Genomic DNA, 57,671 nt, shown 5'->3' with positions numbered 1-57,671 from the left:
GGCAGCCATAGAACAAGCCACGCCAACTTCGCCTTGGCAGCCAACCTCTGCACCAGAGATGGACGCATTCATCTTGTACAGTGCACCAATCTGCGTGCAGGTGAGGAAGTAATCTGCGTATTCCTTCTCACCAACTGGGGCGATGAACTCGTTGTAGTAAGCCAAAACAGCTGGCACAACGCCACAGGCACCATTAGTTGGAGCAGTCACCACGCGACCACCGGAAGCATTGGTTTCACAGACTGCAATTGCAATCATGTTTACCCAGTTGACGCTGGTCAGTGGGCCGACTTTACCGGTTTCCTGATGGGATTCCAGGCGTTCCTTCAGCGCCTTTGCACGGCGAGGGATACGCATTGGCCCAGGCAAAACACCTTCGGCCTTTTCACCGCGTTCGGTTGCTTCCTGCATGACGTTCCACACCTTGGCCATGTGTGCCTTAACAGCGGCTTCCCCATGGGCTTCGATCTCGTTCGCCATGGCGAGCTCTGGGATGCTGATGTTGTGCTTCTCACACAGACGCAGCATGGTATCGGCAGTTGGGAATGGGTATGGAACTGGTTGGTGCGTGGTACAGCGCTTGCCTACTTCGTCCGCCGGCACGATGAAACCGCCGCCGATCGAGCAGTATGCCTTGGTCAAAATGACTTCATCACCGCGGTAGGCAGTGACCGACATGGTGTTTTCGTGTGCAGGGTGGAAGTCATTGTGGAAGATGATGCCGTTTTCGCCATCAAAGTCCACTTCCTTTTGGCTGCTACCAATTTGAATCTTGCTGGTAGCACGTACGGTGTCCAAGAAGATAGGGATTTGATCGATGTCCACCGTCTCTGGTTCGAAGCCAGCAAGGCCCATGATGATGGCGTCATCTGTCGCATGTCCCTTTCCGGTGAGGGACAAGGAACCGTATACAGCCGCTTCAACCCGATCGACCACATCGATGAGCTCACTTGATTCCAACTCGTCGACGAAGGCCTTTGCTGCCTTCATTGGGCCCAGGGTGTGAGAGCTTGAGGGGCCGATGCCGATCTTGAACATTTCGAAGATGCTAATGAACATCTTGATTCACTTCCGTTTCTTTCCTGATGCTCGAACTAGAAAGCCTGGATGATGTTGTAAACGATGGTGCCGGCGGCAATGAAGCCGATGAGCCAGACGAAGTAGTTGCTGAAGTGGCCGCTGAAGCGCTTCAGGGCAGGGACCTTCATCATTGCGTACTGAGGCAGGAGGAAGAGAAGGATGGCGATCGTTGGGCCACACAGAGTCTCGATCATGCCCAGGATAGATGGGTTAGCCCAGCCGGTGAGCCATGCAGTGACGAGCATGAAAACGAGGGTGAAAGTTTCCAGTGCTTTGCCCTGAGGGCCTTTTCCTGCAGATACGCGCTTGACGATGCCTTCGAAACCTTCTGCAGCACCGAGGTAGTGGCCCAGGAAGGACTTTGCGACGGCGATGATTGCGACGATCGGGGCAACCCAACCGATCACTGGGTCATCGAAGTGGTTAGCAAGGTAGGACAGGATGGTGATGTTCTGTTCTTTTGCTTCTGCAATGTTCGCTGGGGTGAGGGACAGCGCGGTGGAAAAGACGAAGAGCATAACTACGACGACCATGAGCAGTTCAGCTGCAGCAAGGATCTTGCCGGTCTTCTTGTCGGAGTGAGCACCATAAATCTTCTTGTTCTCCTTGGCGAAGGAGGAGATGATTGGCGAGTGGTTGAAGGAGAACACCATCACTGGCACGAGCAGCAGGAGGGTTACTGCGAGTCCGTGGCCCGAGGCTGCGGCGACAGACTCAAGGTTGAAGGTGGTGAACAGCGCGCCGGTCCACTGTGGGATCAGGTACAGCGAGAGGGCAACCAGGATCGCGATGAATGGGAAGACCAGGACAGACATGACCTTGACCACGACATTCGCACCGAAGCGAACAATGACGATGAGACCACCGACGAGGATGAGGGACAGCAGCCCACGTGGTGGAACCGCCATGTGGAGCTGGTGCTGCATGAAGGAGGCCACCGTGTTAGTGATGGTCACGGAGTAGACGAGGAGGATTGGGTACACCGAGAGGAAGTACAGGATGGTCATGGCCATGCCGGCCTTTGGACCGAAGTGCTCTTCCACTGCCTCAGTGAGGTCTCCGCCCTCAGAAGAGGAGGAAAGGACGAAGCGGGTGAGGCCGCGGTGTGCCCAGAAAGTCATTGGGAATGCAACGAAGGTCATGATGAGCAGCGGGATAATGCCGCCGACGCCTGCGTTGATTGGGAGGAACAGAACGCCAGCGCCGATGGCGGTGCCGAAGAGGCTCAGCATCCATACGGTGTCGCCCTTATTCCATTTAGGGGCGGAACTGGAGGAGTTTGCGGATGGGGCGTCATCCATCTTGGAGCCATCTGGCTTGATTGCGATTGACATGAGGGGTTTTCCGATCGAGTGCGGAGTTAAGAGAAACTTTGCATTTCACTTGTCTACCCTTCGACGTTCGTGATGTGAAGCACAAATAATTTCTCAACTGACATGTTTCACACTAGTCGAGTTTGTCCAGTTTGCGAAAATCTTTTTAACATTTAGGGCCCTTTTGCGACCTTTTTCACATTGTTGAACAGGAGCACGAGGAGTCCTACACCTTAGATTTCAACGAAAAACGCACCATTTATACCGTTCTAGCTGCAATAACTTCAACACATAGTCCCATTGGTGAACATTGTTAGTTCTTTTGCACTTTTTGAGTCTGGGACATATTTTGCAATGAGAATTTTGCATTGGCTTCCCGCGCAAATTCTCGCAGCCGTACATTTCTGCAAAATTTGCTCGCAAATTTGAGCTGTGCCGACTCCTTTGGCTTCGATTCGACCGGAATGTCAGCCCCAAATCGAGAAAACTAGGCCGTGCGATCGCCGAACATCCCGTTACATCGCCGCGATGTGGTCGGCAATGAGTTAAAACGAGCACAAGTTTTCGCATCACTCCCCTTGCGCACTTCACGCCATCCATAACAGACGATAGCCTTAGGCAAAGAAACCCCATTTGGCAAAAGATGACGCACCAAAGTTTCTCGACGGTAACCGCGGCGGGGTCACCGAAAATGGCTTTTCCTTGAATTACTGTTCGCACTCTCAACAACGACTCTGGAGAGATCACGCTCCGTTACCAAGATGGACGGGGAGCAAAACAGTTGCAATCAGCGCCACCGGTTCTCCCAGAGCGCCGCAATCCAACTCAGACGGTAGATCGGAACTATTGCCAGCTGGTCGTTCGCCCATTTATTGGCAGCAGTCGGTGTGCGTCGAGTGTTAAACCTACTAGTAGCGCTAGGAGAAGCTGGAACAATCACATACATCGCGAAGTACGGCTAGTTCCGAAGGAAACAAATGACCCGGCTCATCGTCAGAATTGTCGTATTCCTAGGTGGAGCCTTGGGGCTGGTTTACAGCTCAAACAACCGCAAGAAACAACCAAACCCAAAAACAAGTAGCCGCGCTCCGGGAGATCGCCGGGTAGGCCCGTGCTTTTCGACGCCCCCAGCGCTCGCGCCCACCGCGACACAACAACAAGCCCCGCTCCCCGCCCCTAGCAGCTAAGGCATCGGGGGCGGGGCTGCGCCGCCGTCCGGGCTATGCCTGCATCACGCCGTCGATAAGCCGCGCGGATTCGGAGAGCAGCATCGCTGCCTCGCGTTCTTTGGCCACCGCGCCGGTGCCACCCAAGTTGCGATCAACGGGCTTTTCGTAGAGCGCAGCGCCGCCGTGCATGGCGCCGAGGACGCGGCGCAAACCGGCCTCCTCGCGGTCTGCGGCCGCGGCCTGCCAGGATGCCAGTCGGGAGCCCAAAGCAGCCTCAAACGCAGCCGGATGCACGATGGCGATCAACGCAGATACGTGTCCGAAGCCCAGAGAGGTAACCAGACCAGCCTTTGGTGCACGACTACGCAAGTCAAGCGCAGTACGCAACCACACCAAGTGTTCGTTCTTTGCCAAAGCAGGATCCACGCAGTCCAGGGAACGGTTTGGCGGAACCACGCCAGAACGCAGCACCTGAGTCAGCCCTATCATCTGGAAGGCCGCAGCACCACCCTTTGCATGGCCGGTTAGGGCCTTCTGGGAGATCACGAACAGTGGATTACCCTCAGTACGACCGATCGCGCCTGCGATGCGAGTGTGTAGATCAGATTCGTTCGGATCATTGGCTTCTGTCGAGGTGTCATGCTTGGAAATAATCGCAATTTCATCAGCGCTAACGCCCACGGCAGCCAATGCGTGGACCAATCGAGAATCCGTACCTCCACGCGCAGCACCCAGCGCACCGAGGCCAGGAGCCGGGATAGAGGTATGCGCGCCATCGGCAAAGGATTCGGCAAAGGCCACGACACCGAGCACTGGTAGCCCAAGATCAGCTGCTACCGAGGCACGCGCCAGCAGAATCGTGCCACCACCTGCGGATTCAACGAATCCGCCGCGACGACGATCGTTGGCGCGGGAGAAGAACTTGTCCTCGATTCCCTTGCCTCGCATCTCACCAGAGTCTGCCGTGGCTGCCATGTCGCCGAAGCCGGTGATGCCTTCCATGGACAGATCATCCAAGCCGCCGGCAACCACAAAATCGGCTTTGCCAAGGCGAATCTTGTCCATGCCTTCTTCTACGGACACTGCTGCCGTGGCACACGCGGCGACCGGGTGGATCATCTGTCCATAGCCGCCTACGTAGGACTGCATGACGTGGCCAGCCATCACGTTCGGTAGTGCTTCCTGCAGAATGTCATTCTGCCGTGGCTCAGCGAGCATGCCGTCGATGAACAAGGAACGCAGAGAGGCCATGCCACCCATGCCTGTTCCCTGTGTCGAGGACACCCGGGTTGGGTGCAATGAGCGCAGGATTTCCGCCGGAGTGAAACCGCTGGACAGGAAGGCATCCACCGTGCATACCAGGTTCCAGACGGCAACCCGGTCCAGGTTGTCCATCATGTCAGCTGGGATGCCATAAACCGATGGATCGAATCCCTCAGGGATCTGGCCACCGACGAAACGGGACATCGCCATTCGGCGTGGCACACGCACCGCGGAGCCTGCCTTACGGGTCACGATCCACTCCCCTGCCTCTGCGTCGAAGTGAGCCGTGGTGGTGTCGGGTTCCGAATCTACAAAGGTGCGGGCGGCAGCCTCATCGGAGACATTGAAGCTCAGGTCGCGGTCCAGGTAGACGGTAGTCAGCTCCGGCATGAGGTTATCCACCATGCCGAAGTCATCGTGGTACTGGCGCACGCCGACACGAGCAAGAACCTCGTCGTGGAAACGCTCGAAGATCTCTTCTTCTGCCACCGGTTCATCGGAAGCGTCGTACCAACCTGGCTTTGGATCCTCATCCCAGTGGATCAGCCCCATGGACCATGCCAGCTCGGTGACGCCAGCGGCGGAGAGGTCACCGTTCAGCTCGGCGTCGAAACGCGTCCGGGCAGATCCATACGGGCCCAGCTCGCCAGCACCAACGATGACCACCATGTCTTCGAGGCGTTGCGTTACCTCGAAGGACGGCGTGGTGGTTTCGAATCGGCGGTACGGGGTAGGCAGCGCCTTGAGCGTGCGTGGTTCCTCCACATCCTCCGCTTCGACAGCTGCTGCAGCCGCATTTCGTGCCAGCTCAGCCAAATCCAAATCCGCCTCGCCGAGACCACCGGTGAAGTCCTTGGTGATCGGATCCTGCGCAGCAGACTTACGGACCGTTGGCTCGATCTGAGAGAGCAGCTCCTCGGCGATCTCAGAGGTAGCGTAGGTGCGCACGCCAGCCGACTCCACAGCATCGACCAGCGGATCGTTGCCGCCCATGAGGCCAGTGCCGCGCACCCAACCGATGAGAGCGTGGACGAGGGAGGTACGAGCGCCCCAGACAGGTTCTGCATGCCAGCGGGTAACCAGCGCGTCAAGGGCGGCCTTGGACTCGCCGTAGGCACCGTCGCCACCGAAACGACCACGGTTCGGCGAACCTGGAATCACCACATGCAAGCGCTTGCCGATCTCAGTATCGACGCCGATTGCGGACAGCCCCGCGATGAGCCGCTCAACCGACCAGAGCAGCAGTCGCATCTGGTTCTCGGCCTGCGGGCCAGCATCCACAAGGGAACCGGAAACGCGAGGTGCCGCGAATGGGAACAGCAAAGTCGGAACCAGCGCAGCCTTCAGCACCTTCTTAGCACCGTTGACCGTAGCCGTCTGCTCAGTACCAATCCATTCGATGATGGCATCCAAATCCTGGTAAGAGGACAGGTTAGCTGGAACAACCCACAGCGCAGCCTGACCGCGGGCAGCGCTGCGATAAAGGTTCTTGTAGAACTCGAGGCGCTCGTGGCTCAGGCTCGACGTAGTCACGATGACCGTAGCGCCACCTGCGAGCAGCCCTGCTGCGACAGCGGCCGCAATGGAGTTCGGGGACGCGCCCGTCACTACCGCTAGATCCCCGGCGTACTCCAAGGCTTCAGTCGAACGTGCTTGTGCCGCCAGCTCCGTCAGACCGAAGTACTCTGCCTGCTTAGCGACGGCCTCGCCTGCGCCAGTCACATCAATCTCGGTGAGCTCGCCCAACGCAAACCGGGCGATGTCTTCGCGAGCAGAGGCCCAACGGTCGTCGAGGAGCACTGACTTGTTCGCGTCAAAGGACGGGGCCACCTGACGTGGCCAGTCCGAACCCAGTTCCTTAGACACGAGCTCAAAGAGTGCCACGCTGTCATCCTGCTCAGCGAGCTCATTCTGATGCGTTTCATTGAGCCCCAGGGAGGACAAGATTGTGCGAGCAGTTTCCGCAAGGACACCCTCACGACCGGTCACGGCCTCAGCGAACTCGCCGAGCGCAGCGGAATCTACGACTCCACCGCCAGCGCCTCCTGCCGATGGCAACGCAACGGAAACGCCCCGGCGCGCCGCTACGGCCTGTACTGCGGCGTCGATGAGCGCATCGAGTTCAGCAGCGTTACTTGGGGTGGCAGGGCTCAGCGAAGCTAGGTCACCGCCGCGCAGGGAGGAGCCCTCCCGAGCCCCCATCACTACCGCTGCCTGGACATGGTCGGCCCAACCCGGGCCGAGCTGCCACGTACCGGTGACGCGTTCGGCAATGTAGCTCGGGCGCTTGCCGGTCGGGCCGGTGATGCGGCGGAGGGCATCTGCGGAAGCATCGGAAAGCACCGGGCCGAAAGCAGAGTAGCCCTTGGCCATGCGGGAAACAGTATTCTTCAGGTCCTCCAGTTCCGCATCGGCAGCACCATCAATGGCGCCCAATCCGAACTCCACGCCGAGGTCCAGCAACAATTGGTTACGGCGAGAGGAAACGCCTTCTACCAGCGTTTCAATGGAATCGCTTGCCCCCATTTGCTCTGGGCGCACCTTGGTCCAGATTGCGATGAGCATCTCGGTAGCGTCGGATGGGGTGAAAGCAATGTCCTCCGGGCGTGGTCCCCCGGTTGCAGCTGGTGCTACGACGGCAGGAGCTTCGGTAGGTGCCTCCGCAACGTTCTCGGAGGCTGCCGGTGTTGCTGTTTCCAGGTCTGTATCCGCTTCGACTTCGCGAGTAATGGCATCAGTGGCGAATACTGTGGTGGCATCGCGCTCAACGTTGAGCACCTCGATGTCTACATCGCGGTACTGCGGTAGGCGTAGGGTCTGGCCGAGCATGTTCGCGATAGTCGGCGCAGATCCCACGCCTACCTCTACGAAGCGCTCCACATCGAGTGACGTCAGTGCCAAGTGTTGCGTCTCGATCCAACGCACTGGAGAGGCGAATTGCCAGGCCAGGAGCTCGATGAGGAGGGTGCGTGCGAGCTGTTGTTCATCTGCTCGGGCACCGTCGTAGTCGGCAAGGATGGCGTCGAGAAGCGGGCTGGAGACCACCTCGGTCATGGCCACCACGAAGTCCCGCTCGAGAGAAAACGGGCGCGCAACCAGGTTGGGAATGTAGCGGCCAACCAGGATGTCCAGGTCGATCTCATGCGGGATCAAGGAATCCAGATGATCGCGGAATGCGCCTACACCGTCCCGTAAGTGTGAGGAGTGGAAGGGAACGTCGATGCCTGGGATCTGGATGAAGGCACGCTGCCCTGGTGCCCGCTTCTCGGCGTCGGCCGCCAGTGCTGCGAGTCCGGCGCGAGTGCCGGCAACAGCGTACTGGACACCGGCAATGTTGTAGTTCACGATCTCAACGAACTCGCCCGACTGTTCAGCGATCTTGGCAACATAAGGGAACACGTCCGCAGCGGAAATGCCCATCTTGTTGGGGCGCAGCGCTGCCAGGCCGTAGTTGGAAACGCCCCGTTCATCGCGCTCCACCAACCGGTGCATGGTCAGTCCACGCTGATAAACAATTTCCAACACGGCTTCGAGGGAGAGCACGCCGGCATAGGCTGCGAGGGCGTTGTACTCGCCGACGGAGTGGCCTGCGAAGTAGGCACGCTGGTTGAGCGCCGCAGCTTCGCGCATCTCAGCAACCTGAGCACATCCCAGCGTTGCCATGGCTACCTGGGTGAACTGGGTCAGGTACAGCACACCGTCGGGGTGCTGGAACTTCTCGCCCTGAACGATCACTTCCTGTGGGTTGTTTCGGACGATCTCCAGAATGGAGTAGCCGAGTTTCGCGCGGGTGTGCGCATCAGCGCGATCCCAGATATCGCGAGCCGCTGCGGATGATTGATAAGCAGCCATACCCATTCCTGGCGATTGGATGCCCTGACCTGGGAAGGCGTAGAAGGTGGTTGGTGCGGCCATGACTGCAGTGCCGGTCATGACCATGGTGCCATCCACCTTGGCAACGATCTCACGGACTTCGCCGAAGCCTGCGCGCTTATCGACGCCCGCGCGCTCCACGGTGAACTCGATCTCCGCCCCCGGCAGGATCGGTGCCAGCATCGTGGCGGTGTATTCAATCACCTTCTTTGGCTCAGAGCCCTCAAAGCCGGAGGATGCGATGAGTTCGGCGATAGCTGAGGTCCACATGCCGTGGACGATGACGCCGTCTGGCAGCCCGGCCAAGGAGGCAGCCACATTGGAAACGTGGATCGGATTGCGGTCTCCGGATACCACCGCGAATGGCTTCATCGAGGTCGGGGCGACCACCTTGGCGTAGGCGCGGAAGGAGCGTGGCGTATCGACGACGGTTGGGAATACCGAAGTGTTAGTGCGGGCAGTGGTCTTGCCGTTGCGGCCGCGGATGGCAAAGCGCTCGGATAGCTCCGCTGCGAGGCATTCTCCTCGATCAGGATAGGTGGCGTAGACCCGAGCACGCACCACTACGACGCGACCCATATCAGTATCAGACACCTCGTCTGCGGTGGCTTCAACGCGGATAGGGACGCTGCGGGTTGGCAGCGCATCCGGCTGAGCTTCCACCAGTTTGATGTGGTGTTCCAGGTGGACCAAGGACAGCATGCCTTCAACAACTGAAGCGGAGTCGGTGCCGGGGATAACGGCAGACTTCACAGCTGAGAAGATTGCCGGCCAAGCCAGGCCCACGATGACGTCGGGGGCGGTGCCTCCGGGGCGTACGGTGCGATCCAAGTAGGCAGCGGTGACATTGTTGTAGTCGGCGATGTGCTCAAGCGAAAGCTCGGTGTGCCACTGCGCTGAACCATCCTTGATTTCCGCCAATTCGCCGCCCGCCGCGATGCGGGTGAGTTCCCCCATGGCGGCTTCCGCGTCCGCTTGAGTCACTGCCGGCACGCCCGCGCCTTCCGGCAAGGTGAATCGGATCTTCAGCTCAGCGGTGGTGCCTGGCGCGGTGGAACCGGACAGCGGCACTGTCAACTCTGCGTGGTCCGCATCGAGGTCACAGATGGCAGCACCTGTTGGCGCGTGGGTGGCCGAGTCGCGGGTTTCGCTTAGCTCCCAGGCAGCTAGGTCTCCAAGGCGGGCCACCATAGATGCGGTGTTGCGGCCAGCCCAATAGGTGCCGTCTGCGGCCAATACCCGCTCGGTGGCGGTCTGCACTGTTTCGATGCCTTCACCGAGGCGCTCGATAGTGGCCTGGTTGAAGCGCGCGAGCAGTTCCGCGATCGGTTCATTGGCCTTGGTGATTCCCGCTACCGCTGCAGGTCCGGGAATGATGCAAACTTCGTCAGCGCTGTAGCGCTCGTCGTGTGCCTGCCAGAGGGAGTCTGAACGCCACCAGCGACGCACGTCCTTATCGATGACCGGCACAAAGTTCACCGGCTTGCCCGGGGTACGGCACAGGCCGAGGAACCACGCGATGTCTGCTGGGTGTAGCAGGTCAGCAGTTGGGTAAAGCTCACTGAGCTTTGCGACGGCAGCAGCCGGGTCTGTTCTCAGCTCCACCTGTGGCTCGAACTCGCCGTGATCCTGCGAGATGAGGCGGGATTCGGTGCGCTCGAGCATCTGTGCAAAGCGGTTCTTCCAGGAGACATCGGTCCACTGACCGTCCACCGGGCCGGAGAGCTCCAAGTAGCGGTTCAGCCAGCTCTCGTAGGTCATTTCAGCTAGGTCACCGAAGTACACCTTGCAGGTCTTGGCCATGGCAGCGATGATCTCCTCGCGGCGCTCAGCAACTGCTGCGGCATCGCCGGCAACCTCGTCCAATAGCCGTCCGCACTGTGCGAAGGAGTTATCGATCTCGTGGATATCAGCACCAAGCTGGGAGCGGCCCGAGGCCATTCCAAAAGCGCCCTTACCTGCACCGACCCATTCGTCCTGCCCCTTGGTCTCTACGAGCAGCTGTTTGACGGATTCGGAGGTCTTCGCTTCTTTAGCCGCCATGGCGGCGGTACCGATCAAGATGCCGTCGACAGGCATAGCCGGCAGGTCGTACTTTTCGGACCAGGTGCCTAGCAGGTAATCGGAGGCGCGCTCCGGGGTGCCGATGCCACCGCCGACGCAGAGAACGGTGTTTTCCGTGTCGCGGATCATGCCGTAAGTAGCGATCAGAAGCTCGTCAAGCTCTTCCCAGGAGTGGTGCCCGCCTGCTTTGCCACCCTCGACATGCAAGATGATCGGAACTTCAGGGACCGCGCGTGCGATTTCCAGAATCTGACGGACTTGTTTGACGGCTCCTGGCTTGAATGCGATCCAGGGGAAGCCGTTACCGCGCAGCTCGTGAATGAGCTCTACAGCCTCGTCAAACTCGGGGATACCCGCGGTGATGACGATGCCATCGATCGGGGCGCCGTTGAGCCGGGCTTTCTGCACTAGGCGCTTGCCGCCAATCTGCATCTGCCACAGGTATGGATCCAAGAACATGGAGTTGAACTGGGCATTAACCCCCGGGTTCAACAGCGAATCGAGCTTTTCGATGTTCGCATCGAGAATCTCCGGGGCGACCTGACCACCTCCGGCAAGCTCTGCCCAGTGGCCAGCATTGGCAGCGGCCGCGACGATCTCTGGGTCAACTGTGGTCGGAGTCATTCCGGCAAGCAGCATCGGGCTGCGGCCCGTGAGCTCGGTGAACTTGGTAACAACGCGCCCGTTTTCAAGGCGCGGAAGGAAATCGCAGTAACGAGTTGGCAGAGTTGGGGCGCTGCCGGCGTCGAAAAGCGCGGACTGACCGGTGTGGGTGCCGATGCTCAAAGCGGCTGCCCCGCGCCCGGAGACGATCTGGTTGCTTAACGCAGATACGCCCTCGCCTGGGCCAACGTCGAGTAGCCACCGCACCCCATCATCGACGGCCTCGGTTACCTCCGTCACCCAATCTTCGACTACGACGAAGGTACGCCCGGCCAGCTCATTAGCGAGATTCGCATCCAACCCAGCCTGCTGCGCCCAAGCGGTAGCTAGCTCAACCGCTGGCTGCATCTGAGAATGGTGGAAAGCGATCTGCACGTTGAGGAAGGCAAACTTCGGGGCGAATGGCGCGCCGCCACGCTTCTTTTGCTCGATCTCGCGGGCATCTTTCGCGGCCAGCTTTTCCAGCTTGGCTTTGAGAGCGCGCAACTCTGCTGGGGCCCCTACGGCTACAAACCAGTTGCGACCGTTACGCAGGCCAATCTCAATGTTGGTGCCCTGAATCGCCTGGGATAGCTGTTCACGTGCGATGCCCTGAATGGACAACATTGGGCTGGTTTCACCGTCGGCGACCAGGCGCAGTTCCCGGGCTACTTTGCTGCCGGCGGCCCCTATCAGCTGCGCAATTGCCAAAAACTCGGCCGCGCGGGTGAGGTCGCGCAGCGCGTAGGCCCCGAGGATGCCCTGCGAATGCCCCAGCGCAGTGTGCGCCGCCTCGACGTCTAGCCCCTGCGCTTCCAAGGTCATGAGGGTGGCAAGCTGCGCCGTGAGAATGCCAGGAACGCTTATCGACGCCATGGTCGTGTCAATCAGTGGTGGCTGCTCGGAATCGGCCCAATTCACAGGGTCGAAACCGAAAGGGCGTGCTGCTGCGATCTCATCTGCTACCGGAGCGAGTTTCGCTGCTGCCTCACGAACAATTTCCGCGATGTGACGAGCGGCGCCTGCAGACATTGATGTCCGTAGGCTGGCGAGCCAATCATAGCCTTGGCCTGCGAACACCAGGGCAAATGGCGTCTCAGCGAGTTCATCAATGAGGCAGTTTTCGCCTGCTACTCGCAGAATGTGCTGCTCAGTCACGTAATTTCCTCTTTCTTTGGGCGGGTATTGCAAGCGCCTTTAGGTGCACTTCTCCCAGATGTGCGGGATAACGCAAGCAAATATGCCACAGATCGTGAGGAAACCGTCATGTTTACACGAGAGTTAGTTAGCGTGTCGAAACTGTTCGGCCATGCTTTTTGCAGGTTGAAATATGTTTTCGGGATAAAAAGTAATTCCCGACCAGCTCCCCTACATTTGGGGGTGTTCTTCAGAATCGAGAACTTCGAGCACTAGCCCGCGCACTTGCTCGAGACTTTCGCCAGGTAATTCCACGTCACCGTCAAAGACCTGGCATTCACTTTCCGGAACAACCGCATCGGACTGCACGATGCCTCGCTCCGCCAAGTATTCGTCAATATGCCTTGAAATGCTCATTTCTCCTCCTTGCCCCAGCTTTAGCCTACTGACCGGCCTAGTTTTCGCTAGATTGGGATCTGCGTCACTATTCCTTATTATTATGACTCCAATTCCAAAGGGCCGCGCATGACCACATCACTCCCCACCGTAGGCACCACCGGACTGGCCAATGTCGTCGAAGACTCCGCCGTCATGGATTCCGGTATTCGGCCGCTCATTGACGGCACACCACGCATCGCAGGCCCCGCATACATCGCACAATGCGGCCCCGGCGACAATCTGATGATGCACGCGGCCATTTACCGCGCCCAGCCCGGCGATATCATCGTCTGCCATGCTGGAGACACTGCGGCAGCTGTCGCTGGAGGCAACGTATGCGCAGTAGCCCAACAGCGGGGCATTGCCGGTTTTGTCATCGACGGCAATATTCGTGATGTCGAAGAAATCCGAGAGCTCGGCCTGCCAGTGTATGCCCGGGGACTCTACCCAAAACCCGGCACCAAAAAAGCTCTCGTTCCAGCCGAGACTGTCACCGTGGGCGAGGTCCGCGTACACAACGGTGACATCGTAGTCGCCGATGAAGACGGCATCGTAGTCATGCCCGCCGATCAAGCAGCTGAGATCATGGCTCAAGCTGCGGATAAAGAAGCGGCCGAAGCCGAGGCTGGATTAGCTGCGTGGACTCAAGACCACCGCGCAAAAGTACGTGCAGCGCTAGCAGCCGCAGGAGACTTCGAAGGATTGCCGGAGTAGTTTACTTCGTTTCCGGGAAGCCCCCTACCCAAAAAGCAAAACACTAGCGGCCACCCGCACTTGATTGGGTGGCCGCTAGCAGTTGCGATCCAATGACCGCTCGTTGTGGGCCTGGGGAGACTTGAACTCCCACGTCCTAAGACACTGGAACCTAAATCCAGCGCGTCTGCCAATTCCGCCACAAGCCCGTGGTCATTAACATGGTACACGGCGAAGTCACACAGCTAAAATCGTGGCTCTTGCAGGCACAACAGGTACACTATTGCTTTGTGAGTGAAGATGTCGAACCTAAAAAGCCTCAAACACGGGTCAAAGCATCGCACATTGTGTTTGTCACCTTGGCGGTGCTGGCCACGTTAGGACTCGCCTACTGGCAGTGGACTAGGTTCCGCGCAGGTTCCGGCACCTTCCAAAACCTCGGTTACGCTATCCAGTGGCCTGCTTTCGGTTTCTTCATTGTCTATGCCTACCGGCGGTACATTCAGTTGGAGCAGGAACTGGAAACCACTGGCGTGGCCCCGGTAGAAGCTGAAAAGCAAAAGCGGGCCGAACAGGGTGAAATAACAGAGATCGACGAAGAATTCCTGCCCGAGCGCCCGCAGATTAACGTTGAGGAGTTCAACGCACTGAACGAACCTCGACGCAGAAAACGACAAGGATAAACATGACTACTCCACAGGTCCATCCAGAACGCAAGGCCCGCGTCGCTAAGGCGCTGAAGATGTTCTCCATCGCAGCCTTCGTAACGGGCATTTGGCTTCTGATTTTGGTCTCAGAGATGGTTTATAAGTACCTCATTCTGCCGTCTCCTGATGATGCCCCGGGCTGGTTCTTCTATGTTGCGCAGGCTCACGGCCTGTTCTACATGATCTACCTGGTCACTACCGTTAACCTCGGCATTAACGCCCGCTGGGAGCCGCTGAAGTGGATCACTACTGCGCTCGCGGGGACGATTCCCTTCCTCTCCTTCGTCGCCGAACATCGCCGTCGCAAGGAAGTAACCGCCCAGTACCAGCTCTAGTTAAAGAGCGAAGCGATCCGAAAGCCCCCGGGTGACTGCCGTTGGGACTTTCGGATCGCAAGTTTTTCTACAGCTAGCTACTCAGTTCGCCTTCAGAAGCCTTGGCCTGCTGGTTTGTTATCCAAAGCAAAGCGGTAGTAGTCACGATTCTTTAGGGCTGCGGCAGCCGCCGAATCGAGCACGACGGTAGCGTGTGGGTGCAACTGCAATACCGAGGCTGGACACCAGGCCGATAGTGGCCCTTCCACCAGTGCTGCCACGGCCTCCTGCTTCCCAGCACCAGTGGCGATCAGCAAGAGATGTCCAGCTTCTAGAATCGTCCCCAGCCCCTGTGTGAGCACATGGCGTGGCACTTGGTCTTCATCGCCGTCGAAAAATCGCGCGTTGTCCCGGATCGTTTGCGGATGCAGCGTCTTCAGGCGGGTGCGCGATGCCAGTGATGACCCAGGTTCGTTGAACCCGATGTGACCATCGGAACCAATTCCGAGGAGCTGCAGATCCACGCCACCGGCCTCCTTGATGGCAGCGTCGTAAGCCGCCCCAGCCATCAACGGATCTGCGCTGGTGCCGTCGGGACTGCGCACTGCCGAATCGTTGATATCGACGCTTTCGGTGAACTCGCGGCGGATCGTACGGAAGTAGCTTTGTTCGTGCTCTCGAGGCAAACCGACATATTCGTCCAAAAGGAATGCCTTGCAATCAGCAAAGCTCAGCCCCTCCTCGCGGTGACGCCGGATTAATTCCTGATAGGTTTTTACCGGCGTGGAACCGGTGGCTAACCCGAGAGTTTTCCCTGCCCGCGCATATGATTCGATGATGTCCGCCGCGACCAGTTCCGGGCGCTCGGTGATGACAATTTCCACTGTTAACCTACTTCTTCTGCGTCCCGGAATACCCGGGTGATCTGCAAGTTCGAGTCGCACAGGACGAAGTTTGCCGGCGTGTTCAGCGCGATGCTCGCGCGGTGCGACTGACCTACTAGGTGATGCCCGCTGGTGCAGGCCTTAAGGATTTCTGCCAGGGGGCGCCCGGCGCGTGCTTGTCGACGCAATTGATCAATGATTCGCGACGTGCCACCTGCAATAGCACCTTCTGAACCATCACTCGTGCTCAGGCGCGCGACACCATCCGCGACAGTCACATCGAGCGCGCCCAGGGTGTACTGCCCATCAGCCTTACCAGCTGCGGCCATGGCGTCAGAGACGAAGGTCACCCGCTCCGGGCCAACTAGATTCAGCACCATGTTTACTGTTGCATCGTCGAGGTGAACCCCATCGGCGATGAGTTCAACCGTCGCTTCTCCGGCGGCAGCCGCCTCGAGGAGTGCAGCGACGGCACCAGGGCTACGGTGATGCAGCGGTGGCATCGCATTGAACAGGTGAGTCGCCGTTACGCTCGCACCCCGCTTGACGGCATACGCAATGATCGCCGCGGTTTCCGGTGCGGTGGCATCAGTGTGTCCCAGCGAAACAATGACATTGTTGTCCGCGCACAAGCCGATGAGTTCTTCTACGTTTTCTGTCTCTGGGGCAAAGGTGATGGATCGTAGCTGACCACGGGAGGCCTCGATCATGCGCTGCAATAGATCGGGGTCACCGGGGATGATCGCAGCTGGATCTTGAGCTCCGCAGCGGCAAGCGTTGACGAATGGCCCCTCCGCGTGGATGCCATCAATGGCTCCCATGTCCACGACGTCGGCAAGCAGGCTCAACTGCGGCAGCAGCCGTTCCTCTGGTAGTGACACCGTAGAGGCGAGCAGCGTCGTCGAGCCATTGCTGCGGTGGTAACGCGCGGCAGCCAAACAGCCCTCGAGATCTGAGCTGGGAAAAGACTCCCCCGCGGCACCATGCGTATGGATATCGGCGAGCCCCGGAAAAGCAATTAGTTCCGCAGGTGCGTCGACGGCTTCCATGCCCACGATGGTGCCATCGGAGATGGTGATGTTGTGCGTGCCTAGGTCTGCGCCCGGCAGCACCACTGTGGCCAGGAATGACTCAGTCATGAGCAGCCACCACAAATTGATTGGTAACCCAGGCGACATCGGTAATTGCGGTGCCAACGATGATGGCGTCTGCGCCCGCTTGCCGGCCTAGCCGGACGTGGTCTGGGCTGTGGAAGCGTCCTTCACCGATAAGGAACACCTGGTCACCGAGGTGGGTGCGGATCTCCTTAATCAGCTCCAAGTCCGGCCCGTTCGTCTTCTGCCGATGTTCCGTGTACCCAGCCAGGGTCGTGGAAATCAGATCCGCACCAGCCTCATGTGCTGCCACGGCTTCCTCCGCAGTTGCGATATCTGCCATTGCTAGCGCGCCCGCTTCGTGCACGGCGTGGACCTGCTCGGCGAAAGTAGAGCCATCCTGACGGGGACGAGAAGTGGCATCAATGGCGACCACAGTGGCGCCCGCCTTGGCGACGGCCACTGCCGAAGCCACGGAAGGAGTGATGTACACGCCGGTATCGCCTTCCTTAGTCAACCCGATGACCGGCAGGCTAACCGCATTCGAGATGGCCTCAATATCTGCGAGCCCGCCGTAGCCACCGCAACGGATTGCGGTGCTTCCTCCTGCCTCGGCAGCTTTCGCAAGAAAGGCCATGGTGCGCGTGTCGCGGAGCGGATGCCCATCGGGGGCTTGTACGGACACAATGAGACTGCCTCGAACGGTATCGAAGAAGGTGGTGCTGTTCACTGGTTATTCTCCTTTGCAAGCCAAGCTGGCCAAGTACCCGGCGCCCACGAGTGGCGCATTGGTGCCCAGCTGGGCCGGCAGAATTGGGATGGTATCTATTGGGGGCAGCGCGTGCTGCCGGAAGCCTGCGATAATTGGTTCCAAGATCGGGGCGCCGATGGCGCCGACACCGCCGCCAATGATGAGGGCATCTATGTCGATCGCTGAGGCAAAACCCGCGAGAGCCTCCCCAAGGGCGATCATATTGCCGCTCACCACCGCGCGGGCGCTTTCTTCACCTGCGTGATAGCGCTGCATGATTTCGGGGAGTTGAATGTCACTGCCGGTCAGTTCGTTATAACTCCGGGCCAAGCCCGGCCCGGAAGCAAAGTCTTCCACCGGTGCAGCCTGCCCATTGGGGACTCGCCCGAGAATTGCCCGCAGCTCCCCCGCAGTATGGTGCGGTGAATCGATGAGGCGTGCGCCACGAACAAGTGCGCCCCCCACTCCGGTTCCCAAACTGACAAACAAGGTGTTGGCTACCCCTTGGGCGGCACCGAAGACGGATTCACCGAGCCCCATGATGCGGACATCGTTATGAATAGCCAGCGGGATATCGAATTCGGCGCGAATGGCGTCTGCAATGCTCGTGCCAGCCCACCCGGGCATGGTCGGTCCTGCAGACACGACTCGACCCTCGAATGGGTCAATCACTCCTGGCGCGCCCACTCCGATGGCCCGGATGATGCCTTTGCGCGCCGCGGCATCTTCTGACAATTGGCGAAGCACCTGCAGTACGGCAGCCATGACGTCATGGGACGGGGTTGGGGTGCGTCCGGTGTTGAGCACGGTGGTCGGGTTGGTGGCGTCGATAAGCGCATAGGCAATCTTGGTGCCACCAATGTCTATGCAGGCATAAAAATCAGTCATGTATCTTCTCTTCGATCATGCGCTTGAGGGGGCCATAGTGGACTTCAAGAGTGCGGAGGAGCTGCGCCTCATCCCTTGCTTCAAGAGCTTCAACCATGCTGAGGTGTGCGTCAACGGTATCCCGCAAGTCTCTTTCGCGATCCAGCTTGAGTTGGGGCACTGCCTTGGTGTGCACTTTCCATAGCGCCATATATAGCTCTTGGATGAGCTGGTTAGAGAGTTTGCTGTTGAGCTCTTCATGGAATCGGCCGTCAGCTTCGGTGATGGATTCACCTTTTTCAAAGCACTCTTGCATCTCAGCAACGATTTCACGTAGCCGATCCGTGGGATGCTGGCGGTAAGCAGTGATAAGTTTCGGCGCATTGAATTGATCAAATGCGATGCGGGTATCCACCACTTGTTTGAGGTTGCGCAGGGCACTGTCTTGATCAATGGTCAGTCGCAGTGTGAGCCCGTCCACCAAGGGGGCGAGCGACATCTGCCCAACATAAGTGCCGTGCCCGTGGCGGATCTCCACTACATCGAGCGAAGCAAGGGTACGCATGGCTTCACGAACTGAGCTTCGGGAAACTTCTAGCAGCTCACACAGTGCGGCTTCTGAGGGGAGCATATCTCCGGGCTTGAGAGAATTATCACGAATATAGTTCTCAATCTCCGTAACTGTGGGATTGAGCTTGGGTTTTCCAAGCACCTTTGACATTGCTGTTCCTTTTGGTCATTGGGAGGGCCACATTACTCGGCGATTCCGCCTGCTCATCGACGGCCCCGTAAGACTTACTCGCAGGATTTTGCTTTCCCAATTGACTTTAGCAGAAATCCTGTACAACATCGGACGTCTGACGTATGCTGTATTTATCCACTGGTGGACGGTGACTCGTTTGCCAGAATTTACTACCCCATAACTGCAAATCGGCAGAAATCGTTTTCCATCGCCTTCTCAAGGAAATGGAAGACTCCACGAAAGGAAGCACCATGACCCGCGCATACTCCCGTCGCGATTTCATGAAGATCACCGGAGCGCTCAGCGCCGCCGCCGGACTCTCCGCCACTCTCGCCGCTTGTGGCAGCCCCGCTCAAAACGGTGGCAGCAATGCCCCCGCAGCCGACCCAAGCGCTAAGAAGGCTGACGGCACCCTCACCGCAGCGATCTCCTACGAGCTCGGAACTAACGGCTACGACCCGATGAGCACCACCGCGGCCCTTACCGTGGCAGCCAACTGGCACACCCTCGAAGGCCTGACCGAAATGGATCCGGCAACCGGCAAGGTCAATGCAGCCCTGGCCAAGGACATGCCAAAGGCCTCCGGCACCACCGCTGAGGTTGTCCTCCGCGACGGCGCACAGTTCCATGACGGCAGCCCAGTGACCGCCGAAGACGTCGTCTTCTCCTTCGAGCGCGTCTTAGACAAGGCAAATAAGTCTCTCTACGCATCCTTCATCCCATTCATCGAAAAGGTGACTGCCAAGGATGAGAAGACTGTTGAGTTCACCCTCAAGCACGAAACCGGCGTCTTTGCCGATCGCCTCGCCGTGGTCAAAATCGTCCCTAAGAAGGCTGTAGAAGCGGGTGCCGAAGCATTCGCCGCCAAGCCAATAGGTTCCGGGCCTTACAAGATGACAGATAACGGTGGTACGTCCAAGAACATTCAGTTCGAGCGTTTTGACGCATACAACGGTCCACGGCCAGCGCTGGCCAAGAAGATGAATTGGCAGATCATCCCAGACGCCTCCACCCGCACCAACGCCATTCAGTCTAAGACTGTACAGGCTATCGACTCCGTGCCGTATCTCTCCGTCGAGCAGCTGAAGGCAGTTTCCACGGTAGAATCAGTCCAGGGCTTCGGCCTGCTGTTCGCGATGTTCAACTGCTCGCCAAACAGCAAATTCAACGACGTGAAGAATCGCCAAGCCTTCATGTATGCCCTCGATATGAACAAGATCATCGAGACCGGCATGCTCGGCCAGGCCACCGCCGCCACCAGCTTCCTCCACAAGGAGCACCCGAACTACAAGGAAGCAAAGAACGTCTACTCGTTCAAGCCAGAAAAGGCACGGGAGCTGTTCGCCGAAACTGGACTGACGGAAATGCGCCTGCTGTGCACTGACCACGACTGGGTCAAGAAGTGTACCCCACTCATCGAGCAGTCCCTCACCGGCGTGGGGATCAAGGTGGAATTCATCGAGAAGAAGTCCTCGGATGTCTACAACACCATCGATGGCAAGCCGGAAGCATACGACGTGGTCATTGCACCAGGCGACCCATCTGTCTTTGGTACCGACCCAGATCTGCTGATGCGCTGGTGGTACGCAGGCGACACCTGGACCGATAGCCGCATGCACTGGAAGGGCAGCGAAAGCTACACCGAAGTCCAGCAACTGCTGGATGAGGGTCTCAAGGCAACCGACACATCAGTCCAAGATAAGAAGTGGGCCGAGCTGTTAGACAAGATCTCGGAAAACATCCCGCTCTACCCATTGTTCCACCGCAAGAGCACCACGGCCTGGGACAAGTCCACTCTGATTGATTTCAAGCCGATCTCACTGACCGGCCTTTCCTTCCTGGATGTCGCTACCACCAAGTAGTCCAGACTTCAGCAGTCAATTCACCGGCCGGCCCGCTAGCTGCACCTTCACCTGTAAAGGCAACCTTTCTGGGCCGGTCGGCCCGTGACACACGAACTTTGACGTTGAGCACTGCCCATCGCAAGAAGTTGGGCGGGAACTCAACCGGAATTAAGGACAGCATATGTCAAACCTCGTCCGCCTCATCGGAAGACGGCTGGTGGCTCTCCCGATCATGATCCTCGGAGTGACTTTCCTGGTCTTCTTCATCATGTCCTTCAGCCCCGCAGACCCGGCGCGTCTCGCACTCGGTGAATCTGCATCCCTTGAAGCGCTCGCAGAATACCGCGAAACTCACGGTCTTAATGACCCACTGCTCGTGCGCTATTGGGATTTCCTCATGGGCATGCTGCGCGGTGACCTAGGAACCACCACCGGTAGCGCCTCGGTAACCGATGTCGTAGCCAAAGCATTCCCCATCACGCTGCAGCTGACTTTCCTCGGCCTCATCATCGCCGCTGTCATCGCGCTCGTGCTGGGCGTTGTTGCAGCGCTGTACCGCGACAAGTGGCCAGACCAGCTCATTCGCGTCATTTCCATCGCGTCGCTAGCAACCCCGTCCTTCTGGCTGGCAATCTTGCTGATCCAGTGGCTCGGTACCATCCCCGGCGGCATGGGAATGTTCCCCGCCCTGATTACTGCCTGGGTGCCGCTCGCGGAGAACCCTGCGGTGTACATGAACAACATGTTCTTGCCCTCCTTCGCGTTGGCGGTTCCCGTCGCAGGCTCCCTTACCCGCGTGGTACGAACCGCAATGGTGGAAGAACTCGACAAGGATTACGTGCGCACCGCGATCGGCTCGGGCATTCCGAAGTCGGAGGTTATTTCCCGCAACGTGCTGCGCAACGCACTGATCACACCGATCACAGTCCTCGGTCTACGCGTCGGCTACCTCATGGGTGGCGCCGTGATCATTGAAATTATCTTCAATATTCAGGCAATGGGCCAGCTCATCCTCGACGGTGTTACACGCAACGACGTTTACCTCGTCCAGGGCGTGACCCTTACGGTGGCCATCGCCTTCATCATCATCAACATCATCGTGGACATGCTGTACGTCCTCGTTAACCCACGCATCAGGAGCATCTAATGCGTAGAAAACTCACTGAAAAACTAGAGTCCCAGGCCGGACAGCGTTTCCAAGGCATCAAGGCACTGCCCATCGCCTCCAAGTTCGCACTCGGCTTCCTGACGTTGGTGGCATTGATGGCGATCTTCGCACCGCTGCTCTCCGGCTACAACCCATTGGAATCCAACGCGCCGGTACAGCCACCAAGTGGTCAGCACTGGTTTGGCACTGACGCCATTGGACGAGACATCTTCTCCCGCGTCTTGTACGGCTCCCGCGCTTCCCTGGTCATCGGCATGTGCGCTACCGTTTCGGCCCTCGCCATCGCCGCAGTACTCGGCTCAATCGCAGCCACCGCTGGCAAGGCAGTATCCGAAGTACTGATGCGCATCTTGGACATCATCATGTCCTTCCCAGGCATCGCACTGGCAGCCGTCTTCGTCGCCGTGTTTGGCAATTCCCTGCCTGTCCTGGTCTTCGCCATCGGCTTCCTCTACATCCCTCAGCTGTCCCGCGTGGTACGCGCCAACGTCCTATCCGAATTCGGCGAGGACTACGTTTCCGCAGCTAAGGTGATGGGCGCGAGCATTCCGCACATCCTGTTCAAGCATGTCGCCCGCAACACCATCGCGCCGATCGCAGTGTTTGCCACGGTGCTGGTTGCAGACGCCATCGTCTTCGAAGCCTCACTGTCCTTCATCAACGCTGGTGTGAAGCCACCACTACCATCGTGGGGCAACATCCTTGCCGATGGTAAGCAACTGCTGCTCACCGGCGCTTGGTGGCCCACGTTCTTCCCAGGCCTGATGATCCTCATCACGGTGCTAGCGCTGAACATCTTGTCCGAGGGGCTCACCGACGCCATGGCGTCGCCACGCATCAAACGCACCATCCGCGTTACTGACGACGACCCCAGCATCAACACCGCAAAGTCGCTTGGCTCGCTTTCCGACGAAGAGGCTCGCGCCGCGCTTGATGTTTCGCTCGGCAAGCTGCACGACGCCGAGAGCGTCGAGAATCGCCGCCTGGTGTACACCCGCGCAGAAGAACCATTGATCCAGGTCAAGGACCTCTGCATCGCCTTCCCGGAGGCACACGGTGACGTCAACATTGTTGACCACGTCAGCTTCGAGATCTCCCCTGGCGAAACCATGGGCTTGGTCGGCGAATCCGGCTGCGGCAAGTCACTGATCGCTATGTGCATCATGGGGCTGCTACCACCCACGGCCCGTATCACCGGTGAGATCAGCTACGACGGCAAGAATCTGCTGGAGATGACTACGGAGGAGCGCAATGCACTCCGCGGTCATGACATGGCTATGATCTACCAAGACGCCCTCAGCTCCCTGAACCCATCCATGCTGATCCGCACCCAGCTCCAGCAGCTGATTCGCCGCGGTGGCAAGCGCACTGCGGAAGAGCTCATGGAGTTGGTCGGGCTGGATCCGGATCGTACGCTCAAGTCCTACCCTCACGAGCTCTCGGGCGGCCAGCGCCAGCGTGTTCTGATCGCCATGGCACTGACCCGCAACCCGCGTCTGCTCATTGCGGACGAACCAACCACTGCGTTGGATGTTACCGTCCAGCACCAGGTGGTTGATCTGCTCAACGAACTGCGGGAGAAGCTGGGCTTCTCCATGATCTTCGTCAGCCATGACCTCGCGCTCGTAGCGAAGCTGGCCCACAAGATCACAGTGATGTACGCCGGCCAGGTTGTCGAACGCGGTAATACGCGCGAACTACTCACCGACCCACACCACGAGTACACCCGCGGCTTGCTGGGCGCTGTGCTGTCCATCGAGGCGGGGGCTAATCGCCTCTACCAGGTACCGGGAACGGTGCCGAGCCCACGGGACTTCATCGACGGTGACCGCTTCGCACCACGCTCCCGCCAGCCAGAACTAGGCATCGGGCAGAAGCCGAAGCCACGCGCCGTTGCTGGTTCCACCACGCATTACTACGCCGCCACGGACGACGCCTTTGCGACTCGTAACGGCACTGGTTCTGTTCGCATCGCTCAGAAGGAGAAGTGATCATGCCGACACCTAAAGCACAAAGAATCATCGAGCTCAAAGATGTCAACGTGATTCACAAGACCCGTACCGGCAAGCTGTTTCGACCAGACACCGTGCATGCCAACAAGGACGTGAATTTCTGGGTGGATCGCCGGGAAGTCGTCGGCATCGTTGGCGAATCCGGCTGTGGCAAGTCCACGCTGGCACGCGTCATGGTCGGCCTGCAAAAGCCCACGAGTGGCACGGTCTTCTTCCACGAGAAGCCCCTCAAGCACTCCAGTCGTGACCGCAAGGAAATCGGCCGCTCCATCTCCATGGTGTTCCAGGATCCAGCTACCGCGCTGAATCCCCGCATGACGGTGAAGGATCAGCTGCTCGATCCGCTACGCGTGCACCACATCGGTGATGAGAATTCCCGCCTCAAGCGAGTTCAGGTGCTGCTTGATCTGGTTGGTCTTCCGCAGTCTGCACTCGATGTACTGCCCCGCCAGATCTCTGGCGGTCAGCGCCAACGTGTGGCGATCGCCCGCGCCCTCGCGCTCGAGCCCGACCTAATCATCGCCGACGAGCCCACCTCTGCACTCGACGTTTCCGTCCGTGCCCAAGTGCTCAACCTGCTCACCGACCTGAGGTCTGAACTCGGGCTTGGTCTGGTTTTCATTTCCCACGACATCAACACTGTCCGCTACATCGCGGACCGCATGTGCGTGATGCTCAAGGGCGAGATCATTGAGCAACAACCAACGGACGATCTTTTCGCCTCCCCGCAGCAGGAGTACACCCGTACCTTGCTCGCCGCAACCCCATCTTTGCTCTAAGGAAGTAGCAATCATCATGAACGGAATTGTTTCCGGCATCATCCCTCCCCTGCTCACCCCACTGACTGAAACCGGCGATGTGGACTATGCGTCCCTCGGCAACCTGGTTGAGCGACTCGTCGGTGCCGGTGTAGACGGCATCTTTGTCCTCGGTTCCTCCGGCGAGGTCGCTTTCTTGAGCGACGACGTCCGTGACCAGGTGATCGCCAAGGTCCTTGAGCTTGTCGACGGCCGTTGCCCGGTCTACGCCGGCGTCATCGACACCCAGACCAACCGCGTCATCGAGCACATCCAGCGGGCAGAAAAACTCGGCGTGCAGGCAGTAGTCGCCACCGCCCCGTTCTATGCCATCACGGGTCCAGCCGAGATCGAAGCACACTTCCGTGCCCTCCGCACGGCCACTACTCTGCCGATCATTGCCTACGACATTCCAGTTTGTGTCCACAGCAAACTTGCACCGGAGCTATTGGTGCAACTCGGCGCCGAAGGAGTTCTTCAGGGAGTAAAGGACTCCTCCGGTGACGACGTCTCCTTCCGACGACTCTGCATGCTCAACAAGGCAGCTGGATCCCCTATGAAGGTGCTCACCGGACACGAAGTAGTTGTCGATGGCTCCTATCTTGCAGGAGGAGACGGCTGCGTCCCAGGGCTCGGCAACGTTGACCCAAGTGGCTATGTTCGCATGTGGCAGGCTTTCCAATCCGGCGACCTACGCCAGATGAAGGAAGAGCAAGATCGGTTGGCACGACTCTTTGAAATCGTCTTCACCCCAGTGGGCAAGGTCGGCCCAGCCGCCGGTGTCGGCGCATTCAAGACTGCTTTGGAACTCATCGGCGTCATCAAGACCAACACCATGAGCGTACCGATGACCCCAATCTCTGATTCCGCATCGCGTGAGGCCATCGAGAAGATCGTGCGGGAGGTGGGCCTCATCGACTAAACGAAACCTACCTTCTCACTGTGCCCCTGCGACCCCCTCCTTCGCAGGGGCACAGTCATTAGGAAAGCCGAGAAATAACCGGCACCAACTGCGCTAATGCCTTGCCACGATGTGAGCGGGCATCCTTTTCCGCCGGGGATAGCTCTGCCGATGCGCGCCCTTCGGCGTCTTCAGGCAAGAAGAGCGGATCGTAACCGAATCCCCCCTCGCCACGGCGTTCCCGAAGCAACGTGCCCCGCCATTCACCGCGTGCCACATGCTCCGTGCCATCTGGTAACACGAGTGCGCACACCGAGACGAAACCGCAGCTCCTTCGCCCATCAGGAACATGCGCCATCTGACCGAGCAACAACTCGTTGTTGGCATCATCGTCACCATGCCCGCCCGACCACCGGGCAGAGAGCACACCCGGCATTCCGTTCAGTTCATCGACGGCGAGACCGGAGTCGTCGGCAAGCGACGGCAATCCAGTTGCAGCGGCCCCGGCGCGCGCTTTGATCAACGCGTTGTCTTGGAAGGTGCGGCCGTCTTCGATCGGTTCCGCATAGGGTGCCACATCCGCGGTCAGGAGGATCTCCACGCCCGCGATGCCAGCGGCATCCAGCACGCGTTGAAGTTCTTGTGCCTTCTTCTTGTTATTCGATGCCAAGTACAGCTGCATTAGAGCGCCAACTCCAACGCTGCTTTCTGGGCTGCGATCAACTCACGGCACCCCTTTTCTGCGGCATCGAGGAACAAGCCCATCTGGGTGCGACTAAAGGTTGATTCTTCGCCGGTGCCCTGGATTTCTACGAACTCACCTGATTCCGTCATGACCACGTTCATATCTACCTCGGCACGGGAATCTTCCTCGTAAGGCAGATCAAGGCACACTTTGCCATCAATGAGACCGACAGAGACCGCAGCAACAGGAGGCAGTAGCGGATTGCCCGGCACCACACCACGCGCACTCAGGACAGCGATGGCGTCGGCAAGCGCAACATACGCCCCGGTAATCGAAGCCGTTCGCGTGCCGCCATCGGCTTGCAGCACGTCACAATCGATGTTGATCGTGTTCTCTCCCAGCTCCTTGAGATCAACGGCAGCCCGCAGGGACCGCCCAATCAAGCGAGAAATCTCGTGAGTACGCCCCTTGACCTTGCCCTTCATAGATTCCCGCGGCATGCGATCGTGCGTGGAACTTGGCAGCATCGCGTACTCTGCGGTGAGCCAGCCTTCGCCGGAATCCTTCTTGAAGCGGGGCACGCCCAACTCAACAGAGGCAGTGCACATGACACGGGTATTCCCGAACTCCACGAGCACGGATCCCGCCGGATTCGTCGTGAATCCGCGGGTGATGGAAACGGGACGTAGTTCATCAAGTGCGCGCCCATCGGCGCGGGTGAAAGAAGTCATGCCTTTCAGCGTACTCATTTAGCGCGACGACGATCATGATTCCACGATCATGATTATGAGAGAAGTCCACGCCGCAAGATGGAGATAGCACAGCTTCTACTCTCGAAATCATGATCGTAAAATCATGGCAGACGAGCGGTTAAAACTCAAACACCATCCCGGACTCGCCAATGACCACTTCGCCATCGAAGTTCTCCTGCGCACCGCGCAGTGCCCCAGCTGCATCGCCCCATGGCGGAATATGCACGAGGACCAGCTTTTTTGCCCCAGCCCGGGAAGCGATCAGTCCGGCTTCAGAGCCACTGAGATGCATATCTGGAGCTTTGCCTGCGCTTTCATAGCCCCAGGTGGCTTCGCAAAGGAACAGATCTGCGTCTCGAGCACACTCGACCAAGGAGTCGGTGTATGCGCTGTCAGCAGAGTAGGCGATGACTTTTCCTGAGGTCGCTTCGGTGACACGAAGGCTGTAGGTTTCCACTGGGTGGATCGCTGGGAACGGGGTGATTTGCACCCGGTCGACGATCTGTGGCGTTCTTGCCGTCCAAGGGGTGAAGGCGAAGGTGTCGGAGAGGTCGTCCGCTCCCTCGAGGTTCAGAGGCCCCAGATGCCCGGTGGTGTCCGCAGGCCCGAGCAAAAGGTGGCGGGATTTCGCCGGGCTAGCCGGATGGTATCGGCGCCACACAATGAGCGAGGGAAGATCTAGGCAGTGATCGGCGTGGAGATGGCTCAGCACCACGTGCAGATCGGAAGGATCCGCCAGTTCTTGCAGTTTGGCAAGCACACCGGGGCCGATGTCCATCAGGACACCCGGAGCGTTATCTACCTGCACCAGATAGCCCGAAGGAGGGTTGGCTGGCGAAGCGGTGCTACCACTGCAGCCAAGAATGGTCAGCTTCATAACTTAACTTTCTCATGAGTGAGCCAAAATCGCGATATTTTTGCCAGGAAGTTTCTTGGCGAGGCTACACCCTGGGATGTGATGCCACTGTGGTGATACTTGGCCCGAGGAAGCGTTGCGATAGTTGCGCGAAAAGGTGCGGGTCGCCGGTGGATTCAAAACTGCGCGTAGGCTGCGGATGCTGCTCGGGATCGGCTAACAGGTCTTTCTCGCTGAGCACTCGCAAGACATCTTTGGCGGTTTCTTCGGCACTGGATACTAGTGTCACGTTCTCCCCCATCGCCAGTTGGATAACGCCTGACAGCAACGGGTAGTGCGTACATCCCAACACCAGGGTATCCACGCCTGCTGCTTGTAGTGGCTCCAAATATGCCTCCGCCACGCCCAAGATCTGCCGACCAGAAGTGATGCCTCGTTCCACAAAATCAACAAAGCGCGGACATGGTGCTGCCACACACTCGATGTTTGGGGCAGCAGCAAACATGTCTTGGTAAACACCGGAATTGATGGTGCCCAAGGTACCAATCACGCCGACTTTGCCATTGCGGGTAGTGGCCACTGCACGTCGTACTGCAGGCAGGATAACCTGTACCACCGGGACGTCGTAACGCTCGCGCGCATCACGCAGAAAGGCGGCGGTGGCGGTGTTGCAGGCGATGACCACCATCTTGCATCCCCGCTCCACCAGTTCATCAGCGATTTTGGTGGAATGCTCACGCACCCGCTGGATCGGCTGTGGCCCGTACGGTCCATTCGCAGTATCGCCGATATAGATAATGGACTCGTGGGGCAACTGGTCAACAATTGATCGCGCAACAGTCAAACCGCCCACACCGGAGTCAAAAATACCAATGGGGGCGGATGCATCAGGGGTTTTAGTCATAACAGATTCAATAGTAATCAGTTAGATCGAACCGCGTTGCAAACGCTTCTTCTCCCGCTTTTGCACCAACGCTAGGGGGTCATCGGAAGTGATAGTTGCACCAGCAACGATGCCACCAATCCCACCGAACAGGTGGCCCTGCCAGCTCACCCCGGCATCACTGGGAAGTACTCCCCAAATCAGACCGCCATACAGACTGGCCAGTACCACTCCGAGCAGGACCTGCCCCAGGCTGCGATTAAACATGCCTCGGACAATCAAGTACGCAAGCCAACCGTAGATCAGCCCCGAAGCACCAACGTGGTTAGTACCAATCCCGCCAAACAGCCACGTGCCAATCCCGCCGATTATTGCAACGATGAGCGAAACTTCCCACAGCACTTTATGCCCCGACCAAGCGATCAGGAACACAAAAATCGCTGCGGGCAGCGTATTGGCTATCAGATGCGGAAACCCGACATGCAAGAACGGTGAGGTGAATATGTATGGCAGCGAACTGACGTCCAAGGGATGAACGCCGAAGTGCGTTAGGTTTTTCCCCGTCAACAGGTTGATGATGTGCACGACCCAAATGATCGCAACAAAGGTACCGGCTGAGGCTGCCCCACGGCGAGCCGCCTGGCTCCCCTTCGACACCAGTGACACTCCGCCTGAAGACGGCACCTGCGGCACATAGTTTGGGTTCGGGAACTGGTACGACACGTTAGTCACGTCCTCAAGGAATGTGCTCTGACAAAGAATTAATCCATGTGTTGCGTTATTTTACTGGCAATCGCGAAGCTGCGCGTAGCTTGCCAAGCCATAGCCACTGCTAGCATGCACCACCGCATCCACAATCGCAGCGCAGACGACATCAGCAGCAGCAGTAGACAGCGCAATCATCTCTTCGATCCCAACGCCGATGCCGTTCCCGGTTGCGAGGGCGAAAAGGGTATCGCCGTCGAGAGGCGAGTGTGCGGGACGGATCGCTCTGGCCAGGCCGTCGTGCCCCGTCATGGCGAGCCGTTTAGCTTGAGCCTTGGTCACCGGCGCATCGGTAGCAATGACCCCGATGGTGGTATTCAACTTGGTCAGCAAACCCTTTTGCTCGGCGAAACGGCCCGGGTCCACCGCTGGTACGGCAGAGTCTCCCCAAAACCTGCCGGTTTCCTTATCTATCACCGCACCTACCGGATTGGCCACCACACCTGCAGCAACCGTATAGCCGCCGACCTTTTGCGAGGATTGACCGAAGCCACCCCGCAGCACTCCAGCGGTTGCGCCGCATCCAGCCCCTACCGAACCTGATTCGGTCTGTGGCTCCCCAAATGCCGCTTGGACCGCAGCATAGCCGTCCGCGGCGGTCGGCCGATGTGAGGCATCGCCTACGAGGAGGTCAAAAATGACGGCACCGGGGACAATCGGCACCCGCGGACCCGGAATCTCCTCACCGAGCACTGGGAAGCCGATCTCTCTTTCTTCCAGCGCCCGCATGACACCATCAGCGCTGGCCAAACCGAAAGCAGAACCACCGGAAAGCACCACAGCGTGAACTTGCTGAACCGTATTGTGTGGCTCGAGCAAATCAGTTTCCCGGGTACCCGGGCCGCCACCACGCACATCGACGGCAGCCACAGCGCCCCCAGGAACGACAACCACGCTCACACCGGTATCGCCCAGACTGCGGTGCCCGAGCAGCACACCGGGGACGTCGATAAGCACTGTGCTAGCCCATCATCGCTTCGAGCAAGGACTCTTGGTTGAAAGCGAGCCACTGGACAAGCATGTCACGGTCCTGTTCTTCTTGTTCGCTGCCTTTGAGCTCGCCTGATGCCAGGTAGAGGCGAATGTCGTTGAGCCCTGCGACCCAGGCGTGGGCCTCTTCTTCCGTTGCCACCACCGCCACATTGCCGTCAGGGCCCAGTGCATTCGTGATCACGGCCAGGTTCTCCAGCTTGGCTCGGCAAATGTCGTTTTCATGCAGGGAGCGCAAGAGTGAATTGTCGCCCTCGTATTCCTCGTCCCCTGCCATCTCAAAGTCCGGCAGCAACCGCGCGAGCGCAGGGTCAGTTGGCGGCTCCTTATGCCCGGAGGCCATGCCGGTGAGCTCAGCGAGCTCGTCTTTCGGCGCAGACTGCGCGCGGTGAATAAGCGCCTCGGCCACGGCAGATGCCATGTCCCCTAAGACTTCACGCTCCATCGGCTCGAAAGTTACAGTGAACCTCGCGCCCCGCATGATGGACTTCCTCTTTTTCCAGGCTTCCATTGTCTATCCCGCCTGCTGCATCGTGGCCCACAGCCCCGCTTTGTGCAGCTTCTTCACGTCAGCTTCCACCTTGTCACGCTCACCAGAACTCACCACCGCCTTGCCCTCGGTGTGCACCTGCATCATCAACTCGGTGGCTTTCTTGCGACTCATTCCCAAAACGGTCTGGAAAACATACGTCACATAACTCATCAGGTTGACTGGATCATCCCACACGATGCACATCCACGGCAGGTTTTCACTGGTCATCACGTCAACATCGACGACTTCCTCCAGCTCCGGAGAAGCCATCGGCGCCGAGGGGGTGCTCATTGATCGGAAGCGCTCACTCATGCTTTCCCAGCTTAGTAGCCAGCCGCCCACAGCCGCACGCTAGCCCACGCCGACCTATGCCGAGACCCGCCCCAGCAGAAAACCCCCACCGTGCTGGCAAGCAGTGCATTAAGCTGGCAATGTGACCTCTTTAACCGAACTCACCGGTGTTACCGGATCCGCGTCCTCACTGCCAAGCGATCGTTCTACCTCGCTGCTGACAGATAAGTACGAACTGACGATGCTGCAGGCTGCGCTTGCCGACGGCACCGCGCACCGGCAGTGTGCTTTCGAGGTTTTCGCACGCAGGCTCCCCAATGAGCGGCGTTACGGGGTCGTGGCCGGCACCTCCCGTGTCCTGAATGCAATCAAGGACTACGTATTCACTGAAGAACAACTCGCTGGCTTGGATTTCCTCAACGAACAGACGCTGGCTTACCTCCGCGACTTCAAGTTCAGCGGGCATATCGACGGCTACCGGGAAGGCGAGCTCTACTTCCCGAACTCGCCGCTCCTCACGGTCCGGGGCACCTTCGCCGAATGCGTGATCCTGGAAACGGTCATCCTTTCCATCATGAATTCCGATTCCGCCATCGCCTCCGCGGCCGCCCGCATGGTCACCGCCGCAGATGGCCGCCCAATCATCGAGATGGGCTCTCGCCGCACTCACGAGTATGCGGCTGTCACTGCCTCTCGCGCGGCCTATCTCGCGGGGTTCGAAGCCACCTCCAATCTCGAGGCAGGGCATCGTTACGGCATACCGGTATCGGGCACCGCCGCCCACTCCTGGACCCTGGTGCACGTGAATGAGGACGGCACCCCGAACGAAGAAGCGGCTTTCCGCTCCCAGGTTGAGGCGCAAGGGCCGGGTACGACGCTGCTCGTTGACACCTTTGATATTGAAAAGGGCGTAGAAACGGCGATTCGGGTTGCGGGTCCAGAGCTGGGCGGAGTTCGTATTGACTCCGGTGATCTCGGCATACTCACCCGTCGTGTCCGCCAACAGCTCGATGGTCTCGGGGCCCACAACACTAAGATCGTGGTGTCCTCTGACCTGGACGAATTCACTATCGCGGGCCTACGCGGCGACCCAGTCGACGTGTACGGCGTTGGTACCTCGGTGGTGACGGGATCGGGAGCGCCCACCGCTTCGATGGTGTACAAAGTCGTCGAAGTAGACGGTCACCCGGTGGCCAAGCGTTCCTCTTCGAAGAAGTCTGTGGGAGGTGCGAAGCGTGGCTGGCGCGCATGCCGTAATACGGGCACCGCGGTCGAGGAATTGGTTACGCCATTCGGCGCGGAGGCCCCCACCGTAGGTTCCCTTGAGGTCCGCGACCTGACGGTGCCGTTGCTTCGCGACGGCAAACCGGTGGCAGATCTCCCGACGCTTGTTGAGTCGCGCGATTACTTAGCCTCTCAGCTAGTGTCGTTGCCATGGGAAGGTCTTGCGCTCTCCCGCGATGAGCCTGCGCTCAACACTCGCTTCATCGGTTTCTAGTTTTTTCCACGTGCATGTGAGTTTTCAGCCACCGCCGGGAACATCACCGCGCCCTAGCGCATTTCACTGCTAGGTGAGGTGTTTTTCACCGGTTTACAGCACGACTCTCAGCACGTGGAACGGAGGTGACACAATGACAAATGATATCGACCTAGCAGCGGACTTTGCTGATGATCCGCCAGAGGTGGAATCTCCAATTCTGCCTCCCTTGACGGAACTCTATGGCGATGAAGCGCTGCCTGCGGACTTGGACTTCGACTCGATGATCGCCACTGCTGTCGATCCTGCTACCCCGCCGCCGGCTGGTGACCTCATCCCCGAATCGGAGCCTTATGCTTCGGATGACGTGGCTGCCACGTCCGCTCTGGATGAGGAGCTGCTGCCCCCTGAGCTGGATGATGACCTCGGTTTTGCAGACACTCACGAGGGGCTTCAGGAGGATGACTTCCACCTGGATGATTCGCAGGAGGATGCTACAGATTCCGACTTCGATTTTGACCCGGGGGTGTAGACCGTGAGCGATATTTCCCTCGACGGGTTCGAAACCGGGGTCAGCCAACAGCACGCTACGGAAGCAACACTGCTCGCTCGCGCCAAGTCCGGCGACGAGCGAGCTTTTGCTGCGTTGGCGCAGTCGGCTTCCAGTCGAATGTGGTCCGTGTGCCTCTCCATCACAGGCAATAAGCACGACGCGGAAGATGCCATGCAAAACGCCCTGACGGCAGCCTGGCAGAACTTGGATCGCTTTGACGGCGGCGCGAAGTTCTCCACGTGGGCATACCGGATCGCATCCAATGCAGCTCTCCAGATAGTCCGTAAGCGCCGCGAGCTACCTGATGACGAGGCCGGCTACAACGAAGTAGCACCAGGATCGAATATAGACACCCAAGTCACGGCGGGAATTGTGGTTCGTGAAGCCCTCGCAACACTTCCCGAGGAATTCCGAGAGGCGATCGTCCTACGCGAATACGCTGGCCTGAGCTACCAAGACATCGCCGAGCAGCAGGGCATCCCAATCCAGACGGTAAAGAGCCGCATCAACCGCGCGCGCACGAAGCTTCTCGACGCCCTACGCGCCGCAGGGGTCGACTCTTAACTTTTTGGCGGCAACGGCAAGAAACAGCCAGCCGCAGCCTGGGTGGTAAACACGCCGTGGCTGCGACCGGCTAGGTTCCGCTCATGGGCTACTGCAGGAAACCCCAGTACTTCAGGTATTCCGTCTCCTTGCCCTTGTAGTTAGTACCGGTGTGGGATGCAACTAGGATTTTCTGATCTGGGTACCAGGCAGCCCACTCCGGGGAGGTATCGCTGTCAGAAGTCAGGCCGGTCACAACTTCCGGCTTGTTTCCGCTCGCATCTTGGAGCTTCTGCGGTGGCATTTTGCTCGACTTCTGTACTGCGTCCCAGCCTTTTTGGGCTTCATCGCCGACGAGTACATACTTCACACCCGAGTATGCAGATTCGTTCTGCTTATCACCCAGAGCGCTCGTTTCCACCAGGCACGCATATCCCGTGGCAGGAGAGTCTGCAAACCAACCGACGCTGGAGCCAATGTCGCGCGGATCGTTGCACGAGCGGATCTTGTCCACAAAGGCAGCTGGGAGCACATCCTTCGTGCTCGACTCACGGTTTACAATGTGCCGTTCGTTCTTGCTCGGGTCTGCCAAAGCATCATTCGTCTTGGACGACGATCCGGAGCCGGAAGACTTAGAGGTTGTAGTGGACTTCTGAGTGCTTGGCGAGGCCGCCTGCGTCTCGGTCGAAGCTGGGCTCGGATCTTCAGAACCACCATTTGTCAAGGCCCAGATGCCACCGCCAACAAGAGCTAGGGCCAAGACACCACCACCGATCAACAGCGGAGCCTTGGACTTACTGCCGGAAGCCCCACCAGCGGTGGTGCTATAAGCCGAAGACGGGACGTTGTTGTTCCCGGAACCGCCAGCTGAAGGTGACTGGCTGAAGGCGTTGGCAGCAGGCTGCCCAGCGTTATCAGCTCCACCGCCATAAGGGTTAGCACCATAGGGATTACCTGTGGGTGCCGCTGCACCTTGAGGGGAAGCCGGCGCAGAGTTCGGGGCAGCATTGCCATAGGGGTTCGCCCCTCCTGCTAGCGCGCCGGCTCCAGCAGCCCCGGCAGCTGGAGCTATCGGAGTCTTTGCAGTGGCAGCACTACCCTCGGTGAAACCATTGAGCGTGGCGCGCAACGCACCGCGGGACACCACGGTCTTCGGGTCATCAAGAGTCATGACCGTCCCGATCTCGCCCAGTCGATTCTGTACGTAAGGAATACGAGAAGAACCACCGGTCATGTAGATCGGAGTTGTTGCCTGATCCACGCCTGCCTGCTCGAGAGCTGCGCGAGTCAGTTCGACACCACGTCCGACGGAGTCCTGGATAATCCCGTTGAACTCATCGCGGGTGATCAGTATGTCGCGCTCGCCCTGCGGCGTAGAAACAGTGATGGTGGCAGAAGAAGTATCAGACAGAATCTCCTTCGCCTCTCGGATCGCTTCTTCCAGCGAGTGCATAACGGAGACTGGGGCGGTGCGCACATAGTCTGCGAAATCCGGGTCATCGTGTTCCAGCTGTGTAATCACCCAGCGGAACATCAAGTTGTCTACAGTGCGACCGCCTAAGGAGTTATCGCCCTTTGCCGAGACGACTCGGAAGTTGCCGTCGTTAAGCGCCTCAAGAACTGCGATGTCAAGAGTTCCGCCACCGAAGTCGAAGACGGCAACGTGGCTCCCCGGCTTCACCTGCTGCTGCGCCGCGTAGTGCACAGCAGCTGCGCGTGGCTCGGAAATAGTGCGGATGATCTCGGCGCGGACCCCAGCCTGCTGAGCTGCATTCTTAAGCTGGTCTACTGAGTGCACCGACCAGGCCTCAGGGTGGGTCAGGGTCACCGTCTCCGGATCTTGACCTGCGTGCTGGGAACGCGCCCGATCTAGAGCAGTGGCAATCACTGCGGCGATTAGTTTGAGGGTGTCCTCGTCATGTCCACCCAGCTGGACATGATCGTGATCGATGTAGCGCTTGGGAGATAACAGCAGCTTGGATGCGTCACGACGCCCACGCAGCAAGGCAGTATCACCGGCGAGTACAGCGCCATCTTCTAAGTACACTGCGGAAGGCATCAGATTGGATCGGTGTGTCAGTGCAACCGTCTCTACTGAGCCACTCATCGGCGCAGTGTGGGCAGCCGAGGTGTTGCTGGTGCCAAAGTCAAGCGCGAAATGCCAGGCAGTACTCATTTGTCGCAGTCTCCATGGGTTGATGATTAATAATTTTCGGTGCAAAATATTGGCTTAACGAACCGATACTAAACTATTTTTCAATTTGTAGCAGTGTAACCGGTCACATTTAGGCCACTTATGCCAGTGCTTTAAGGGCCGCCTGATACGCCACCACCAGGCGTTCTCGCGCTTCATCCTCAGCTGCAGAGAGCAGGCCCATTGCCATGTTTTGCATTTCGCTGAGGCGTTGTTGCAGGGTGGCGCGGACCTGCTCCGGAGCGGTATCGGACGGCAATCCAACGACTTCGGCAGCTGTGCGGGCGGAAATCGCCGCACGTAGTGGCGCCAAGAGTGCCGAATCTGGGGTCGAGGAGTAGGTGTTGCGATAGCTGCGGTAGAGCATCACAAAGTGCATACCCGGCTGTGCGAGGGTCACTGACTGCACCCACCGGACATGATCCTTTCCAATATTGCTTCCGGCGAGGTCATCCAAGGCATCAAGCATCCGCACGGCGCGCTGCAGCACAGCAAAGTAACTGATCTCTCCGGTGAGCATTTGGGTGAGGCGACTAATGCCGGAGCGGTCCACCATCCAGTTCATCAGCCCGACTGCCCCCTCACGCGCGGCTACGTCACGGCCAGCGATGATGCCATACTCCCCGACCGTATCCAGCAGGCTGTCACGCATCTGCGCGGTGAATCCCGGCACGACTCGAGCGGGATCCGGCAGCTCGATGACGTCGAGAAGCTGCTCGCGGTCAAGAGGAGAAAGCTGCGCTAGGGTGCGCGCGACATCGCCGGTGATCCTGCCGACAAGTGCAGACTCGGCCATAAAACCGGAGAGCGGCAGCACCTCGGAGACGGAATTGCCGAGTTGCTGCGCGATCGACTTGGCATGTTCCTGGGCGTACTCCAGCGGATCCCGATGCCCGAAGGCACCTGCGCCGAAGCTGTCGGCCCGAGAGAGCACGCCTATCGACGTCAACGGTGTCATCCCCAGCTGAGAGATAAAGAGCTTTTCGTCTTCGCGCGGAGCAGAATCTGACAGGAACACCAGGGAATCTGCCCACGAGCTGGCACGGCGCGTGTCGTTTTGACCGTCGACAAGAACGCGCCGAGTGCGCGCCTCATTTTCAACGGTCAAGGTTGCGGTACCCGGGGTATCGATCAAGGAAAGACGTCGCAGTTGCGCGTTGGGCAGAAACTGCTCAACATGGTCTACCTCATCCAATGGCATCCCCAGGTCGGTGAGTGGCCCGTCTCCCAGCGGGATGCGTTGCTTCTCACCCGTGGTGGTGATCACCTCGGCACGCGCTGGTGCGCCGTCGAAGTACATACTCACTGCCATGGTGCATTCCAAAGAACCGGTAGCAGCAATAACATGCTGGGTGAGCGCGTTAACGAGGGTCGACTTCCCGGACTTCAAACGTCCCACTACTGCTACCCGCGGCGGTCGCGAAACCATTTTGCGCAGTTCTGCAGCATGCTCGGCGAGCTCCGGCCCGCCCTGCGCGAGAGCATCGGTGGCTTGTGTGAGCAAGGTGGTTAGTGCCGCGATCGCTGCATCGCGCGAGGTATCCACTTCTTGGTTTAGGTTCATGTCCACCACGGTTACTTCCCCCTCGCTTCGGTCAATAGCGCTCGTTTATGTGCCTCGAGTTCGGCCATGGTCGCCTGGACAATGTCCCGATTTTTCTGCAACCTGGCTACCCGATTCTTCCGCTCAGATTCAGATTCTTGGGCGATCTTGCGGGCGTCTTCAATCTTCTGTTGGATCTCCCGCTGCCGCGTGCGCAGATTAGAGCGGTGCCGCAATAGGATTTCGGTGCGCGCATTAGTAATGACCTGATCAATCAAGCGCATTGCCGTGGAGCGCGAGTTTCCTTGCATTTCACGCAGCCATGAGAGCAGATTCTGTTTGCCGTTGCGCATCGCCTTATAAGCAAGGTTGACCCCGATCCAGATGCCTCCGGCGAGCGGAGCAACCGGAATCACCATTGCCAGGGCGCCGGCTCCCATCATGCCCATGGACAGCACCGCCGGATCCACTAGATCCTTCGTCTTCTTATCTACGTCACGCTTGACAATATCCGCAGGAACCAGGGACGCTAGGATGCTGCCCATCACCTCACGAATTGTGTTTTCATCGTCAAACAAGCCACGGCAGCTGCGCTCGACTTCAACAAGAATCGCTTGCACGCTGTCTTCCAGAATCTTTTTGAATTCGACCTCGATTTGGCTGGTAAAGACCTGCGGCTTGCTGCGCAGCACCCGCATGCCATCGGCATTAATCCGATCGGTCCAGGTGATGCGCAATTGCTCGAGGCTATGATCCAGGTTGCCCGAAATCTCATTACGGGCCAAAGAGATATCTCGCTGGAACAGCTGCTCCCATTCACTGGTTTCCTCACGAAACTGTTCCAGGTTGGCGCGCTCCTGCTCGAGCTTGGCGACGGCGTCAGAGGCCCCCGTATGAAGCTCGATATCCTGTTCCACACCCTTCTTAATATCCGCCATGCACACCTTCATGGAGTCGATCGCAGTGCGCATTCCGAGGCCAGAGGCAGCGGAGAGCTCCCAGCGAATCTGCTTGCGCAAGGCGGCCATGCCGCTACGGTCGTCGATAATCGCGCGTCGCTCAGGGTCCGTCGCCGCCATCGCGTCGAGAGCACGCAGGCTGGAGACGCCGATAACAGGTATTTCAATACCCAAGTGCTGAGTGATGAGGCGACGATTGTCCTCCACGATGGCGCGCCAGCGGCGAATATTCTTATCCGTTTTGGTCACCGCGACGATGACAGAGCCAACCGTCTCCCGTGCTTGCCGCAAAATGTCCATTTCGGGAGCGGTGATCGGTGTGGATGCATCGCAAACCATCAGTAGCACGCCGGCCTGGCGCGCCTCCGCAAGCGCCGCAGCAATAGCATGTTCATCAAGGCCGCCGACGCCGGGAGTATCAATTACTGTGAGCGCCCCTAGTCCCTCAAAACCCAATTTGATTTCAGCTGCACTCGGCAAGAGCAAGGCGGCATCCTCATCCCCTGCCGCCTGGTCGATTTCTTGTACAGCCTGGTGCGTGACCCACTTCGGGAGCTCAGCATGCGGGATAGGATCCTTATGATCCCCACGTACTAAGAAGAACTCCGGAGCGCCGTCCATGTGTGGGTCAGTGAGCACTCGGATGGGCGCCGAGGTACACATGAGGACGTCAACCGGCAAGAGATCCCGGTACCCCACCAACGCGTTGACCAGTGAGGACTTTCCGCGTTTAATCTCGCCAACCACGACGACGGTTCCCGCACGAAAGTTCGCATCCATGAGTGCGAGCGCGTGTTCCGCGGACCCGGCGCGTCCATACTTACGAGCAATTTCAGCCGCTCGAGTCACGGATTCCCGCGGGCCTCGCTTGGGTGGATTACCGATTGGAGCAGTCACAATATTTCACTTTCATTGGGTCTCAAGCCGGACGACCAGGGACGCTACCCCCGATTGGAACATTCTTCTATTGTGCCCAAAACCATTATCGACCGCATGTTTTATTGAAAATATTTCTTCTTATTCGGAGTTCTTTCTACCCCCGGGGAACATAACGGGTCGATGCCGCATTCCATAAACGACAGGACAACAGCGAAGTCCTGAACGATACTAGGCACTACCAACCTATGACGAAAGTCACGAGACCGAAAGGGTTCCCCAATGTCTGACTACAACAAGAATGCAGCTGAGCAGAACTCCGCAGGCACCAAGCCAGGCGCGTTCGAGACCATCGATGCCCAGGGAAACAAAGTACAAGGCCAGGTAATCGGAGCACAGGACTCCGATCTTGACGGCAAGCTCGACTCCTACCAGGTCGACATCGACGGCGATGGCAAGGCCGACGGAACCGTCACCGATGCCAACGAAGATGGCAAGGCCGACAAGATGGAAATGGACCTGGATAAGGACAGCATCACCGACACAGTCCTCGTGGACTCCGACAAGGACGGCACCATGGATCGGGTGTCCCTCGATCAGAACAACGACGGTTTGATTGAAACCCACATCGTGGACACGGATGACAACGGCCGAGTCAACAAGGTTGAACTGGATACAGACGGCGACGGAGTTGTTGACACCAAGGCACGTGACTCCAACGAGGACGGCCGCATCGACTCCATGCACTACGACACCGACGGCGACGGCAAGATGGACGTTGACCAGTACGATTCTGACGGCGATGGCCGCGTCAACAGCACCTCCGGAGACGGCGAGCTTTCCGCCGCACAGCAGGCGGTTGGACAGGGCGCTTTCTCCCAGGGAATCCCAACCAATGGCGCGAAGGGCGCTGCAGATGCAGCTGGTGATTCCGCTGCTGCTGGTGCCGCTGGAGCTGCCGGTGGCGCCGCCGCAGGTGCCGCAGCAGCCCCACAGGCTGAAGCCACTACCCCAGCCCCAGAATCTTCCGCATCGCCAGAGGCTCCAACTCCAGAGGCGCCAGCCCCTGAGGCAGCTGCTCCGGAAGCGCCGGCAGAAACTGCAGCCCCAACTGCTGCTGGAGACCGCACTCTCGAAGACTCCGACCGAGATGGCGTTGATGACGTCGTACGCATCGACACAGATGGCGATGGCAACGTGGACGTACGCGCCTACGACCGGGACGGCGACGGCGACATCGACTCTGTGCACTACAGCGAAGAAGGCAGCGGAGGAAGCGACTCTTTCGTGTTTGATTCCAACAACGACGGTGTGGCCGATCACCAGCGCAACATGGAAGATGTCACCGATAGCCAGTCCGCATTGGGTGACCTCATGGGACAAGGCCTGAACGATGTCGCTGCCGGTGGTGCCGCCACTGCCGCAGCACCTTCCGAGGCACCAGCGACCGAAGCACCAGCACCAGCTTCCGAGGCACCAGCTTCGGAGGCACCAGCGGCTGCAGCTGCGCCGACCAACGCACCCGCCAGCGCTCAGAGCGCGCCAAGCACCGGAAACGGCACCGAAGTTGACCTGGACGGCGACGGCTACTCCGATGGCTTCGCGCAGGATACCAACAACGACGGCCGAGCTGACATCCTGGAATACGATTCCAACGATGACAACATCACCGACACCGTGATTGTCGATGGCAACTACGACGGCCGCATCGACGAGGAGCACCGCGACACCGACGGCGACGGCCAGACCGATGAGGCACTCATCGACACCGACTTCGACGGTTACGCCGATATCAAGGGCATCAACACCGACGATGATCTGATGTACGACTCCTACGAGGAAGTCACCTCCGATCTGGCCCCTACCATCGACGTCGATATGCCACAGGGCGACACTGACAGCGGCGACTTCGCTTAAGGTTTAGCCAACCCGCTAGGTTGCACAGCCCCGACTTCCCACCAGGAGGATCGGGGCTTTGCCATGCCGCATACCCGCCAACTGACACCGACTACACTGACTGATAGCCCAGTCGCTCTACCTCGCCCGAAAGTTGCAATGCCAGATACCTCCAGCCCCGGCAGCTCAAGCAGCCCTAGCACCTCTGACCTGCTTAACGCTGCAGTTACAGCGCTCGGCGGGACCCGGCGCGAAGGACAAGAACGCATGGCCGCGGCGGTGACCCAGGCGATGGAAACCGAAAGGCACCTCGCAGTCCAGGCTGGCACCGGAACGGGCAAGTCTCTTGCCTACCTGGTTCCTGCTATCCGACATGCGCAGGAAACCGGTACTACGGTCATCGTCTCTACTGCGACGATCGCGCTGCAGCGGCAGCTCGTGGATCGAGATTTGCCCCGGCTTGCTGATGCCCTCGAACCATTGTTAGAGCGTCGCCCTACCTTCGCCATCATGAAAGGGCGCCAAAATTATCTGTGCATGAACAAGGTTTCCCAATCACAACTGGATGGCGGCGAGTCGCTCATTCCAGAAGAAGAGCTTTCATGGCTGGGGAAACACGTTGCCCGCCTGCATGAATGGGCTAATGAGACCGAGTCCGGAGATCGAGACACCTTGGAACCTGGTGTGCCGGACTTGGCATGGCGCCAAATGAGTGTGAGTTCCCGGGAGTGCCTTGGTGCCACCCGCTGTCCCCACGGCGAAGAGTGCTTTGCTGAGCTGGCCCGCAGAGCCACCAAAGATGTGGACATCATCGTTACCAATCACGCATTACTCGCCATTGATGCGCTTGCCGATATCAACATCCTGCCCGAACACGAAGTGATCATCGTCGATGAAGCGCATGAACTGGACGGCCGCATCACTGCCGTGGCCACAAATGAAATCTCAGTCACCTCTCTGAATATGGCGGCGAAACGTGCCGGAAAGTTGGGTGCTGAGGGCCGTGAGGACAAAGTCACTGACCTAGCCCGTGAACTAGATGACGCGTTCATGAGCGCCCCTGATGGCCGATGGAAAGCTATGCCCGAAGTCGCCCAGAATATTCTCATCGCCGTGAAAGACGCGCTGTGGAGTTTGCGGGAAACCATTCAACGCGCCCCCGATGGCGAAGCTGCCAATCAACCGGAGAGATTTGCAGAGCGCCAATCCCTGAGCAATCACCTCACTGATCTTCACGATGCCATCGTGCGTATTTTGGAGGTTTTCGCCCAGTCGGATGCTTCAAAACACGCGGATGTCGTATGGCTTAACAAGGACGAGCGTCGTGGCAATATTCTGCGCGTGGCCCCGCTGTCAGTTGCTGGTCTGCTGCATTCCCGCTTGTTTGAAGGCCAAACCGTGATTCTGGCCTCAGCCACGTTGACCATCGGCGGCAACTTCAATGCCATGGCCGCCAGTTGGGGACTTCCCAAAGGCAGCTGGGATAGCCTCGATGCTGGTACTCCCTTTGACCCGGCTAAATCAGGCATCCTGTACACCGCCCGCCAGTTGCCCGACCCAGGCCGCGATGGTGTCCCGCAAGAGACTCTTGATGAAATCTTCGAGCTCATCATGGCTGCCGGTGGGCGCACACTGGGGTTGTTCTCCTCCCGTCGTGCGGCCGAGCAAGTCACCGAGGCGATGCGGCTGCGCCTGCCCTTTGATATCTATTGTCAAGGGGAAGACTCTACGGGTGCACTGGTGGACAAGTTCGCGGCTGATGAGAACTCGTGTCTCTTCGGCACGCTGTCATTGTGGCAAGGTGTGGATGTTCCCGGCTCGGCTTGTTCGCTAGTGCTGATAGATCGCATCCCCTTCCCGCGTCCAGACGACCCGCTGCTCCAAGCACGAAAGGAAGCGGCTGATGCCGAGGGCAGGAATGGCTTCATGGAAGTCGCCGCTACCCATGCCGCCTTGCTGATGGCCCAGGGGGCGGGGCGTTTGCTCCGGCATGTCACTGACCGTGGTGTCGTCGCAGTTTTGGACAATCGTCTGGTGACCAAACGCTACGGTTCATTTCTTCGCCGCTCAATGCCCGTGTTTTGGGAGACAACCAATCCACAGACCGCCAAGGATGCCCTGAAACGATTGGTAGCCCAATGAGTGTGTACGAAGCAGTCTTTGGCGGCGATCTGCCGGACACCACCGCCATCATCAGTGGCGATGAACAGCTCAGCTACCCCCAACTGGCTGAGAACATTGAGGATGCCGCAGCGAACCTCTTTCATCACGGCGTACGACCTAATGATGTCATCGGGATCCAGCTTGCCAATGGTGCAGATTTCGCGGTGCTCTTCCACGCGGTGCTTCGCCTCGGCGCGGTGGTAGCCCCGCTCGGCACCCACCTGCCCACTTCCGATCGAGACAGCCAGCTGCGCGCGGTGAATGCAAAATTACTGCTGGGACTGTCGGAAGCTCGCAAGCTTCGTAGACCCCGGGGCGCTCACACCGCCCCTACGACGAGGATCGACCCCGAACAACTCGCTTGTCTCCCCTTTTCCTCCGGAACCACCGGCACGCCAAAAGCTGTCATGCTGCCGCACCGCGCCCTAGCCGCCAATGTGGAGCAATTCCGCCAAGTGCTGCCGCTACGCCCCGGCCAAACCTGCTTGTCAGTGCTGCCATTCAGCCACATTTATGGGCTCACCGCTCTGCTCAACGTCCCACTTGCTTTGCGAGCCCGCGTTGTCGCACAAGATTTTCAGCGCGAATCCTTCATCAAGGCACACGAAACACATCAGGTAGACCTCACCTTCATTGCCCCGCCTTTGGCCACACTGTTGGCAAATGACCCACTCGTACCCCGCACTGACTTTTCCACCCTAAAGACTGTCATCTCGGGGGCAGCCCCACTCAACCCGGAGACCGCTCGGGCCGCAGCTGAGCGCGTTGACGCGCGGATTATGCAGGGTTTCGGGCTCACCGAGGCCGCTCCTGTTACTCATTTGGCGTCACAACCCGGACTCCCGATCTCTTCCATCGGACATCCATTACCCGGGACGTCGATTAGCGTGCGCCATCCGGACACCCATGAGCCGGCTGCAGAGGGGGAAATGTGGGTACGCGGCCCGCAGGTGATGGCCGGCTATCTGGGCGATCCCGAGGCGACCACACGCACGCTTGTCGACGGCTGGTTGCGGACCGGCGATCTAGTGCGACGCAATCCAGACGGATCCTTTGAGGTCGTGGACCGGATCAAGGACATCATCAAGTACCACGGCTTCCAGGTGTCGCCGGTGAAACTAGAGCGAGTGATCCTAGACCTACCCGACGTGCATGATTGCGCGGTGACGAGGGGCTATGACCCGCGTGGCGAAGAACAACCAGAAGCTTTCGTAGTGGTGGAACCCGGTTCCCCACTGTCTGCTGCGGAAATCAAGAACTGGGTGGCAGCCCACGTTGCTCCTTATGAGCGGGTCCGCGCCGTACACCTAGTAGCGCGGATACCCCGCAGCGCCGCTGGAAAAATTCTCCGCAGGCAGCTGGGCTAGTTCCCGCTCCAGTTCTTGATACTTGGTCACCATGAGGACCGACAAGTACGGATAGGTGATTACCGCAGCTAAGCCGGAAGAAAATGATTCTGCCAAATGGATGAGGCCGACCAGCAGAAAGGTAACGAAACTGTCACCGAAACGCTGCGTGGTCAGGTGCCAGGACCGGGCGAAAGCCCGCGAGATTGACATCTGGGTTGCGGCCGCGGTGACAAAGAAGGTCAAATAACTCGCCACTGGAATCCATAACAGCGAAGCGATGACCGCCACGACGATTCCAACAACATAAAGCTCCCCTGTGCCCCCATCTGCTGTGAATCCGGGCAGCAGCAGCATCGCAAGCAATGCGAGTAACGGTACCCAGGCGACCAGCTTGGACAGCAGATAGGCCATCATGATGCGGCCGGTGCCCCGCAGAGTTAGATAGTGCCCCAAAGTCGGCTGCTTCCCCGCCAACAGATCGCTTGCACGGCGATGCTGAATCGCAACGACCCACAATGATATGACAAACACTGCGCCGATGAGAAGCACCGCCCCTGTTGCCATGATCCTATCCAGCTGGCTTTGTGCCACCCGCAGGACTTCTTCAAAAAAGAAGCCCGTCAGGATGAACGATGCGAAAAGCAGCACGATTGCAACGGCTCCGCCGGCCAGGCTGAGCAACATCCCGCCGAAATTGTTGATGCATAGATTCAGGGCCAGCTCGAATGCACCTTTCCGCGCCGGTGGCCCGTGGTGGTATTGCGTGGCTGCGTGCGGTGGCGGTGGCAAATGTCCATGCGGGTTCGTCATGGGCCCAGTCCTACTTTTCTTCTCGACTCCATTGCGGCTATGGAATGCTCCACAGCCACAATTTGTTTCCGAGCTTTATTGTTACACGCGTTCTTGAACTGGGCGGCCTGTTGCTTTGAGGTAGGCATGAGCTGTTGCGATGACAATCACAGGACTAGCGACCAAGGTTCCGATCAAAAGCGCTAATACACCCAACATTGCGATGAGACCCGCCAACAGCAAGAACAGCAGCGCCTGCCCGAGGTTGTTCTTCACTACAGTGAAGGACTCAGCGAAGGCATCGAAAATACCGACCCCCGGCACTGCAGCGGCATAGCCAGCAAACATAAACAAGAAAGCCACAATGACGCCCACGATGACCAGGTAGGAACCAAGGTTGACCGCAATGTTTACCAGGAAGGCAACCAGGAAGATCTTTGGCACAGCGTCGAAGGTGAAGAAGTCCCGCAAGGAAATCCGCTCACCGCTGGCCACTCGCACCGCGTTTCGAGTATTAATGGCTTGGAGTATCAGCATCACAATGGTGAAGATGACGGTAGCCAGAATAAGGATGATTATGGAGCCGAAGGGAGGCTGTGTTGCTTCGTTTGCGGAGTTTTCAATAGACCACATAATGGTTGGAACGATGCCACCCAGGAAAATCAGTCCACCGATGACACCATAGATCAACATGCCGAGTATCCACGGCCAGGGGTTTTCTTTGAATCCCCTCCAGCCCTGCTCAAGTGAATTGACCGCATCAAACTTCCCTGCCTGAGACTGCACGCCTGGGTATTGCGGATTGCCACCTTGTGGATATCCGCCACCGTATCCATAACCCGGTTGCTGGTAGCCAGCCTGCTGCGGATCGTTAGGGGAGGGATTGTGCGGATACCCTGCCTGCCCACCCTGGCCGGTATTGGGTTGTGGTGAGCCGTAAGGGTTGTTGCCGTACGGGTTTTGGCTGGCATCTCCCTCAGGATTGCCAAATGGGTTGGACATCGTGAATTAGCCTTTCCGAATAGGATCTCGTGCAGCCAACTGAAAACGGGCAGCGTTTAACCAATATAGGTTAACGTGCCCGTGATCATTCGGAAACTTAAGTTATGAAATTGTGCCATTTCCAGGATGGCGGTTTATGGCTCAACCGCCATCAGCCCAGCCCCTATCCGCGATGGCGCTTAGTTGCGACGCTGCACTGGACGCCCCACTGCCACCATATAAGCATGGGACATCGCGATGTAAGTGAAAGGAATCGTAAAGATCATGCCCACGAGAACGGTGCCACCAGCAGCGTTAATGAGGTACAGCAACACGAACAGTAACAAGGATTGCCCCACATTGTTCTTAACCACCTCATAAGAAGACTTCAGTGCGGCCCCAACAGTCATGTCCTCAAACACTGCCGCTGGCATTGCAAAGCCCAAGAAGAACGAGATAACAATGCTGCCGATGATCAGTGCAATGAGGCCGAGCATAGAGAGCAGACCGACGACTATCGATACCAAGAACAGCATGCTACAACGCCGGAAGGTGAAGAAGTCGCGGTAACTGGGGCGCTTCCCGCCCACCGCGTATACCGACTCGCGGAAAAGCACCAGCTCATACAGGACCATCGCCACCACGGAGACGCAGATCGCGATGAAGAACAAAATGAGAGCCATGAGGCTCGGCGCAGCATCCGCTGCGGAGATTTGCACGAAATAGACGAACCAGCCGACCATCACACCGGCAAAGAGCAACAAGTACACGCCCAGATAGGTCAAGGCAGACAGCAGCCATGCACCCAGATTTTCACGCATGATGTTCCATGCTTGGCCAATGGAATCCATGGCATCGAATGTCCCGTTGCCACCTGGGGCAGGAATCGAAGAATACTGCTGCTGATAGCCCTCATTCGGATCGGCATACGGATTACTCATGACGCGTCAATACCTTTCTTTACTGGTTAGATCCACTTTCAGCATAGCGGAGTCCCACAGCTCAGAATAGGGACGCGGCAACGACTGCCAAGGTGGAAATCCCCTCCGTCATACCCACAAACTTAGGGGTCCACGGCTTACCGCGGCGCTTCCCAAGCCAAGGCATGAGCCAAGCGCGCAGCGTCAACGCGCTGAACACCAATACTGCTCCCCAATGGCACAGTCCCCACCCAACCAACAGCAGCACAACCACAGTGGACACTGCATGAAAACCCACTGATACCCAGCGGAATCGTAGATTATTTCTTTCGCGGATGAGCGACTTGACATAAAAGATCGTGCCACAGAAGTACAACGCAATAAGCGCAGTAATTGTGAGCAGCCGTGGTGACAGCGATTCCCCGACAACGAAGCTGGCCAGGGGCACCATCGCAGTAGAAGCCAGCACCGTGCTTAGACCCGACAGTAGCGAGCGGGGGCGGCGTCGATAAGCCTCATACACAGCGATCGGCATCAAAACCCCAAACACGCCCGCCCACATCAATACCGATGGCAGCCGCCAAACGACGACCATTGTCGCCACCGCACATGACGCACCATAGGTGGCAAGTGCGGGAACGTACGCTGTTCTGCGTTTCCCACGAGCACGCAGCCACCAGCTCAGAGCGAAGAACGCAAAGTAGCCCGCATACCATGCGATTGTCAATGGCAGATGAATCCAACGCGGCCCCGCGAGGAATACTCCCAGGACCACTGGCACAGTGACCATGACCCAGGCACCGTGTTGATCGGGAACCCAGCCTTTGGACTTAGGTTTCGCTTTCGAAGTCGCAGATGCCGTTGTCTTTAGAGATGACATATCAAAATCCGTTTCTATGTGCCACGACCGTGACTGAACCGGGTGCTACCTCCGTATAACCCGCATCCCGAACTAACACGGCATCCGGACGAGCTGCGAACTCAGCAAAATCAGTCTCTGAAAGTTCGCAAACTTTCAGGTCAAAGCCCTGCCTAGACCATCGGAATGCTTCCGACGCCGACATGTGTGCAGCAAGCAGCATGGAACCATGACCGACCTGTGCGGCCATTTTCCCCACGCTCATCCCAAGTCCCGCCGAGACGGCTATTGTGGGCTGCCCGGCTACCGGCTTCCGCACAGGTTCCGTAGGAAGGTCCGTGCCACCGATCTGCAGTTTCGAGATTGCCGGTGCCGTCAGGTGCACTGGGCTCGGGAGGAACGCACGGGCCTGGGCCCCATCGTGCTCCACGGTTGCTCCCACGAGGCTTTGCACCTTTTCCCATTGCGCATTTCGCGCCCGGCGGGCTATCTTGCGGATCCGAGCACCGTACCAATTGCCCAATGCCGTAGCGAACTGTGAATCCGTGCCGGCACGGGTGTCCAGGCACAGCGTCACCACAGCTCTAGCGGCTGCCTCGAGGAGCGCAGTACGACCCGGTGGGTTTAGCTTCGGAATGTTGAGCACAATTGGCATGGCTTGAATCGAATCCGGGTTTTCAGGGTCTTCACCATCTCGATCCGAGGCGATTACTGCCTGCAAACGCTGATGAGCACAGCGGAACTCGGGGGTCAGCTCATCGGTTGGCACGATCGACATCCAACTTGCTGATGCCCAACATGTACAGCACCTCATCCATGAAGGGCGAGTTCACCGAGGCGTCCGCAACATCGCGCAGTGCAGGCTTGGCGTTGAAAGCAATACCCAATCCTGCAGCCGAAATCATGTCAATGTCGTTTGCCCCGTCGCCCACCGCAACGGTCTGGTGCATCTCTAAGCCTGAATCGGCAGCAAATTCCCGCAGGAAGTCTGCTTTAGCCTGCCTATCGACGACCTTGCCTATCACCTGCCCAGTCAGCTTGCCATCCACTATTTCTAGCGTGTTAGCGCGGACATAATCCAGCTGCAGCTCCTTAGCCAAGTCCTCCAAAACTTGGATGAAACCGCCGGAGACAACCGCGGTCTTGAAGCCAAGCTTCCGCAGGGTTTTCAAAGTTGTCCGGACTCCTGGTGTCAGTGTCAGCTCTGCTGCCACTTCCCTTACTACGCCCTCATCGAGTCCAGCCAAAGTGGCTACGCGCTCTCGCAATGACTCTTCGAAGTCAAGCTCGCCACGCATTGCACGTTCCGTGACTGCAGCTACCTCCTCCTCGCGCCCCGCATGGGCCGCGAGCATCTCGATGACCTCACCGGTGATCAAGGTGGAGTCGCAGTCGAACATGATGAGGCCTTTTGCACGCCGTTGCACGCCGGCCCTATCAATCGCGATGTCCACCCCGATTTCGTGTGAAAGCTCGGCCAAGGCTCGCCTGAGCGGCACTCCTCCCCCGGGATTCGCATTGGGAACTGAGACATCGAGTTCAATCGCCGTTATCGGATAGTCAGTTAGTCCACGATAGGCCTCAATGTTTGCGCCGTAGTTAGCCAAGGTGCGGCCTACGCTGTGTACATGCTCCGCGGTGATTTGAGCGCCCAGCATTGTCACCACGTGTGTGGAGTGCGGCCGCGACGTTGGGACAGCTTCCAGCTCTTCCACCCGAACCTGCAGGCCGTAGATTTTGAGGGTGTTACGCAGGCCCTCTGCAACAGTGGGGATTCTCTCCGCAGCCACGCCCACGAAGGCCGCGAGAGACAGGTGGCCCCGAAAGACCGACTGCTCGATATCAACCAACTGCACGTCGTGAGCGGAAAGAACCCGAAAAACCGCGGCAGATACTCCAGATTGGTCCTCGCCGGTAATGGTAATGAGTACTGGTTGCAATCCGGGCGCGAGCGCGTTGAACGGTTCCTGTGAGTGCTGTTCAGTCATGGCTCTCATTCTTCCATGCACAGTGGAATACATTAAGGCCCTACCCCCCAAAGCCACTGGGGCTTGGGGGGTAGGGCCTTAATGAAGGATGTCGAGGAGGCTAAGCCGTATTAGTGGCGGCCGGTATGTGCCTCAAGACGCATGCGCTCGACCATATGAGGGTAATGCAGCTCGAACGCTGGGCGCTCGGAGCGGATGCGAGGCATCGAGGTGAAGTTGTGGCGTGGTGGTGGGCAAGAAGTTGCCCACTCGAGGGAGTTGCCGTAACCCCAAGGGTCGTCAACGGTGACGATCTCACCATAACGCCAAGACTTGAACACGTTCCAGATGAATGGGATAACGGACAGACCCAAGATGAACGCAGCAACGGTGGAAATCTGGTTGAAGAGGGTGAAGCCGTCAGTATCCAGGTAGTCAGCGTAACGACGTGGCATGCCCATGTTGCCCAGCCAGTGCTGGATAAGGAAGGTGCCGTGGAAACCGAAGAAGGTGAGCCAGAAGTGCACCTTGCCCAGCTTCTCGTCGAGCATACGGCCGGTCATCTTCGGGAACCAGAAGTACACACCTGCACAGGAGGCGAACACGATCGTGCCGAACAGCGTGTAGTGGAAGTGAGCCACCACGAAGTAGGTGTCCGAGATGTGGAAGTCCAGTGGTGGCGAGGCCAGCATGATGCCGGTCAGACCGCCGAAGAGGAAGGTGACCAGGAAGCCCATGGTCCAAAGCATCGGGGTTTCCCAGGAGATATGACCCTTCCACATGGTGCCAACCCAGTTGAAGAACTTCACGCCGGTTGGCACGGAGATCAGGAAGGTCATGAAAGAGAAGAATGGGAGCAACACTGCGCCGGTGACGAACATGTGGTGTGCCCACACTGCCATGGATAGTGCACCAATGGAGAGGGTTGCGAAGATCAGGCCGACGTAGCCGAACATTGGCTTACGGGAAAATACTGGCACGATTTCAGAGATGATGCCGAAGAACGGCAGCGCCAGAACGTAAACCTCTGGGTGGCCGAAGAACCAGAACAGGTGCTGCCACATGACGGAGCCACCGTTGCCTGGATCGTACAAATGTCCGCCAAGCTTGCGGTCATAAAGGACGCCCAAAGCTGCAGCGGTCAGAACTGGGAAGATCAGCAGTGCAATAATCGAGGTCACGAAGATGTTCCAGGTGAAGATGGACATACGGAACATGGTCATGCCTGGAGCACGGAGGCAGAGAATCGTGGTGATCATGTTGATTGCGGAAGCAATAGTGCCTACGCCACCGGCGCCCACGCCAACGATCCACATGTCAGAACCGATGCCAGGAGAGTGAATGGCATCAGAAAGCGGAGAGTACATGGTCCAGCCGAAGTCTGCGGCACCACCTGGGGTCAGGAAGCCGGACAGCATTGCGACGCCACCAATGGTGGTCAGCCAGAAACCCAGGGCGTTCAGACGCGGGAATGCCACGTCAGGCGCACCAATCTGCAAAGGCAGAATGAAGTTGGCAAAGCCCCACACCACTGGGGTGCCGTAGAGAAGCAGCATCACGGTGCCGTGCATGGTGAAAAGCTGGTTGAACTGCTCGTTAGATACGATCTGCAATCCTGGGGAAAACAGCTCGGCACGAATCAGCAAAGCCATCAAGCCACCAAGGAAGAAGAAGCTGAAGGACATGATGATGTACATGATGCCCAGCTGCTTATGGTCGGTGGTAGTTAGCATCTTCCAAGCAAATGAGCCCTTGCGAGCATTGCCTGTTGGTGCAGGCCTTGCCGGCACGACCGAATGGTCCACCTTAGGCGCTACAGCGGTCATTAGTTCCTCCTGACTAAGCGGAAAGACTCTGCCCTCACAGAATCCTCCAATATTATGTCCTCAAAATATATTCTGAGACATAACGAACCTATCCGGTCCACGGACCGGTTACGCGGTTGAGTCTAGCGTCCTTAACAGCATTCCGGTAACTGTTCACAGGTTGTGGGGGTATTCAAACTTTGTATATTGCCCACCCACTCCGAAAACGATGCCCGAAACTCGTTCCAAACGGGCAAGATCGCAGAGCCCGCTTAGCTTTGGCCAACAAAAGAAAAACGGGGCCGAGGAGCTTTCACACTCCCCTGCCCCGCAATCAATCCGCGTCGAAGCTAGAAGTCCCAGTCGTCGTCGACAGTGATTTCAGCCTTGCCGATGACATAGGAAGAGCCCGAGCCGGAGAAAAAGTCGTGATTTTCGTCTGCGTTTGGAGACAGCGCCGAGAGAATCGCTGGAGATACCTTAGTATCGTCCGCCGGGAACAGCCCCTCGTAGCCAAGGTTGTTCAACGCCTTGTTTGCGTTATAGCGCAGGAATTTCTTGACGTCTTCCGTCCAACCCAGTTCATCATAAAGGTCTTCGGTGTACTGGATTTCATTGTCATACAGCTCGAAGACGAGGTCGAAGGTGTGCTCCTTCAACTCTTCGCGACGCTGAGGTGTCTCCCGCTCCAGCGCACGCTGATACTTGTACCCAATGTAGTAGCCATGGACTGCTTCATCGCGAATGATCAGACGGATCATGTCGGCCGTGTTGGTGAGCTTGCCATGAGAAGACCAATACATCGGTAGGTAGAAACCGGAATAGAACAAGAAGGACTCCAGCAACGTGGAGGCAACTTTTCGCTTCAGCGGATCTTTGCCGTCATAAAAGTCCAAGATGATCTTGGCTTTGTTCTGCAAATATTGGTTTTCCTCAGACCACCGGAATGCGTCATTGATCTCTGCGGTAGAAGCCAAAGTCATGAAGATATTTGAGTAGCTCTTTGCATGGACCGACTCCATGAAAGCAATATTGGTAAGAACCGCTTCCTCATGAGGTGTCACTGCATCTGGGATCAACGAGACGGCACCGACGGTGCCTTGGATCGTATCGAGCAGGGTCAGGCCCGTGAACACGCGCATGGTAGCCAAGCGTTCCTGTTCATTGAACATTTCCCAGTTCTTGATGTCATTGGAAACCGGCACTTTTTCTGGCAGCCAGAAGTTGCCCGTGAGGCGGTCCCAAACTTCTTGGTCCTTCTCATCTGGGATTTCATTCCAGTTAATGGCAGAAATTGGACCACTGAGCACGTGGTCTTCCCCGTCGCGATGATGCGAAGGGGCGTGAGACTGGCGAGTCATAATTTTTCACAAACCCTTTCAATTTTTCTTTCCCCACCATACCTGTCCGCCAATTCATCCGCTGCATGCCCACCAAGCGTGACGCTCCCCTCAATACCCAAAGAAAGATAGGTTCTTAACCTAACTGCACCCGAATTACAATTCGATAAGTCTCTTATTAAGGATTGGTTAAGGTTTGCGGAATTTTATTCACAAATGTCCGCCCTGAAGCAATTTTCTTGCCACAAATTTTCCGCCATACATTCCTATAGGTTTGTCAGGTTTTTCCAATGTTTGAAAACTGTTCAACACCTATCACCCCTTGCAACGATCACTAATGGCAACCCCATTCGTGCTCCATAACGGGGTGTTTTACCGTTAATACGAGCAGTAGCCCTGGAGATCTTTCACAAAACTCTCCCAGGTTGAATTTTGATCACTACTCCGATAATCAAAGGTTAGAGGTATTTAATTCACGGCGGCTGGTGGCATTTGCTCGACGTTTCCACTACATTTTGGGACATCAGTTCGTGAGCGCCCTCCGAGTGTGGCCTGTCCATGCTGTTTGTTGCATTGTTTTTTGCAGCCAATAGTCCAGATCCATTCTTTGTTCGCACTCGCGAACAGTTCATCGAGCCTCTCGAGGCAAGAACACACCACGATTGAAGTAACAAAGGAACCTAACCAATGTCGGCCATGCCTCTCCGTCCGCACGCTCCTTTGCTGGAGACCGTCCTAGACCAAATTGGGCTAGATATTGTCAGCGGGAAAATCAAAGCGGGGGAAAAGTTCACGCTGCAGACGCTGTGTGAGTCCTTCTCCATCTCCCGTACTGTCGCGCGCGAAACCATGCGTGCTCTCGAACACCTCGGTATGGTATCTTCCTCCCGCCGTGTGGGCATTACCGTACTTCCCGCGGAGCGCTGGTCCGTTTTCAGCGAATCCATCATTCGCTGGCGTCTCCAAGTACCTACGCAGCGTGAAGAGCAGCTGTCCTCCCTGACTGCCCTCCGCGAAGCGATCGGGCCACGTGCAGCCCGCATTGCCGCAATTGCAGCAAGCCAACGCGAAGGCCAGCAACTGCGCGATCTAGCTAAAACCATGCGTGAGTTGGGTGAGTCCGGCGAGGGCGGTTCCCAAGAATTCCTCGAAGCCAACATCGAGTTCCATTCCATGCTGCTTGAATGCTCTGATAACGAGATGTTCGCAGCGCTGGTGCCTTCGACCACAGCCGTGATTCACTCTCGACACGATCTCGGCGGTTTCGCAGCTCACCCACCGGCAGAACTGCTCGCTAGCTACGAAGCCTTGGCTGACGCCGTATTTAACCGCGATGCCGACATCGCAGAGCAGGAGTGCGCTCTGGTTGTTTCCCAGGAGTCTAAGGTGGTTGCTTCAGTGAGCTGATCCTTCCCTGGCTAACGGCACGTAGGCTCAACCACAAAAACCACAAGGACGTCGATAAGCAGCGCGCTTATCGACGTCCTTTCCGTTCCGGCCCTAGAGCATGCAGCTGACGCAGCCTTCTACTTCCGTACCTTCCAGCGCCGTTTGACGCAGGCGGATGTAGTAGATCGTCTTGATTCCCTTGCGCCAAGCGTAGATCTGCGCACGGTTAATATCGCGCGTAGTGGCGGTGTCCTTGAAGAATAGCGTCAAGGACAGCCCCTGATCGACGTACTTCGTTGCGACCGCGTAGGTATCGATGATCTTCTCGAAGCCGATCTCATAGGCGTCTTCGAAGTACTCCAGGTTCTCATTCGTCATGAACGGTGCCGGGTAGTACACGCGACCAATCTTGCCTTCCTTGCGGATCTCGATTCGAGACGCGATCGGGTGGATGGAAGAGGTGGAGTGGTTGATGTAGGAAATCGAACCAGTTGGCGGCACTGCCTGCAAATTACGGTTGAACAAGCCATGTTCCATAACATCGTGCTTGAGGGCTTCCCACTGCTCGGCATTCGGAATAGTCACGGTTGAAGTCGCAAAAATTTCCTTAACTCGGTCCGTCTTTGGCTGGAAGTCGGATGGGGTGAAACTATCGAAGTACTCGCCGGAGGCGTACTTGGAGTCTTCGAAGCCAACAAACTTCTGCTTCCGCTCCTGAGCAATCTTGTTTGATGCCTTCAGTGCTTCGTACAGGATCGCTGCAAAGTAGGCATTAGTAAAGTCCAAGGCCTCCTCAGAACCGTAGTGGATGCGTTCGCGCCCAAGGTAGCCGTGCAGGTTCATCTGACCGAGGCCGATCGCATGTGCCGCTTCATTACCCTTCTTAATGGAAGGCACCGAGTCGATCGAGGTCTGCTCAGAGACCGCGGTAAGTCCCCGGATGGCGGTTTCAACCGTCTGAGAGAAATTCGGGGAGTCCATGGTCAAGGCGATATTCAAGGAACCCAAGTTGCAGGAGATGTCCTCGCCGACTTCCTGGTAGCTTAGGTCAGCATTGAAGATGGAAGGCGTGGAGATCTGCAAGATCTCTGAGCACAGGTTCGAGTGGGTAATGCGCCCGGCAATCGGATTTGCCTGATTCACCGTGTCCTCGAACATGATGTATGGGTAGCCCGATTCGAATTGGATTTCTGCAAGCGTCTGGAAGAACTGGCGCGCGTTGATCTTGGTCTTGTGGATGCGGCCGTCCTCGACCATCTCGTGGTAGTGCTCAGAGATAGGAACATCCGCGAACGGCTTTCCGTAGACGCGCTCGACATCGTATGGGGAGAACAGATACATGTCATCGTTCTTCTTGGCCAGCTCGAAGGTGATATCAGGAATCACCACGCCAAGCGAGAGCGTCTTAATACGAATCTTCTCATCCGCGTTTTCACGCTTCGTATCCAAGAACTTCATGATGTCTGGGTGGTGCGCATGCAAGTAGACAGCACCGGCGCCCTGGCGGGCACCCAGCTGGTTAGCATAGGAGAAAGAATCCTCCAGCAGCTTCATCACGGGGATAACACCTGAAGATTGGTTTTGGATCTTCTTGATCGGTGCGCCGGCCTCGCGGAGGTTCGTCAGCAACAGCGCCACGCCGCCACCACGCTTGGACAGCTGCAGTGCGGAGTTGATGGAGCGCCCAATCGATTCCATATTGTCTTCGATGCGAAGCAGGAAGCACGATACCGGCTCGCCACGCTGGGCTTTACCGGAGTTCAGGAACGTAGGAGTCGCCGGTTGGAACCGTCCGTGGATGATTTCATCCACGAGGTGCTTTGCCATTTCCTCGTCACCTGCGGCCAGTGTCAGCGCAACCATGCAAACTCGATCCTCAAAGCGCTCCAGGTAACGCTTACCGTCGAAGGTCTTCAGCGTGTACGAGGTGTAGTACTTGTATGCACCGAGGAAAGTAGTGAAGCGGAATTTAGCGGCATAGGCCTGCTTGAACAGTGATTTAACAAAGAGGAAGTCGTACTGGTCTAGTACTTCCTTCTCGTAGTAGTTGTTCTCAAGGAGATAGTCGAGCTTCTCCTGCAGGTTGTGGAAAAAAACCGTGTTCTGGTTCACGTGCTGCAGGAAAAACTGGCGTGCTGCAGCGCGATCCTTATCAAACTGGATTTTCCCATCGTTGTCGTACAAGTTAAGGAGCGCGTTGAGGGCGTGGTAGTCCAGCTGGTCTGCGGCTGCCATGGGATCCTTGATTGCATCGTTGGTCATGCTCACGTGTCGTCCTCTTCGGTTTCGAAAGTAATCGGTATTGTGTTCTACACTAGTTAATTGTGCTGGCCGCAGCCTTGTTAGGGCTTGAGGCCAAGCGCTTGACAATTGTTCAACAAGCCATCGCGCACGATGGCTACGTCTTCTTCATTTCCCATTAGTTCAAAACGGTAAACGTAGGGAACTTTGCATTTCTTCGCAATGACGTCTCCGGACACTCCGAAGTCCGTCCCAAAATTAGAATTTCCGCCCGCGATAACTGCGCGGATCAAACTGCGGTTGTGCGGGTCATTAAGGAA

Annotated in this window: 45 protein-coding genes and 1 tRNA gene (2 of these 46 cut by a window edge); 15 read left to right on the top strand and 31 right to left on the bottom strand. The window is 57.9% G+C overall.

What is annotated here, in order from left to right:
• From WG936_RS05840 to WG936_RS05825, 4 genes are all read right to left on the bottom strand, one after another.
• Positions 1 to 1,059, bottom strand: the 5' portion of a protein-coding gene (locus WG936_RS05840; RefSeq protein ID WP_339564961.1) for an L-serine ammonia-lyase. 327 nt of this gene lie to the left of the window's left edge; 1,059 of the gene's 1,386 nt are visible here — the first part of the coding sequence; its start codon is at positions 1,057 to 1,059; the stop codon falls past the left edge of the window.
• A 35-nt stretch (positions 1,060 to 1,094) separates the two neighbouring features.
• The gene (locus tag WG936_RS05835) at positions 1,095 to 2,414 is read right to left on the bottom strand and encodes an HAAAP family serine/threonine permease (RefSeq protein ID WP_339564962.1); all 1,320 of its coding nucleotides are present in this window, start codon (positions 2,412 to 2,414) and stop codon (positions 1,095 to 1,097) included.
• Between the two features lie 1,199 nt (positions 2,415 to 3,613).
• A complete protein-coding gene (locus WG936_RS05830; RefSeq protein ID WP_445227938.1) occupies positions 3,614 to 12,562 on the bottom strand; it encodes a fatty acid synthase subunit beta domain-containing protein in 8,949 nt (2,982 codons plus the stop codon).
• Between the two features lie 210 nt (positions 12,563 to 12,772).
• Positions 12,773 to 12,958: a hypothetical protein gene (locus tag WG936_RS05825; RefSeq protein ID WP_339565019.1), complete on the bottom strand. Its 186-nt coding sequence runs from the start codon at positions 12,956 to 12,958 to the stop codon at positions 12,773 to 12,775.
• Positions 12,959 to 13,066: 108 nt separating this feature from the next.
• Here WG936_RS05825 and WG936_RS05820 point away from each other — a divergent pair, with 108 nt between their 5' ends.
• A complete protein-coding gene (locus WG936_RS05820; RefSeq protein WP_339564964.1) occupies positions 13,067 to 13,693 on the top strand; it encodes an RraA family protein in 627 nt (208 codons plus the stop codon).
• Between the two features lie 106 nt (positions 13,694 to 13,799).
• On the opposite strand, the gene WG936_RS05815 is transcribed toward WG936_RS05820, so the two are convergent.
• A tRNA-Leu gene (locus WG936_RS05815) sits at positions 13,800 to 13,881 on the bottom strand.
• A gap of 81 nt (positions 13,882 to 13,962) precedes the next feature.
• Here WG936_RS05815 and WG936_RS05810 point away from each other — a divergent pair.
• Positions 13,963 to 14,355, top strand: a complete 393-nt coding sequence (locus WG936_RS05810; protein ID WP_339564965.1) for a hypothetical protein — start codon at positions 13,963 to 13,965, stop codon at positions 14,353 to 14,355.
• A gap of 2 nt (positions 14,356 to 14,357) precedes the next feature.
• The gene (locus tag WG936_RS05805) at positions 14,358 to 14,714 is read left to right on the top strand and encodes a DUF3817 domain-containing protein (protein WP_339564966.1); all 357 of its coding nucleotides are present in this window, start codon (positions 14,358 to 14,360) and stop codon (positions 14,712 to 14,714) included.
• A 92-nt stretch (positions 14,715 to 14,806) separates the two neighbouring features.
• Here the strand turns inward: WG936_RS05805 and nagB are convergent, their stop codons facing one another.
• Genes nagB through WG936_RS05780 form a run of 5 tightly spaced genes read right to left on the bottom strand, consistent with a single transcriptional unit; the run spans position 14,807 to position 19,010 of the window.
• A complete protein-coding gene (gene nagB, locus WG936_RS05800; protein WP_339564967.1) occupies positions 14,807 to 15,577 on the bottom strand; it encodes a glucosamine-6-phosphate deaminase in 771 nt (256 codons plus the stop codon).
• 2 nt (positions 15,578 to 15,579) lie between these two features.
• Positions 15,580 to 16,716 (bottom strand): N-acetylglucosamine-6-phosphate deacetylase, encoded by a 1,137-nt coding sequence (locus tag WG936_RS05795; RefSeq protein WP_445227813.1) that lies wholly within the window; start codon positions 16,714 to 16,716, stop codon positions 15,580 to 15,582.
• On the bottom strand, positions 16,709 to 17,401 hold the full coding sequence (locus WG936_RS05790) for a putative N-acetylmannosamine-6-phosphate 2-epimerase (RefSeq protein WP_339564968.1): 693 nt from the start codon (positions 17,399 to 17,401) through the stop codon (positions 16,709 to 16,711). Before WG936_RS05790 ends, WG936_RS05795 begins: the two co-directional genes overlap by 8 nt.
• Positions 17,402 to 17,404: 3 nt before the next feature.
• Positions 17,405 to 18,310, bottom strand: a complete 906-nt coding sequence (locus WG936_RS05785) for an ROK family protein (RefSeq protein WP_339572375.1) — start codon at positions 18,308 to 18,310, stop codon at positions 17,405 to 17,407.
• The gene (locus tag WG936_RS05780) at positions 18,303 to 19,010 is read right to left on the bottom strand and encodes a FadR/GntR family transcriptional regulator (protein WP_339572374.1); all 708 of its coding nucleotides are present in this window, start codon (positions 19,008 to 19,010) and stop codon (positions 18,303 to 18,305) included. Before WG936_RS05780 ends, WG936_RS05785 begins: the two co-directional genes overlap by 8 nt.
• A gap of 272 nt (positions 19,011 to 19,282) precedes the next feature.
• Between WG936_RS05780 and WG936_RS05775 the strand changes: the two genes are divergently transcribed.
• From WG936_RS05775 to WG936_RS05755, 5 genes are all read left to right on the top strand, one after another.
• Positions 19,283 to 20,893 (top strand): ABC transporter substrate-binding protein, encoded by a 1,611-nt coding sequence (locus WG936_RS05775; RefSeq protein ID WP_339564971.1) that lies wholly within the window; start codon positions 19,283 to 19,285, stop codon positions 20,891 to 20,893.
• A gap of 163 nt (positions 20,894 to 21,056) precedes the next feature.
• The gene (locus WG936_RS05770; RefSeq protein ID WP_339564972.1) at positions 21,057 to 22,022 is read left to right on the top strand and encodes an ABC transporter permease; all 966 of its coding nucleotides are present in this window, start codon (positions 21,057 to 21,059) and stop codon (positions 22,020 to 22,022) included.
• Positions 22,022 to 24,034 (top strand): dipeptide/oligopeptide/nickel ABC transporter permease/ATP-binding protein, encoded by a 2,013-nt coding sequence (locus tag WG936_RS05765; protein WP_339572373.1) that lies wholly within the window; start codon positions 22,022 to 22,024, stop codon positions 24,032 to 24,034. The genes WG936_RS05770 and WG936_RS05765 overlap by 1 nt, the downstream gene beginning before the upstream one ends.
• A 2-nt stretch (positions 24,035 to 24,036) precedes the next feature.
• Positions 24,037 to 24,834: an ABC transporter ATP-binding protein gene (locus WG936_RS05760; protein ID WP_339572372.1), complete on the top strand. Its 798-nt coding sequence runs from the start codon at positions 24,037 to 24,039 to the stop codon at positions 24,832 to 24,834.
• Positions 24,835 to 24,850: 16 nt separating this feature from the next.
• The gene (locus WG936_RS05755; protein WP_339564975.1) at positions 24,851 to 25,774 is read left to right on the top strand and encodes a dihydrodipicolinate synthase family protein; all 924 of its coding nucleotides are present in this window, start codon (positions 24,851 to 24,853) and stop codon (positions 25,772 to 25,774) included.
• Between the two features lie 58 nt (positions 25,775 to 25,832).
• Here the strand turns inward: WG936_RS05755 and rdgB are convergent, their stop codons facing one another.
• The 8 genes from rdgB to clpS all read right to left on the bottom strand — a co-directional run bounded on the left by rdgB (position 25,833) and on the right by clpS (position 31,507).
• The gene (gene rdgB / locus WG936_RS05750) at positions 25,833 to 26,435 is read right to left on the bottom strand and encodes an RdgB/HAM1 family non-canonical purine NTP pyrophosphatase (protein ID WP_339564976.1); all 603 of its coding nucleotides are present in this window, start codon (positions 26,433 to 26,435) and stop codon (positions 25,833 to 25,835) included.
• Positions 26,435 to 27,169, bottom strand: coding sequence for a ribonuclease PH (rph, locus tag WG936_RS05745; RefSeq protein ID WP_339572371.1), 735 nt, complete (start codon positions 27,167 to 27,169; stop codon positions 26,435 to 26,437). The genes rdgB and rph overlap by 1 nt, the downstream gene beginning before the upstream one ends.
• Positions 27,170 to 27,308: 139 nt before the next feature.
• A complete protein-coding gene (locus WG936_RS05740; RefSeq protein ID WP_339564978.1) occupies positions 27,309 to 28,067 on the bottom strand; it encodes an MBL fold metallo-hydrolase in 759 nt (252 codons plus the stop codon).
• Positions 28,068 to 28,131: 64 nt separating this feature from the next.
• On the bottom strand, positions 28,132 to 28,950 hold the full coding sequence (murI, locus tag WG936_RS05735) for a glutamate racemase (RefSeq protein ID WP_339564979.1): 819 nt from the start codon (positions 28,948 to 28,950) through the stop codon (positions 28,132 to 28,134).
• A 21-nt stretch (positions 28,951 to 28,971) separates the two neighbouring features.
• The gene (locus tag WG936_RS05730) at positions 28,972 to 29,589 is read right to left on the bottom strand and encodes a rhomboid family intramembrane serine protease (RefSeq protein WP_445227817.1); all 618 of its coding nucleotides are present in this window, start codon (positions 29,587 to 29,589) and stop codon (positions 28,972 to 28,974) included.
• Between the two features lie 123 nt (positions 29,590 to 29,712).
• Positions 29,713 to 30,651, bottom strand: a complete 939-nt coding sequence (locus WG936_RS05725) for a P1 family peptidase (RefSeq protein ID WP_339564980.1) — start codon at positions 30,649 to 30,651, stop codon at positions 29,713 to 29,715.
• A gap of 4 nt (positions 30,652 to 30,655) precedes the next feature.
• Entirely contained in the window at positions 30,656 to 31,195 is a 540-nt protein-coding gene (locus WG936_RS05720; protein WP_339564981.1) for a DUF2017 domain-containing protein, read from the bottom strand.
• A 3-nt stretch (positions 31,196 to 31,198) separates the two neighbouring features.
• Positions 31,199 to 31,507, bottom strand: a complete 309-nt coding sequence (gene clpS / locus WG936_RS05715; RefSeq protein ID WP_339565015.1) for an ATP-dependent Clp protease adapter ClpS — start codon at positions 31,505 to 31,507, stop codon at positions 31,199 to 31,201.
• Positions 31,508 to 31,649: 142 nt separating this feature from the next.
• Here clpS and WG936_RS05710 point away from each other — a divergent pair, with 142 nt between their 5' ends.
• The 3 genes from WG936_RS05710 to WG936_RS05700 all read left to right on the top strand — a co-directional run bounded on the left by WG936_RS05710 (position 31,650) and on the right by WG936_RS05700 (position 34,101).
• On the top strand, positions 31,650 to 33,005 hold the full coding sequence (locus tag WG936_RS05710; RefSeq protein ID WP_445227814.1) for a nicotinate phosphoribosyltransferase: 1,356 nt from the start codon (positions 31,650 to 31,652) through the stop codon (positions 33,003 to 33,005).
• 133 nt (positions 33,006 to 33,138) lie between these two features.
• Positions 33,139 to 33,516: a hypothetical protein gene (locus WG936_RS05705; protein WP_339572370.1), complete on the top strand. Its 378-nt coding sequence runs from the start codon at positions 33,139 to 33,141 to the stop codon at positions 33,514 to 33,516.
• A 3-nt stretch (positions 33,517 to 33,519) separates the two neighbouring features.
• The gene (locus tag WG936_RS05700) at positions 33,520 to 34,101 is read left to right on the top strand and encodes an RNA polymerase sigma factor (RefSeq protein ID WP_445227815.1); all 582 of its coding nucleotides are present in this window, start codon (positions 33,520 to 33,522) and stop codon (positions 34,099 to 34,101) included.
• An 88-nt stretch (positions 34,102 to 34,189) separates the two neighbouring features.
• Here the strand turns inward: WG936_RS05700 and WG936_RS05695 are convergent, their stop codons facing one another.
• The 3 genes from WG936_RS05695 to WG936_RS05685 form a co-directional block, all read right to left on the bottom strand.
• Positions 34,190 to 36,256, bottom strand: coding sequence for an Hsp70 family protein (locus tag WG936_RS05695; RefSeq protein WP_339564983.1), 2,067 nt, complete (start codon positions 36,254 to 36,256; stop codon positions 34,190 to 34,192).
• Positions 36,257 to 36,374: 118 nt separating this feature from the next.
• Positions 36,375 to 37,838 (bottom strand): GTPase, encoded by a 1,464-nt coding sequence (locus WG936_RS05690; protein ID WP_339564984.1) that lies wholly within the window; start codon positions 37,836 to 37,838, stop codon positions 36,375 to 36,377.
• Between the two features lie 11 nt (positions 37,839 to 37,849).
• Entirely contained in the window at positions 37,850 to 39,673 is a 1,824-nt protein-coding gene (locus tag WG936_RS05685; RefSeq protein ID WP_339564985.1) for a dynamin family protein, read from the bottom strand.
• A 261-nt stretch (positions 39,674 to 39,934) separates the two neighbouring features.
• Here WG936_RS05685 and WG936_RS05680 point away from each other — a divergent pair, with 261 nt between their 5' ends.
• From WG936_RS05680 to WG936_RS05670, 3 genes are all read left to right on the top strand, one after another.
• Positions 39,935 to 41,569, top strand: coding sequence for a hypothetical protein (locus tag WG936_RS05680; protein WP_339564986.1), 1,635 nt, complete (start codon positions 39,935 to 39,937; stop codon positions 41,567 to 41,569).
• Positions 41,570 to 41,707: 138 nt separating this feature from the next.
• Positions 41,708 to 43,690, top strand: coding sequence for an ATP-dependent DNA helicase (locus tag WG936_RS05675; RefSeq protein WP_339564987.1), 1,983 nt, complete (start codon positions 41,708 to 41,710; stop codon positions 43,688 to 43,690).
• Positions 43,687 to 45,078: a class I adenylate-forming enzyme family protein gene (locus WG936_RS05670; RefSeq protein WP_339564988.1), complete on the top strand. Its 1,392-nt coding sequence runs from the start codon at positions 43,687 to 43,689 to the stop codon at positions 45,076 to 45,078. The genes WG936_RS05675 and WG936_RS05670 overlap by 4 nt, the downstream gene beginning before the upstream one ends.
• On the opposite strand, the gene WG936_RS05665 is transcribed toward WG936_RS05670, so the two are convergent.
• From WG936_RS05665 to nrdF, 8 genes are all read right to left on the bottom strand, one after another.
• Complete coding sequence (locus WG936_RS05665) at positions 45,019 to 45,870, bottom strand: hypothetical protein (RefSeq protein WP_339564989.1); 852 nt, start codon at positions 45,868 to 45,870, stop codon at positions 45,019 to 45,021. The genes WG936_RS05670 and WG936_RS05665 overlap by 60 nt on opposite strands.
• Before the next feature lie 81 nt (positions 45,871 to 45,951).
• Entirely contained in the window at positions 45,952 to 46,851 is a 900-nt protein-coding gene (locus WG936_RS05660; RefSeq protein WP_339564990.1) for a hypothetical protein, read from the bottom strand.
• 179 nt (positions 46,852 to 47,030) lie between these two features.
• Positions 47,031 to 47,771 carry a hypothetical protein gene (locus tag WG936_RS05655; RefSeq protein ID WP_339572369.1) on the bottom strand — a complete coding sequence of 247 codons (741 nt, stop codon included), beginning with the start codon at positions 47,769 to 47,771 and terminating at the stop codon, positions 47,031 to 47,033.
• Between the two features lie 61 nt (positions 47,772 to 47,832).
• Complete coding sequence (locus WG936_RS05650) at positions 47,833 to 48,630, bottom strand: YwiC-like family protein (RefSeq protein WP_339572368.1); 798 nt, start codon at positions 48,628 to 48,630, stop codon at positions 47,833 to 47,835.
• Between the two features lies 1 nt (position 48,631).
• Positions 48,632 to 49,387 (bottom strand): peptidyl-tRNA hydrolase, encoded by a 756-nt coding sequence (locus tag WG936_RS05645; RefSeq protein WP_445227937.1) that lies wholly within the window; start codon positions 49,385 to 49,387, stop codon positions 48,632 to 48,634.
• On the bottom strand, positions 49,365 to 50,606 hold the full coding sequence (gene serB / locus WG936_RS05640) for a phosphoserine phosphatase SerB (protein ID WP_445227936.1): 1,242 nt from the start codon (positions 50,604 to 50,606) through the stop codon (positions 49,365 to 49,367). Before serB ends, WG936_RS05645 begins: the two co-directional genes overlap by 23 nt.
• Positions 50,607 to 50,707: 101 nt before the next feature.
• On the bottom strand, positions 50,708 to 52,402 hold the full coding sequence (ctaD, locus tag WG936_RS05635; protein WP_339564995.1) for an aa3-type cytochrome oxidase subunit I: 1,695 nt from the start codon (positions 52,400 to 52,402) through the stop codon (positions 50,708 to 50,710).
• A 329-nt stretch (positions 52,403 to 52,731) separates the two neighbouring features.
• On the bottom strand, positions 52,732 to 53,742 hold the full coding sequence (nrdF, locus tag WG936_RS05630) for a class 1b ribonucleoside-diphosphate reductase subunit beta (RefSeq protein ID WP_339564996.1): 1,011 nt from the start codon (positions 53,740 to 53,742) through the stop codon (positions 52,732 to 52,734).
• Between the two features lie 666 nt (positions 53,743 to 54,408).
• Here nrdF and WG936_RS05625 point away from each other — a divergent pair.
• Positions 54,409 to 55,128: a FadR/GntR family transcriptional regulator gene (locus tag WG936_RS05625; RefSeq protein ID WP_339572365.1), complete on the top strand. Its 720-nt coding sequence runs from the start codon at positions 54,409 to 54,411 to the stop codon at positions 55,126 to 55,128.
• 93 nt (positions 55,129 to 55,221) lie between these two features.
• Here WG936_RS05625 and nrdE read toward each other — a convergent pair whose 3' ends face one another.
• Both nrdE and nrdI read right to left on the bottom strand, forming a co-directional pair.
• Positions 55,222 to 57,372 (bottom strand): class 1b ribonucleoside-diphosphate reductase subunit alpha, encoded by a 2,151-nt coding sequence (nrdE, locus tag WG936_RS05620; protein WP_339572364.1) that lies wholly within the window; start codon positions 57,370 to 57,372, stop codon positions 55,222 to 55,224.
• Between the two features lie 80 nt (positions 57,373 to 57,452).
• A protein-coding gene (gene nrdI, locus WG936_RS05615; RefSeq protein WP_339564999.1) for a class Ib ribonucleoside-diphosphate reductase assembly flavoprotein NrdI crosses the window boundary here: on the bottom strand, positions 57,453 to 57,671 show its 3' portion. It continues 207 nt past the right edge of the window; 219 of the gene's 426 nt are visible here — the last part of the coding sequence; its start codon lies off the right edge, out of view; the stop codon is at positions 57,453 to 57,455.

Source organism: Corynebacterium sp. H127 (genome assembly GCF_037482665.1).
Classification (GTDB): domain Bacteria; phylum Actinomycetota; class Actinomycetes; order Mycobacteriales; family Mycobacteriaceae; genus Corynebacterium.
Note: the sequence above shows the minus strand (reverse complement) of the source record. Positions and strands in the feature narration are given on the sequence as shown.

Excerpts from the sequence above, each read along its gene's own strand:
- WG936_RS05625 (WP_339572365.1), top strand. The coding sequence starts at position 54,409 with ATGTCGGCCATGCCTCTCCGTCCGCACGCTCCTTTGCTGGAGACCGTC.
- WG936_RS05755 (WP_339564975.1), top strand. The coding sequence starts at position 24,851 with ATGAACGGAATTGTTTCCGGCATCATCCCTCCCCTGCTCACCCCACTG.
- WG936_RS05675 (WP_339564987.1), top strand. The coding sequence starts at position 41,708 with ATGCCAGATACCTCCAGCCCCGGCAGCTCAAGCAGCCCTAGCACCTCT.
- WG936_RS05680 (WP_339564986.1), top strand. The coding sequence starts at position 39,935 with ATGTCTGACTACAACAAGAATGCAGCTGAGCAGAACTCCGCAGGCACC.
- WG936_RS05770 (WP_339564972.1), top strand. The coding sequence starts at position 21,057 with ATGTCAAACCTCGTCCGCCTCATCGGAAGACGGCTGGTGGCTCTCCCG.
- clpS (WP_339565015.1), bottom strand. The coding sequence starts at position 31,507 with ATGAGCACCCCCTCGGCGCCGATGGCTTCTCCGGAGCTGGAGGAAGTC.
- rph (WP_339572371.1), bottom strand. The coding sequence starts at position 27,169 with ATGACTTCTTTCACCCGCGCCGATGGGCGCGCACTTGATGAACTACGT.
- WG936_RS05665 (WP_339564989.1), bottom strand. The coding sequence starts at position 45,870 with ATGACGAACCCGCATGGACATTTGCCACCGCCACCGCACGCAGCCACG.
- nrdF (WP_339564996.1), bottom strand. The coding sequence starts at position 53,742 with ATGACTCGCCAGTCTCACGCCCCTTCGCATCATCGCGACGGGGAAGAC.
- WG936_RS05650 (WP_339572368.1), bottom strand. The coding sequence starts at position 48,630 with ATGTCATCTCTAAAGACAACGGCATCTGCGACTTCGAAAGCGAAACCT.
- WG936_RS05835 (WP_339564962.1), bottom strand. The coding sequence starts at position 2,414 with ATGTCAATCGCAATCAAGCCAGATGGCTCCAAGATGGATGACGCCCCA.
- WG936_RS05690 (WP_339564984.1), bottom strand. The coding sequence starts at position 37,838 with ATGAACCTAAACCAAGAAGTGGATACCTCGCGCGATGCAGCGATCGCG.
- WG936_RS05670 (WP_339564988.1), top strand. The coding sequence starts at position 43,687 with ATGAGTGTGTACGAAGCAGTCTTTGGCGGCGATCTGCCGGACACCACC.
- WG936_RS05760 (WP_339572372.1), top strand. The coding sequence starts at position 24,037 with ATGCCGACACCTAAAGCACAAAGAATCATCGAGCTCAAAGATGTCAAC.
- WG936_RS05705 (WP_339572370.1), top strand. The coding sequence starts at position 33,139 with ATGACAAATGATATCGACCTAGCAGCGGACTTTGCTGATGATCCGCCA.
- serB (WP_445227936.1), bottom strand. The coding sequence starts at position 50,606 with ATGAGAGCCATGACTGAACAGCACTCACAGGAACCGTTCAACGCGCTC.
- murI (WP_339564979.1), bottom strand. The coding sequence starts at position 28,950 with ATGACTAAAACCCCTGATGCATCCGCCCCCATTGGTATTTTTGACTCC.
- rdgB (WP_339564976.1), bottom strand. The coding sequence starts at position 26,435 with ATGCAGCTGTACTTGGCATCGAATAACAAGAAGAAGGCACAAGAACTT.
- WG936_RS05720 (WP_339564981.1), bottom strand. The coding sequence starts at position 31,195 with ATGGAAGCCTGGAAAAAGAGGAAGTCCATCATGCGGGGCGCGAGGTTC.
- WG936_RS05695 (WP_339564983.1), bottom strand. The coding sequence starts at position 36,256 with ATGAGTACTGCCTGGCATTTCGCGCTTGACTTTGGCACCAGCAACACC.
- WG936_RS05805 (WP_339564966.1), top strand. The coding sequence starts at position 14,358 with ATGACTACTCCACAGGTCCATCCAGAACGCAAGGCCCGCGTCGCTAAG.
- WG936_RS05825 (WP_339565019.1), bottom strand. The coding sequence starts at position 12,958 with ATGAGCATTTCAAGGCATATTGACGAATACTTGGCGGAGCGAGGCATC.
- WG936_RS05765 (WP_339572373.1), top strand. The coding sequence starts at position 22,022 with ATGCGTAGAAAACTCACTGAAAAACTAGAGTCCCAGGCCGGACAGCGT.
- WG936_RS05740 (WP_339564978.1), bottom strand. The coding sequence starts at position 28,067 with ATGAAGCTGACCATTCTTGGCTGCAGTGGTAGCACCGCTTCGCCAGCC.
- WG936_RS05820 (WP_339564964.1), top strand. The coding sequence starts at position 13,067 with ATGACCACATCACTCCCCACCGTAGGCACCACCGGACTGGCCAATGTC.
- WG936_RS05780 (WP_339572374.1), bottom strand. The coding sequence starts at position 19,010 with ATGTCAAAGGTGCTTGGAAAACCCAAGCTCAATCCCACAGTTACGGAG.
- ctaD (WP_339564995.1), bottom strand. The coding sequence starts at position 52,402 with ATGACCGCTGTAGCGCCTAAGGTGGACCATTCGGTCGTGCCGGCAAGG.
- WG936_RS05795 (WP_445227813.1), bottom strand. The coding sequence starts at position 16,716 with ATGACTGAGTCATTCCTGGCCACAGTGGTGCTGCCGGGCGCAGACCTA.
- WG936_RS05785 (WP_339572375.1), bottom strand. The coding sequence starts at position 18,310 with ATGACTGATTTTTATGCCTGCATAGACATTGGTGGCACCAAGATTGCC.
- nrdE (WP_339572364.1), bottom strand. The coding sequence starts at position 57,372 with ATGACCAACGATGCAATCAAGGATCCCATGGCAGCCGCAGACCAGCTG.
- WG936_RS05775 (WP_339564971.1), top strand. The coding sequence starts at position 19,283 with ATGACCCGCGCATACTCCCGTCGCGATTTCATGAAGATCACCGGAGCG.
- WG936_RS05655 (WP_339572369.1), bottom strand. The coding sequence starts at position 47,771 with ATGAGTAATCCGTATGCCGATCCGAATGAGGGCTATCAGCAGCAGTAT.
- WG936_RS05660 (WP_339564990.1), bottom strand. The coding sequence starts at position 46,851 with ATGTCCAACCCATTTGGCAATCCTGAGGGAGATGCCAGCCAAAACCCG.
- WG936_RS05645 (WP_445227937.1), bottom strand. The coding sequence starts at position 49,387 with ATGTCGATCGTGCCAACCGATGAGCTGACCCCCGAGTTCCGCTGTGCT.